Below are 43,348 nucleotides of genomic sequence, written 5' to 3' on the forward strand. Positions count from 1 at the left end.
AATGTTCTGTGCGGCAGTCTTGTTTGTCATTCTGGCGTTACTCGCAAACTATGGTCGGTACCGTTGGATATCGAAGGCATCAGCAGTCGCCATTGAACGTATAGCTGGTGGGCAATGCATTAAGGTGCCGCCTGAGACATCGCACGTGGGTCAATGTACGGGGAACTCGGAAGTGGGAAGTAATAGCTTATCCGCGGGATGCGCGTTATGGCTTCACCGAAAATCACTTGTTTATTTACTTTCAGTGAAAACTGACATCGCCTTCTGAAAGCGGAACAGCCGTAGGCACTGCCCGTTACTCCTGAATCCGCGCTCATTAGCGTTTTCCAGAGTCGTCATCGCCACCGCAGCGCATAGCTACGGAACATTCCGCACCGTCGCAGGGCATCGAATATCACGCCTGCACCAGCGCTTGGCATCGGATTCATGCCGCCTGATCGCACCATGGTGTCCTCAATGTCCGCCTCGGACAAAAACAGCCACATTTCCCGTGCATTCGGGACAAGCTGATTTCCTGCACAGACGGATGACGGCGACAGGCCTGGTACTCGCTCTATTGAGTCAGTCTCGATCAGCAACGGACTCTGCCATGACTCGCACGCCCACACCGCTCAAGCTTCCCGTCACTGTCATCTCCGGGTTTCTCGGCTCGGGTAAGACCACCCTCGTCAATCAGTTGCTGCAGCAACGGGCGCCGGGATCAATCGGCGTGGTCGTCAACGAGTTCGGCGAAGTCGGCATCGACGGACAATTGATCGTCGCCGAAGAACAGGCGCTGGTCGAAATCAATAACGGCTGCGTGTGCTGCACGGTACGCGCCGACCTCGTCGATAGTGTGAAAGCGCTGCTGGCGCGTTCGCAGACCGGCGCGGCACCCATGCAGCGCCTGATCGTCGAGACATCCGGACTCGCCGATCCGGCACCGGTCCTGCAAACGTTCCTCGCCGATCCCGACCTACGCGAAGCCGTGGATCTCGAATCGGTCGTCACTGTGGTCGACGCACTGCATCTGCGCCGGCAACTCGATGACGACATTGCGCGCGAGCAGGTGGCGTTCGCCGACGTCATTCTGATCAACAAGCTCGACCTGATCACGGAAGACGAGCTAGTCGCCGTCCAACGAACGATCCGTTCTTTGAATCCAACCGCCGCCATCATCACCTCGACCCGCTCGCAAATCCGCGCGGACGCTCTGCTGGGTGTGCGCCGCTTCTCGCTCCCCACGCTGCTCGCGATCGAGCCCGATCTGCTCGACGAAGGCGCTCACGACCACGAACACGACGTGTCGATCCAATCGTGCGCGCTGGCCGAAAAGGGCGACCTCGATGCCGCGCGCTTTAACCGTTGGATTAACGAACTCGTACAGCAGCAAGGCCAGCAACTGATGCGCATGAAAGGCGTCCTCAACTTTCACGCCGAAGCGCGACAGTTCCATTTCCATAGCGTGCATATGTTGCTGGAAGCCAAACCCGGACGCGCATGGCAGAAGGACGAGCCGCGCGAGAACAAGTTCGTGTTCATCGGCCGCAATCTGGATTTTCCACGACTACGCGAATCGTTTCTCAGCTGTATCCACTAGCCAACTTATCTCGAGGAGTCTGCAATGAAAAAGACTGATGCGCTTACCGTCAGTATCGGCGTGCTCGCCGTCGTCGACACCTACGTCACGGCAACGGTGTTTCCAGTCCCCGTCTGGGTCACGTTTATCGCGTGGGCATCGTTCTTCGTGGTCGGCGGCGGTCCGCGCGGCTTCGTGCAAAGCGTCGCGTCGAATCTCACCGGCCTCGTCATCGCGTCGCTCTCGCTGATGGCGATCGCCAATAGCGGCACGGCCCCGCTCGCCGCAGCGATCTGCGTCGGCGTCGGAAGTGCGGCGATGGTGCAGGTGTCGAAACTGAAGCTGCTGAATGTGCTGCCCGCCGTCGTGTGGGGCTTCGCTTCGACGGTCGGCACCACAGTCGCCACCGGTAAGGCGATTACCACGGTCGGTATCCAGAACCCCGCGTTGGTGGCTGCCGCCGCGCTCGTTACCGGCGCCGTCTTCGGCATCGTCTCCGAAGCGTTCGGCGAAGCACTAAGCCACAAGGCTCAGCCTCAACTCAACTGACCACCCACTTCAGGAATCGCACGTCATGAAACTACAGCACAGCCTTGGCGGGCTCGAAAACCTCGGACCCGTCAATGTCGAGACACGGGTTTTCGTCGAGCCGTGGGAGAAGCGTATTTTCGGCATTCATACGGTGATGATGGCGGAAAGCACGCATCTGTCGGACGCATTGCCAAAGTACCCGGTGGCAACGCTGCCTACCACGTTCAGGAATACGTGGACCTGGGCGTCGCTGCGCACCGGCGCCGAAGGCATGCAGCCGTTCGAATACTTCAAATACCGGTACTACGAAAAGTGGCTGATGGGGATTTCGCAATTCTTCATCGATCAGGGTTATGTATCGGCCGACGAGCTCGCGCAGAAGACCGCGCATTACCGCGCCCAGCCCGATGCGCCGTTGCCCGCGCAGCCGAATCCGGCCATTGCCTCGCAGATCAACGACTACCTTGCAAAAGGCGATTCGGGGCTGAATGCACTGACGCAGACGCCGCGCTTCGAACCCGGTGCCCAGGTGTGCATCGCCGATCCGGCCGCCGTCGATCACACGCGTTTGCCGGGCTACCTGCGCAACAAGCGCGGTGTGATCGACTTCGTCTATCCGGGTGCCTACTCCTACTTCGTATCGACCGGGCCCGACGGCATCGGCGAGCCGATGCCCGTCTATCGCGTTGCATTCAAGGCCGAGGACATCTGGGGCAAGGAAAAGAGCGAGCCAAACACGACGATCTACGCCGACCTATACGAAGCGTATCTCGATGCATCGAACTGAATCTCTACACCCATCACCTGGTATGGAACCAACATGAGCGAACTTTTCAAATACGACGACGAGCGCGAGGCCGCGAGCGCGGCCAAGGTACGGGCGCTCGAAGCGCTTCTGATCGAGAAAGGAGTGCTGGGCAGCGACTCGGTCGATACCGTGCTGGCTCATTTCGAAACGATGGCTGGCCCGTTCAATGGCGCGAAAATTGTGGCGCGCGCGTGGATCGACCCAGCGTTCAGAGAACGCCTTGTCGAAGACACGCCGAAGGCGATTGCGGAAATGGACTTCCCGGCCGGGATGGAAGGCGCGGAAGGCGAACACATGGCCGCAGTCGCCAACGGCGACGGCGTTCACAACCTCATCATCTGCACGCTCTGCTCCTGCTATCCCTGGCCTGTGCTGGGTCTGCCGCCCTATTGGTACAAGGACCCGGTGTTTCGCGCGCGCGGCGTGCGCGAACCGCGCGCCGTGCTGAAGGAGTTCGGCGTGCCGGTTTCGGACGAGACAGAAGTCAAGGTATGGGACAGCAGCGCGCAAATCCGCTGGTTCGTCATCCCGGAGCGGCCCGCGGGCACTGAAGGCATGAGCGAAGCGGAACTGGCCGCGCTCGTGACACCCGAAGCGATGATGGGTGTGGCGCTGGTGCCCTCGCCTGACACATCGCCTCGGTCGGCGGTCTGATCATGTTTACCCGGTTCGAGGAATATGCCGCCTCCAGCATGCTTGGACATCCGGACTCTCCGCCGCGCATGCAAGGCAAACTTCTGTTCGACAAGCCATGGGAGCGGCAGGTATTCGGGCTCGCGCTTTCGCTGTCGAAGGCGGGGCACTTCGAGTGGGAAGACTTCCGCCAGAATCTCATCGAGTCGATCGCGGAATGGGAAGACGGATACTGCGCGGGGCAGCCACCGTGGGACTACTACGAGCGCTTTCTGCTCGCCCTCGAAAAGACCGTGACGCAGGCTGGGGTGCTGTCGGCCACAGACATGGCGTCGCTGAATCTGCGCGCATTGCGTCCGTCCAGCGACTGAGCCGTGCCCTTGCTTCCGGCGTTCAGACAAGGGCGCGAGAACGCTCGCCATATCGCGTAACGAAGTTTCATCAGGATATCTATCATGCTCAAGCAACTGTCCAATGTACTTACCGGATCCGATCCTCAGGTCCAGCGCAAGCTCTTCGGCATTTACGGCCTGCTGTTGGTGACTAATGCCGCCGCGTGGATCTGGGCGTTCGTGTCGTTCTGGGACCACCCGGTCCTGCTTGGCACCGCGTTGATCGCCTACGGATTGGGCTTGCGCCATGCGGTCGATGCCGATCACATTGCCGCGATCGACAACGTGACCCGCAAGCTGATGCAGGAAAAAAGGCGCCCTGTCGCCGTGGGCTTTTTCTTCTCGCTCGGTCACTCGACCATCATCGTCATCGCCTCGCTCGCGGTCGTGGCGGTCGCAAGCGTGTTGAGCACGCGCTTTGCCCAATACAAGGAATTGGGCGGCCTGATCAGCACGTCGGTGTCGACAGTCTTTCTGTTCGCAATAGCGTTCCTGAACCTGCTGATTCTGAAAGCGATCTTCCAGGCATGGCGCCACGTTCGCGCAGGCGGCGCCTACGTCGACGACGACTTCGACATGTTGCTAGCCGATCGCGGCTTTCTCGCGCGGATTTTTCGCCCGATGTTTCGGCTAGTCACGCGCAGTTGGCACATGTTCCCGCTTGGCTTTCTGTTCGGACTGGGTTTCGACACCGCGACTGAGGTGAGCTTGCTCGGCATGTCCGCGTCGCAGGCTTCCCACGGCATTTCGCCATGGGCGGTCATGGTGTTCCCGGCGCTCTTCAGCGCGGGAATGTCGCTGGTGGATACGCTCGATGGTCACCTGATGCTCGGGGCCTACGGCTGGGCCTATCTCAAGCCGATTCGTAAGATCTACTACAACATGACGATCACACTGGTGTCGGTCGCGGTCGCGCTGCTGGTCGGCACGATCGAGGCCCTGGGCCTGATTTCTGACCACTTGAAGCTCGAAGGCAAGCTGTGGGATGCTATCGGGACGCTGAACGACAACTTCGGCACGCTGGGCTACATCATCATCGGCATCTTCGCCGCGAGCTGGCTCGTATCGATGGTGCTTTACCGAACCCGGCGCTTCGACGAACTCGAGGCGAGCCGCTAGGCGAGCGCATGCGGCATGCGTCGCGCCAGCCTCGGCTCCATTTTGACTGACCCCTATGCGCAAGATCACCGTCGGAATGGTGCTGTTCCCCGGATTCCAGCTGCTCGATATCGCGGGGCCCAAGGACGCCTTTGCGGAGGTCCGCATCCTCAGTCAGGGGGCCTGCGAATACGAAATGCTGACGATCGGCACGACGCGCGGTAGTGTGCTGTCTTCCAGCGGGCTCACGGTAATGCCGGACCGGACCATCTTCGATCCGTGTCCGCATTTCGACACGGTGATCGTGCCCGGCGGCCTCGGCGTATTCGAAGTACTCGAAGACTCGACGCTCAGCGAATGGCTCGCGAAGCAGCACAAGAGCACGAGGCGGATCGCCGCCATCTGCAACGGCGTTTTTGCTTTCGGCGCCGCCGGCATGATCGATAACCGTACGGTCACGACCCACTGGATGGACGCCACGCGTCTTTCGTCAATGTTTCCGAAGGCGAAGGTCGAACCCGACCAGATCTACGTAAAAGATAGCGGCCTCTACACGACCGCAGGCGTAACCGCCGGCATCGATCTCGCGCTGGTCATGATCGAAGAAGACTTCGGCAAGCAAATGGCGCTCGACGTCGCAAAGTATCTGATCGTATATGTGCGCCGCGCGGGCGGCCAATCGCAATTCAGCCCCCTGTTGGAAACCCAGGCCGCCAGCGATTCCCAGATCCAGTCAATTCAGCAGTACCTGCTCGATAACCTTCATCTGAATCACACGACCACGTCGCTTGCGCGCCGCCTCAAAATGAGTCCGCGCAATCTGTCCCGCATCTTCACCAAAGAATGCGGCGTCAGTCTCATCGCATTCCTCAACGACGCGCGCATCGATGCGGCGCGCCGCTACCTCGAAAGCACCCGCCACCCGATCGGCGAAATCGCGAAGCGTTGCGGCTTTGAGAGCGCGGATACGCTTCGGCGTACGTTTAGCCGCAGGCTTCAGATCAGTCCCGCCGAATACCGGCAACGCTTTCGCTCCGGCGATCCCGTGAACGACGGGGCTGCTGCTCTGCGTCACCGATGACGAAAGCGATAGCTAACCGTGCCAATTGCGCGTGATCGTCGAGACGCTTCCGGTTTCAAGTTGAACTGTTTGTCGCCAAACCCTGGCGCGCACTCTGCGACGGCCAGCGCGTCTCAGCCACGTGTGCTGGCCTTGCGCAGCTCGCTGGCCAGAATCACTGCTTCGCTGTTGAGTGGTTTGAACGATCCGCGGATTCGGGGACGGTAGACCGGGTCGCCCTTGCGGATGCGCTCGCCAGACAGGGCGCAACGCGCCGCCGCGGGAGCGAAGCATAGTGCCCAGATTTGCTCCTCGTAGTTGCAACGCGTCGGGTCGTGCCAGCGCAATGCGAAGAGCGAATTGGACAGTTCCTCCACGATCGTCACAGTATAGGTACGCACGTCGCCGCCCTCCGATTTACGCGAATTGAGCGGCTCACCCCCCAAGCGGGAGCGACCGCACAGGTCCGAGGACTCCGCATCGGGTCTGGCGGAGAAAAAGATTGGCCGATGGCTGCGAGCGTCGTCGTCCACGGGTTCCGAACCTCGGGCGCTGAAGTAACCCGGTCCGGCCGAGGCGATGAGGGATGTTCACGATCGTTTGCGATCCTTAGCAAAGAGTGAGGCAGCGGCCGAGCAACTCCCGACTTTGCGGCTACTGGATGCATATGGCGGAGAAGTCGACGGTACGGCGATATATGGTCCTCCCTAGCCACGGCACGAACGTGTACTCGCCGTAGGAGTTGCTCCCGATATGGATCCAGCTACGTAGAACATATGACACGATGATTCCTTGGGGACGTTAAGAAGCGAACCGGTCGGGCGGCCATCCGAAAGCGCCATGGGGTCGTCGGGCCGAACTGCGAGCTTTGCGCTGCAAGGAGAGCAAGCGTGCCGCGATAAGAGAAGGGTAGATTTAGCCGGAGGGCGAGTCTACTCTACGGTTGGATATACCGATGCCGCATTAGCGTAACCGGCTTATACGGACGTATAAGTGCGGTAAGGAGATTTCACCGAGCTTGCCGCGTCAAGCGAATCTCCTGTTGAGCGGCAAACGCGGGCAGATCCGCGCTCAGCACTGACGGCCGTCGGGCAGACAGGGCTTGATACCAAGCGATTCGGCCTTGCGCACGAGGTCCGGCATAGAGCGTGCGTTCATTTTTCGCATGACCTGTCCACGGTGCACCTTGACCGTGATTTCGCTCAAGTTCATCTCAGAGGCAATCTGCTTGTTCAGCAGGCCGGACAAGACAAAGCCCATCACCTCTTTCTCGCGCGGCGAAAGAGACTGGTACGCAGCGCGTAGACCGGCTAACGCGGCTTCCGCAGCGAGCCGTTCGCTGTCTCGCGCCAAGGCGTGGGCAACTGCGTCGAGCATGTCCTGGTCTTTGAATGGCTTCGCAAAAAAATCAAGCGCGCCAGCCTTCATTGCCTTCACCCCCATCTCGATGTCTCCATGACCGGTCATGAAGACGACGGGAATACGCATGCCGCTATTGACGATTTCCTGGTGAAAAGCCATGCCGCTTTTCCCGCGGAGTCGCACGTCGAGGATGAGGCAGCTCGGTCCCGCGGAATGAGGAAACTGGAGAAATTCGTCCGGCGACTCGAACGTTTCGACGCGCAAGCCTACCGAGCGCAAAAGCAGGTCAAGGGCCAGACGGATTCCTTTGTCGTCATCGACGACGTAGATGACGGACGCGTCGGTTGTTTCGGATTTGTCCGTCGTTCGGCGGGTCGGTCTAGTAGTCATCTTGACACCTTGGGAAGCCGGAATGCGGTCGCACCCCTCTGGCATGGACCCATTTTCAACTTGCCAATGCTTTTGCGTCTCATTGGCAACCGAGTAAACTAATTGTAAATCGTTGCAGTCGTCACGTGATTATTTTGGATGAGGTCAACGTCCGTGCAGGCCTGGACCTCATTCAACAGCGGAATGCAACGTGCAGGTGTCGGGCCGGGTCGCGGCAGACAAGGGGGGACAATGATTGTCGCGAATTGTCAGACCATTGATCGGGTCTACGTGACAGCGGGCTCGGACCTCTACCGTGCCCGACGCTTGACAGATGGGCGGCCGGTGCTCCTGAAGCTCCTTCCCGAACACGCCGGCGCAGTCCAGTCCGCTCGTTTCAAGCGCGAATATCTGCTCCTTCAAAGGTTGAACATCGCTGGCGTTGCCAAGCCGCTTACCCTGATCGATGACCGCGGACGCCTGGTGTCGGTTATGGAAGACTTCTCGGGCGAATCGCTCGAGACTATTTTGTGGCACGGCCCGCGCCCGGACCTGCCTCGCTGCCTCGCTATCGCCCATCACCTGGCCGATGCATTGGCGGGCGTCGATACCGCCCACGTCATCCATCGAGATCTGCGGCCGGCCAATATTCTGGTCGCGCCAGACACTGGCCATGTTCTGCTGGTGGATTTCAGCCTCGCGACGACCCAGGAACACACCGTCTCGCCAGAGGACATTGTCGTATCCGTGGGCGAGTGGGCGTATATGTCCCCCGAACAAACCGGCCGCATGAATCGGCCGGTTGATTACCGGACCGATTGCTATTCGATGGGCGTGTTGCTCTATCGCATGCTGACCGGTCAGTTGCCGTTCCAGGCAAGCGATCCGCTGGAATGGACGCATTGCCACATCGCCCGTATGCCACCGCCGCCGTGCGATATCGCGCCCGCGGTGCCGCAACCGGTGTCCGACATCGTGATGAAGCTGTTGGCCAAACTACCGGAGGATCGTTATCAAAGCATGCGTGGCGTGCAAGCCGATCTTGACCGCTGTCTGGCGCAATGGCGCGCCTCCGGCCGGATCGAGCCGTTCCGGCTCGGCACGGACGATCTATCGGATCGCTTCCAGATTCCACACAGACTGTACGGGCGCGATCAGGAATTGAATGCGCTCCTCGGTGTATTCGAACTTATGGCGGCCACCGGCCGGGCGGCGCTTGCCACCGTATCTGGGTACTCGGGCATCGGCAAGTCGTCGCTCGTCGACACCTTGCGCAAGCCGATTGTCACGAAGCATGGCTACTTCATTTCAGGCAAGTTCGATCAGTACCAGCGAGACATTCCGTATGCCACCCTTACGCAAGCGTTTGGCGAGTTGGTGCAGCAACTGCTGGCCGAAAGTGCAGCACGCATCGCCGGCTGGCGACAACAACTGCAGGCTGCGGTCGGGGTCAATGGCCAACTTATTCTCGATGTGCTGCCCAAAGTCGAGTTGATCATCGGCACCCAAGCTCCGGTACCGGCGCTGCCCCCGGCGGAGGCGCAAACCCGGTTCCGCCTGGTCTTCCGGCAATTCGTGACCGTGTTCACGAGCAAGGCACATCCGCTAGTCCTCTTCCTGGACGATCTGCAGTGGATCGACGCCGCCAGCCTGGCGCTCGTCGAACACCTGCTCACCCACCCAGACACCTGTTATCTGATGCTAATCGGCGCCTATCGCGACAACGAAGTGAGCCGAGCGCATCCGCTTATGAAGAGCCTCGATGCGATCCATCACAGCGGCACGCCGGTGATCGACATCCAGCTCGCGCCGTTGTCCGCCGCGCATCTGAATCAGTTGGTCGCCGATACGCTGCATGCGCCACACGCGTCCTGCGGGCCGCTCACACACCTCATTTGCGAACGCACCGAGAGCAACCCGTTCTTCTTTATCCAATTCCTGGATGCGCTACACAAGGAGGGGTTGCTGCGGCGTGATGCACAGGTTCAGGCATGGCAGTGGGACCTGGATCAGATCAAAGCGAAAGACTTCGCCGACAACGTCGTCGATCTGATGTTGCGCAAGTTGCGGCAACTGCCGATCCCGGCACAGGAAGCGCTGCAGCTGGCCGCTTGCCTCGGCAACAAGTTCGACCTGCGGATTCTCGCGCTGGTCAGCGGCCAGGCCGAACTCGAGCAGCAACTTGCGCCTGCCGTGCGCGAGAATTTGATTCTGCGCACCCATGGCAGCGGTAAGTTCCTGCACGACCGGATCCAGCAAGCGGCTTACTCACTGGTTCCCGAAGAGCGCCGCAGTGAAGTACACCTGCGCATCGGTCGCGTGCTCCTCTCGAACATGACGGCCGACGAGCTCGCCGATCATCTGTTCGATGTGGCAAACCAGTTCAATCGGGGCGCCGCGCTGATCAAGGCGCCTGAAGAATGCGAGCGTGTCGCTGAACTCAATCTCAGCGCCGGCATGCGTGCCAAGGCAGCGACGGCCTACGCATCGGCACTGGCCTATTTCACTGCCGGAGACGCACTGGTGACACAGGATGGTACGAACCGGCACGATGCGCTCACGTTCTCGCTCGGCTTTCAGCGTGCCGAATGCGAATTCCTGAACAGCTACCTGACGTCGGCGGAACAACGGCTGTCGATGCTTTCAAACCGCGCCGCAAACCTCATCGACAAGGCCGCCGTCGCGTGCCTGCGCATGGCCCTTTATATGAACGCGGGACAAGCCGACCGCGCCGTTGAAGTGAGCCTCGAATATCTCCGTGCCGTCGGCGTCACGTGGTCGCCGCACCCGCGGAAAGATGAGGTGCAGCAGGAGTACAAACAACTGTGGCAACGGATGGGCAGCCGCTCGATCGAGCAGCTCCTCGAATTGCCTCTGATGACCGATCCCGTGTGCCGTGCCACCCTGGACGTGCTAACAGCCGTCCAGCCGCCCGCCCATGCCACCGACATGAACCTGTATTGCCTCGTCGCCGGTCGCATGGCGAATCTGAGCCTCGAGCATGGCAATAGCGATGGATCGGGATTCGCCTACGTCATGCTCGGCATGACCCTCGGGCCGCAATTCGGTGATTACGAGGCTGGATTCCGGTTCGGCAAGCTCGGCGTCGATCTCGTCGAGAAGCACAGGATGGATCGCTTCAAAGCTCGCGTCTACGCCGGCTTTGGCGCCTTCATCGTGCCCTGGACGGCGCACATACGTTCGGGTCGAGCCATACTGCGGCTCGCCTTCGACACGGCCAACCAAACTGGCGACCTTACGTTTTCGGGCTATTGCGGCAACAACCTGATCACCAATCTTCTGGCTGCCGGAGACCCACTCGGCGATGTGCAACGAGAAGCCGAAAGTGGCCTCGAGTTCGCACGCAAAATGCGGTTCGAATTCGTCGCCGACGTCATGACTGCACAACTCAGGCTGATCAATGGACTCCGTGGTCTGACGCCCGAATTCGGCTCCTTCAACGATGCCGCGTTCGACGAAGACCGGTTCGAGCAGCATTTGGCCGCAGATCCAGGGCTGGCACTTGTCGCTTGCTGGTATTGGATTCGCAAGTTGCAAGCGCGTTTCCATGCAGCTGACTACGCTTGCGCCATCGCGGCGGCATCGAATGCTGAACCGTTGCTGTGGGCGTCGCCATTCTGCTTCGAGGTGGCGGAATATCATTTCTATGGCGCGCTGGCGCGCGCAGCACACTGCGATTCGGTATCGGCTGACGAACGACCCAGGCATCTGGAGGCGCTGTCCGCTCACCAGAGGCAGCTCGAGACGTGGGCGAACAATTGCCCCGAGAATTTCACGAACCGCGCCGCGCTGATAGCCGCGGAGATTGCCCGACTCGAGAGGCACGACTCCGACGCCATGCGGCTTTACGAACAGGCCATTCGTTCGGCACGCGAGCACCACTTCGTCCATAACGAGGCAATCGCTTATGAGCGCGCATCGGCGTTCTACCGGACGCGTGGATTCGAGACAATTGCCGACACATACATGCGAAAGGCGCGCGACTGCTTTGCGCGCTGGGGCGCCGACGGTAAGGTCAGACAGATCGACGCGCGCGCGCCGCAACTGCGCGAAGAGCCGGCTTCATCGGCGGTCACTGCATTCGGTAATGTCGAGCAACTGGATCTGCTATCGGTCACCAAGGCCTCCCAGGCCATCTCTGGCCAGATCGTGCTCGAGGATCTCGTCGACACGCTGATGCACATCCTGCTTGAAAATGCCGGGGCGCAGACCTGCCATTTGCTGCTCGCACGCAACGAGAGCCTGGTCCTCGCGGCGGAAGCGAGCGTCGAGCAGCAGACGATCCAGGTACGGCGGCATCTGGGCCGGGCGCGGCCCGCACAGGCGTTGCCGGAATCGTCCGTACGCGAATCGGTGCTGCCCGCGTCCATCATCAATTACGTGCGCCGCTGCCAGGAGCGGGTATTGCTGACGGATGCGATGCAATCGAATCCCTTTGCGGCAGACGACTACTTTGCCCGCCGGCGACCGAAGTCGGTGTTATGCCTGCCGATCATGCGGCGCTCTGCGTTGATCGGCCTGTTGTATCTGGAGAACAACCTGGCCACGCATGCTTTCCCTCCCGAACGCGTGACCGTGCTGGAACTGCTGGCCTCGCAGGCTGCGATCTCGCTGGAGAACGCGCTGCTCTACGCCGACCTGCAACGCGAGAACAGCGAGCGCAAGCTGGCCGAGGAGGAGCTACGCCTGCGCGAAGCACGCATCCGGCGGCTGGTCGAATCGAACATCATCGGAGTGTTCTTCTGGAACGTGGCCGGTATCGCAACCGACGCGAACGACGCGTTTCTCCGGATCGTAGGTTATTCGCGACAAGATCTGCTGTCCGGCCATGTCCAATGGGCCACCATGACACCTCCGGAATATCGCGCCGCCGATGCGCGGGCGATTGACGACCTACGGCAGCGCGGGAGTTCCCCGCCCTATGAGAAGGAATATATCCGCAAGGACGGCAGTCGCATCCCGGTTCTGGTCGGCGGCGCGCTAATCGAGGGCTCGGAGGAAAACGGCGTGGCGTTCGTGCTCGACCTGACCGAACAGAAGGAGGCCGAGGCGGAACTCGCAGCGCGGCGGACCGCGGCCAAACAGGCAGAGGAGCAGTTGCAAGCGTTGCAGGTGGAACTGGCTCATGCAACTCGCGTAACAACGCTTGGGGAACTGAGTGCATCCATCGCCCACGAAGTCGGCCAGCCGCTCGGCGCGATCGTGACTAGTGGCGAAGCCTGCCTGCGATGGCTCGGCCGCGGGGAGCCGCAGCCGGAAGAGGTGCGGGCCTGTGTGCAGCATATGATCGGCGAAGGTAGGCGCGCGAGTGAAATTGTCCGGCGTATCCGCACGCTCACCAGGAAGGCTGCCCCGCGGAAGACGCAGCTGGAACTCAACGATGTGATCAATGACGTCGTGGCCCTGGTTCAGCGCGAAGTCTTGAATCATCGCGTTTCGTTGCGCCTCGAGCTTGACTCCGGGCTGCCTCCGTTGCTCGGCGATCGGGTCCAGCTTCAGCAGGTGCTCATCAATCTGGTCATAAACGGTATCCAGGCGATGGCTGACATCGGCGGCGACTCACGTGAACTCCGGGTCGAGTCCCATCGGGATAGCGATGGGCACGTCGTGGTCGCCGTACAGGATTCTGGCCCGGGGATCGATCCGGAAAGCGCAAATCGGCTGTTCGACGCTTTCTTCACCACGAAGGCCGAAGGAATGGGCATGGGGTTGTCGATCTGCCGTTCGATCATCGAAGCCCACGGAGGACAAGTGTGGGCGTCCAACAATGCCGGGCACGGGGCCATTTTCCAGTTCAGCCTGCCTTCGATTAGCGAAGCGTCCTGAAGGGCAATCCGGCGTGATAAACAGGACAATAATTGGTAATGGTCGGGAGCACGATCGAGACGCATCCGGATCGACGCTACGCTTATGACCCGTTTATACATTCGTATCATTTCCGTGCTGCGGCTTCCGAGCTACGATTGATTTGAGTCGCATGCCACACGATTTCGTCTGGCACGCTCCGCTTTCAGTGTGTCGAGGCCCGTCGCTTGTGTCTTCTCAAATTGTTTCCATCGTCGACGACGATGAGGGTGCCCGGGTGGCGACCGCGAGTCTGGTTCGTTCGCTAGGGTGGCAGGCACGCGTGTTTGCATCGGCGGAAGAATTTCTGGAGTCGGGGTCAATCGGCGAAACGTCATTCCTGATTTCGGATATACGGATGCCGGGCTTGTCCGGAATCGAACTGCACGACCATCTTCTGGCCCTCGGGTACGCCATTCCGATCATTTTCACCTCGGGATTCCCGACTGACGCCGTTGAGGCCAAAATCCAGGCCAGAGGTGCGCCCCCTTTCCTCGAGAAGCCCGTTGACGCCATCACTGTCGAGCGATTGCTCAATCTTGCGCTGGGTCGGCCATAGCGCGTTCGCAGTTCGTCAGGAGATTGCCGTCGCGCCGGGCCACGCAATCCGGTCGCTCACAGCTTCAGTTCCCCCTGCTTCGTCAGGACGGTTTTCTTCGCCTTCAGCCATCACGCGAGTTATACGCGGGTATGAGATTCCTATCTACATGCACCGGCGTTCGAACCGTTCGTAGAATGGTTTCGTGTGGCTCGCACCTGTACATTGTTTTCAAGGCCAGTGTGCAAGCACGATACACCTGGCATGGTCAGTCTTGTTTATCACCAGTTCGTTCGATCAATACGCGAACTTAAATCCGGTTTCTCGACGATTGACGCTCACGGTTTGTCTCGCGGCCTGGGCCGTGGATCTGCTGCGCGCATCGCGGCCCATGCTGTCAGCCGGTGGTGGCCGCCGCACTTGCGGCATATCTGAAGGAGGAGCAACCGATGATGACCGTCGTGCTTATCTACATGTCCGGCTTCCTCGTCGTCGTGGCCACTTTGCTTGTCGCAATGATCAAGACCACCGCGCATCCAAATCGTTGAAACGAGGAAATGTCGTATCTATCCGCCGCCGTTATTCGCATCTGCGTGATTTGACCACGCACATGTTCGATGTTGTGGAGGTTGTCATGTTCATCCAGTCCAACCAGATAGCACTGCCTTTTTCGTTCGAACTCGACCTGTGCGCATGGGCAAACGCCGTGTACGAAGAAGCCGTCGGAGAAGGTTTCATTCGCGTGCCTTGGGAGCCGGACGATGCGATCGTGCGGCGATTGCAGGCTTACTTCCACAGTGGCCTGTCGCCTGCCGAAGCTGCGAGCGCGTGTTTCTGTCTAAACCACTGATGATCGCGCCTGACGCTGAGCCTGAGATCGCCCGTCTGTCCCGCCCGATCAAATCGCACACGGGTGCGTGGCATCTTTGAGCCCGAGCCTCACAAGCGGCGGGTCGCGACCTGCGAGGCTCAGGCATCTTGTACGGCACGGCTGCCAGGATCAGAACCCGGCGGCCAGCCCGTCGCGCCGGGTGTCACTCGCAGCGACATAGCCGCGCTCGGGGTCGTTGCGATCGAGCTTCCAGATGAACTGGCCGGAGCCGAAGTCCATATACGGATCGTCGACCGACTTGATCGTGTGGCCGAGACCCACGAGTGCACGCACCGTGTCCTCATCGAGCGTTGCTTCGACGTCAACCGTGAAGTCGCGATTGACCTTCCAGCGCGGCGCGTCGCACGCGGCCTGCGGCTGCTGGCCGTAGTCGAGCATGCGCACGATCGATTGCAGATGTCCTTGCGGCTGCATGTCGCCGCCCATCACGCCGAAACTCATCACCGCTTCCTGGCGGCCGTCGACCCGCTGGGTCAGGAAAGCAGGGATGATCGTATGGAACGGTCGCTTGCCGCCCTCGACCACGTTCGCCGACTTCGGATCCATCGAGAACCCATAGCCGCGGTTCTGCAGCGAAATGCCGGCGTCCGGCACGACGATGCCCGAGCCGAAGCCCATGTAGTTCGACTGAATGAAGCTCACCATCATGCCGCGCTCGTCGGCCACCGACATGTAGATCGTGCCGCCCGCCTTCGGCATGCCGAAATCGAACTGCGTGGCACGCTTCGGGTCGATTAACTTCGCGCGCGACTTCAGGTACGCGTCGTCGAGCATCTGTTCGGGTGTGACCTCCATCGAGCGCGGATCGGCGACGTACTGGTAGACGTCGGCGAACGCGAGCTTCATCGCTTCGATCTGCAGGTGCTGCGATTCGATGCCGTCAATCCGCAGCGCGCCCACGTCGAACTGTTCGAGAATGCCGAGCGCGATCAGTGCGGCAATGCCCTGGCCGTTCGGCGGAATTTCGTGCACCGTGTGGCCGCGATAGTCCTTGCTGATCGGCTCGACCCAGTCGACGCGATAGTTGCGCAGATCGTCCATCGTGAGCGCGCCGCCGCCCTGGCGCGAAAACGCGGCGATCTGTTCGGCGATCTCGCCTTCGTAATACGCGCGCGGGCCCTGTTCGGCCAACTTGCGCAGCGTCTTCGCGTGCCCGGGGAAGCGCACCAGTTCACTCACTTCCGGCGCGCGGCCACGTGGCATGAACGTCTCGGCGAAGCCCGGCTGGTCCTTCAGTTCCGGCACAGCGGCCGCCCACTTGTACGCAACGACGCTCGCCACCGCATGGCCGCGCTCGGCGATTTCGATCGCCGGCTCCATCAGGTCGGCGAACGGCAGCGTGCCGAACTTCCGATGCAGCGCCTCCCAGCCGGCGATTACGCCCGGCACCGTCACGGCATCCCAGCCGCGCTTGGGGTGCTTCGCGAGACCGTTTTCCTCACCGTACTTACGCTTGAAGTAATCGACGTTCCACGCGGCGGGCGACACGCCCGACGCGTTCAGCCCATGCAGCTTCGCGCCGTCCCAGACGAGCGCGAACGCGTCACTGCCGAGCCCGCACGAAACCGGCTCGACGACCGTGATCGCCGCCGCCGCGGCAATCGCCGCATCGACGGCGTTGCCGCCTTTCCACAACATCCGCAAGCCGGCTTGTGCGGCAAGCGGGTGGGACGTCGAAACGATGTTGCGCGCGAACACGGGCAAACGGGGTGTTGGATACGGGTTTTGCCAATTGAAACGTGTCATTGAAAAACTCAAACGAGAGTAATGAGGGGGCCGTCGGCCCATTGAGGCGGTGACGGACTCGGGTTACGACTCGCGCGGATCGAGCGCATCGCGCAGGCCGTCGCCGAGCAGGTTGAAACCGAGCACGGCCAGAAAGATCGCGATGCCCGGGAAAATCGACATCCACGGCGCCTGACTGACAAAATCCTTCGCGGTGTTGAGCATCGAACCCCACGACGGCGCTGGCGGCAGTTGGCCGAGCCCGAGAAACGACAGGCTCGCTTCGGCGATGATCGCAGTCGCGATCGTCAGGCTTGCCTGCACGATGATCGGCGGTAACACGTTCGGCAGGATGTACCGCACGATGATCCGCGCGTGGCCGAGGCCGATTGCCCGCGCGCCTTCGACGTATTCCTCGGCCTTCACGGTGATCGCCTGGCCGCGCGTCAGCCGGACGAAGCGCGGCATCGCGGAGATGCCGATCGCGGCCATTGCGTTGGTCAGGCTCGGTCCGAGGAACGCGGCGAGCGCGATGGCGAGGATCAGGAACGGAATCGACAGCAACGCATCGGCGATTCGCGAGATCACTCCGTCGACGAGCTTGCCGAAATAGCCGGCCACCAAGCCGAGCGGCACGCCGATCACGACCGCGATGCCGACCGACACGACGCCCGCCAGCAGCGACGCGCGCGCGCCCCACAGCAGACGGCTCAGCACGTCACGGCCGAGTTCGTCGGTGCCGAACCAGTGCACGGCCGAAGGCGCCTGCCGCACGGTCATGAAGCTGGCCTGCACCGGGTCGTAATGTGAGAGCCACGGCGCGAATATCGCCATCAGGACGATGAGCAGCACGAGCGCCGCGCCGAACACGGCGGCGCGATTGCGCATGAACTTCGCGATTCCGCGGCGCTTGCGGCGCGGCAGTACGGTCGTCTGCGACGCAGCGGCCGACGCGTGAACGGGGTTGGCGGAAGTAGCCATCAGCTGCGTCTCAGTCGGGGATTGAGGAGGACGTACAGCACGTCGGCGCACAGGTTCACGACGATGAAGCACAGCGCGGTGACGAGCACGACACCCTGCACGACCGCGTAGTCGCGATTGAACACGGCATCGACAATGAGCTTGCCGAAGCCGGGGATCGTGAAAACCTGCTCGGTCAGCACCGCACCCGCGAGCAGTTCGCCGAACAGCAGCGCGAGCACCGTGACAATAGGAACCAGCGCGTTGCGAAAAGCGTGCTTGACGACGACGGTGCCGCGCAGCAGCCCCTTGGCACGCGCGGTCCGAATATAGTCGGTGCGCAGCACGCTCAGCATCGCGCTGCGCGTGTGGCGCATCAATTGCGCGCCGAGCGAGGCGCCGAGCACGAACGCGGGCATCAACATGGTCTTGATGCTGAGCCAGAAGTCTTCGGCCGGCGACACGTAGCCGGACGACGGCAGCAGGTGCCAGCGCACCGAGACGATGAAGATCAGCATGATCCCGAGCCAGAAGTTCGGGATCGACATGCCGGACAGCGCGAAGATGTTCGCGCCGTAATCGAGCGCGCCGCCGCGGCTTGCAGCGGAGATGACGCCGGCCGGAATGCCGATGCCGATCGCGAAGATCATCGCCATCGCCGCAAGCTGCAGTGTGACCGGCAGCTTCTGCGCGATCAGCGACGTCACCGGCACGTCGGTGCGCAGCGACGCGCCGAGATCGCCATGCACGACGTCGCGAACCCACAGTGCGTACTGCGTCGGCACCGGTTCGTCGAGGTGGTACTTGACGCGCAACGACGCGATCAACTGTGGATCCTGATCTTCCCCGGCCATGGCCATCACCGGATCGCCGGGCAGCAGCTTCTGCAGGCCAAAGATCAGCATCGACACGAGAATCAGCGTCGGAATGGCGACCAGCACGCGATTTGCAATGATCTGCAGCATGATCGCTCAGCCCTTGACACTGACGCCGCGTAGGCGGATCAGGCCGTCGGGATAAGGCGTGAAGCCTTGCACCTTCTTCGACAGTTCGAACGGCCACGGCTGGCTGTAGACGTAGATGATCGGATCGTCGTCGGCGAGCAGCCTGGACGCCGCGTCGTACTGCGTTTTGCGGTCCGCGGCGGTCAGCTTCACGCGCGCGGCGTCGAGCAGCTGGTCGACTTCGGCGTTGCAGTAATGCGCGTAATTGAGGTTGCCGGCGCACGTGTTGAACTGATGCAGGTTGCCGTCCGGATCAACACGGCCCGACCAGCCGAGGTACATCGCCTCGAAGTCGCCGCTGTGCGCGGCATTGAGCTCGGTCGCATAGTCGGTCGGCCGCAGCTTCAGGTTAAAGCCGGCTTCGCCGACCATCGCCTGCATCATCTGCACGATCTGGCTCGACACCGTGTTGTTCGGGTAAGTGAACTCGATGTCGACGTGCTCGTGGCCCGCCGCCTTCAGCAACGCCTTCGCCTTCGCGACGTCGCGATGCGTCATCGGCAGCGACGCGTTGTAGTACGGGCTCGACTTCGGCACCGCCTGATTCGCCGGCGCGAAGATGCCCGCGCCGATCACCTGGTTGATCGCGTCACGGTCGATCGCGAGTTCGAACGCCTGCCGCACGCGCTTGTCTTTCAGCAGCGCGTTGCTGCGCTTGCCGTTGCCGATGTTGAACGTAACGTAGTAATAGCCGAAGCCGCTGACCGGCGCGAACTTGTAGCTCGCGTCGCTCTTGACCGACGCGACATCGGACGGCGCGAGGCGCTCAAGCATGTCGAGCGAACCCGAACGCAGGTTTGCGAGGCGCACGGTGCTGTCCGGAATCGGCAGGAAGATCACGCGCTGGACCGGGTATTTGTCGGCGTCCCAGTAGCCCGGGAATTTCTCTAGCACGACGCGATCGTTCTGCACGCGCTGAACGAACTTGTACGGGCCCGAACACACAGGATGCGCGGCGACGCCAGCCGGATCGGCCAGCGTCTTAGGCGCGAGCATCATGCCGGCGCGGTCGGTCAGCGTCGCGAGCAGCGCGGCGTCTGGCTGCTTCAACACGATTGCGACCGTGTAGTCGTCGATCACGTCGACGTGATCGACCGACGCAAGTTCGCTCTTGCGGTTGCTCGTCGGCAACGTGCGGTCGCGGTCCAGGTTCGCCTTGACGGCGGCCGCATTGAACGGCTCGTCGTCCTGGAACTTCACCCCTTGACGCAGCTTGAACGTAAGCGTCTTGCCGTCGGCGCTCGTCGTCCACGACGTCGCCAGCATCGGCACGATCTTCAGGTCGGGCGTGATATCGACCAGCGCGTTGCACAGCGACGCAAATACGATCCGGTCGACGAGCTGCACGCTGCGTGCGGGGTCGAGCGAACCGATGTCGTCCTGCAAGCCGATCCGTATCGTCTGGCTGGTCTGGGCCATCGCGCCGGTGGCGCTGAGTGCGAGCGCCGCGGCAATCAACATTCTTCGCATGAGGACTTCCCTTTGTTTTCCAATTCACAAAACGGTTTGGTGAGCGGGCAGCGCAGCGGCGGTAGCTCGATTCTTCACCCGATTTTCATCTCGACCACCGGCTCAATCGACGCCGCCCGCGGCCAGCATCGTCTGGCGGTCGCGGTAGATCGCGAGCCGCTCGATCAATTTCGGGCTGACGCTCGTGGCCAGCGGTGCGCCGCCGCCGGCGTTCTGGATCTCGCGCCAGAAGTGGCATGCGACCTGCCGTCCGTCATCGAGCCGTTCGCTGATCGGCCGCGCTTGCGCGCAGTGCGGCTTCGCATGCGGACAGCGCGTATGGAAACGGCAACCGGAAGGCGGCGCGGTCGGACTCGGCAGATCGCCGGACAACGCAGGCTTTGCACGCCGCTCGTGCGGGCTGCTCGCCGGAATCGCGCGCAGCAGCGCTTGCGTGTACGGATGCAGCGGCGCGTCGAACAGTGCATCGACTTCAGCGAGCTCGACGATCTCGCCGAGATACATCACGGCGACGCGGTCGCTCATGTGGCGAATCACCGCGAGGTCGTGCGCGACCATGATCAGCGTGAGGCCGAGATCCTGTTTCAGTGTTTCGAGAAGATTGATCACCTGCGCCTGCACCGAGACGTCGAGCGCCGACACCGGCTCGTCGCCGACGATCAGCTTCGGCTCGCCGGCCAATGCGCGCGCAATCCCGATCCGTTGTCGCTGGCCGCCGGAGAATTCGTGCGGGAAACGGTCCGCGTAGGCCGGTTGCAGGCCAACCGTGCGCAGCAGTTGCGCGACGCGCTCGCGATGCTCGGCGCCGTTGCGCGCGAGCCCGTGCAGCGCGATCGGCTCGCCGACGATCTGGCCGATCGTCATGCCCGGATTCAGCGACGCGAACGGATCCTGAAAGATGATCTGCATTTCGCGGCGCAGCCGCCGCAGCGGCGCGCCTTGCTGATGCGTGATGTCGTTGCCTTGATAGAAGACGCGGCCGTCCGTCGAGTCGATCAAACGGAGCAGCAGGCGGCCCAGTGTGGACTTGCCGCAGCCCGATTCGCCGACGATCGCAAACGTCTCGCCGGGGTCGACCGCAAACGACACGTCGTTGACTGCATAGACGGTTGGCGAGCGTGTGAAGAGATGCCGCGTACCGCCAAAATGCTTCGTCAGCGCGCGCGCCTCGATGATCGGCGTCTGCGAATTCGAGGCCGGGTGTGCGTGCGGCGTCGGTGTATTGGGCGTCGTCATGCAATTTCCTTTCGCAACAGCGGCGCGGCAACCTGTTCGACCGGAGCGAGCCAGCACGCGACGCGATGCACACCGGCTATCACCTTGTCGGGCGGCGCGGCGTCGATGCAGCGTTGCTCGGCGAAGGGGCAGCGCGGCGCGAAGCGACAGCCGTTCGGCATCAACTCGGGCGACGGCACCGAACCGCGGATCGTCGCGAGCGCGCCTTCGCGCTTACCGACCGACGGAATCGCGCCCATCAGGCCGATCGTGTAGGGATGCTGCGGGTCGTCGAACAGATCGGCAACGGTGCCGTATTCGACGATGCGGCCCGCGTACATCACCGCGACGTGGTCGGCGACTTCAGCGACGACGCCGAGATCGTGCGTGATCAACACCATCGCGGTGCCGGTCTCGGCTTGCAGATTTTTCACGAGCGCCAGCACCTGCGCCTGGATCGTCACGTCGAGCGCGGTCGTCGGCTCGTCGGCGATCAACAGGCGCGGGCGGTTCGCGAGCGCCATCGCAATCATCACGCGTTGGCGCATACCGCCGGAGAGCTGATGCGGGTACGCATCGAGCCGGGTTTCCGGCGCCGGGATCCGCACGAGCCGCAGCATTTCGAGCGCCTGCTCGCGCGCCTGCCCGCGCTCGACATCGCGATGTCGCCGGATGCTTTCGGCGATCTGGTCGCCGACCGTGAACGCCGGGTTCAGCGACGTCATCGGCTCCTGAAAGATCATCGACAGCCGGTTGCCGCGAATATCAGCCAGTTCGCGCTCGGTTAGCGAGAACAGGTCCTTGCCTTCGAAATGCGCGGTGCCGGCGACGCGTTGTGCAGGCGGGCTCGCGAGCAGACCCATCAGCGCGAGCGACGTCACGCTCTTGCCACAACCCGATTCACCGACGATGCATAGTGTCTCGCCAGTGCCGACTGAGAACGACACGTCGTGGACGAGGTTCGGTACCTCGGCAGCGCGCGAGAACTTCAACGAAAAGCCGCGCACCTCCAGAACCGGTCGGCGGGCGGCATCGGTCATGCTGGGAAACTCCATATCGAGCTGGTAGTCCTGTTCAAGGCTGTCCTCGCGGCGATTATGTGGTGCGCTTGACGACAGAAAATATTAATATTTCTTACTGATACTTAACTTTTTCTTGGGGATGAGCGATGCCGACCCTGCGCATGTTGAGAACCTTTCGGGCCATCGCGCGCACCGGATCATTCGCGGCAGCGGCCCGGAGCGTCGCGCTGACCCAGGCGGCGGTCAGCTTGCAGATGCGCGGGCTCGAACAGGCGCTCGGCCGCCAGTTGTTCGACCGCAGCGGTCGGCAGATCGCGCTGAGCCGCCACGGACAAGATATCTGGCCGAAGGTCGAGCAGATTTTCGACCTCCTGGACGAACTCGAAGCGACGCCGGCGGATTCGATGGTCGGGCCAGTGACCATCGGCGCGGTGGTGTCGGTGATCGGCGCGCTCTCGCTGGTCATCGCGCGTTTGAAGGCCGCGCATCCGCAACTGGATGTGCGGCTGCTGTCGTCGCGCTCCGACGAACTGGCGCGGATGGTCGAGGCGGGTGAGGTCGATATCGCGGCGGTCGTCGCGCGTGCCGACATGACGCTGCCTGACACGCTGAAGTGGACGACGCTATACACGGAGCCGCTGATGCTGGTGGTCAGCCGCGAAATCGGTGACAACGACCCGCGGCGAATTCTGCGCAGCCACCCCTTTCTGCGCTTCGACCGCCGCGTGCGCACCGGGCGCGTCGTCGAGCATGCACTGCAGACAGTCGGCCTGACGGTCAACGAATACCTCGAACTCAACTCGATCGAGACAATCGTCGCGCTGGTGCGCGAAAATGTCGGCGTCGCGGTGCTGCCGCTTCTGCATCGCGGCAACTGGCAAAACGATCCCTTACTACGCGTGCTGCCGATTTCGAATTCGCCGGTGCTGCGCACGGTCGGCATGATCCAGCGCGCGTCGTATGACCGGCGCGGCATCACGCAGGCGATTATCGACACGCTGCACAACGACTGAGCGGCCTGCGCCCACCGCTTCACAGCGGTGCGTCTGCACACGACGACATATGGTCTGATACAGTACCCTGAATCAATTGGAGCATGCAGCCATGAAGGCTTCACGGGCGGCGGCATCACGCACTTACGCGATGCCTGAGCGAAGCGATCGCCTCGATTTCTACATACGCGACCAAGCCTCACGCCCCGCAATTGAAGAGCCGCACAAGCACGAATATTTTCAGATTCAGATCAACCTCGGCGGCGATACCGAACAGCACATCGGCGGAGTACGCCGACCTTTTCCTGCGGGTGCGGTCGCCTTTATCCTGCCGCATCGCTTGCATCTGATACCGCATCCCGCGCATTCGCGCTTCATTGTCATCAACTTTACGCAAGCGTTTCTACGCGCCAATACGGACGGAGTCGCGGGTCCCCTGGACCTCGAGGATGTGTCGATTACGCAGGCACCCGAACTCGCGCCGTTCAGGCTTCAGGAGTACATCGACTTCATTCTGGCGGACGCCGATCTCGCCGAAATCGAGCCGGTTTTGTCACGTATGCTGGAGGTCAATGAGACACGGCGCTTTGGTGCGAGCGCCCTCCTGCGCGGATACCTTCTCCAGTTGATTGGGATCGTATGCCAGCGACACGCGGATCAGCTACTTCGGCTTTCCTCGCGCAACGTCCAGAGACTCGGCCGACGAGATGCTCTGGTCCGTGTGGACCGTCATGTCGATGCCCATCTCGCGAGCAACACGCTGTCTCTGACCTCTGCCGCCGCCGCTGCGTTTCTATCGCCGAACTATCTTACGCATCTGATCAAGAAAGAGACGGGCCGGACGTTTGTCGAGTGGGTGACCGAGCGACGCATCGCACGCGCAAAGGAACTGCTGGCAAACGACAACCGGCGCATCAAGGACATCGCGTTTCTGGTCGGCTATCGCGACGAGGCCTATTTTTCGAGGCGGTTTCGTCAGTCGGTCGGTCAGTCGCCGAGCGACTTTCGCGACATGCACCGGAGTGCGCGTCAACGAAACGGCGGGGCAACCGCGCGCAAGGAAGCACCGTAAGATCGTCCTGGTGTTCAGCGGATTTGTCCTGCTCGGCAGGTTCGCAGGGCGATATCGTAGGTAGGCCAATACTACTTGCGAGGCTTACCATGACCGAATACTCGGTGACACCACCCACGATCACCTCCGTTGCTGTCAGCGGTTCGACGAGCCGATTTCCCGTGCGCCGCGTGTTCTGTGTCGGACGCAACTACGCAGAGCATGCGCGCGAAATGGGCGCCAACCCGGACCGGGACCCTCCGTTCTTTTTTTCCAAGCCTGCCGATGCAGTCGTGCCAGCGACCGGCGTCCTTCCGTATCCGCCCCTGACCTCCGACTTGCACCACGAGATTGAACTCGTCATTGCGATCGGCAAGGAAGGAAAGATCATCGCCCGCGAAGACGCACTCGATTTTGTCTGGGGCTATGGAGTCGGTGTCGATCTGACACGCCGGGATCTTCAGGCGACGGCGAAGAAACTGAGCCGCCCGTGGGACTGGGCAAAAGGCTTCGACGCGTCTGCGCCAGTGAGCGAGATCAAACCGACGTCCGAGGTGGGGCATCCATCCATTGGCCGCATATGGTTGTCCGTGAACGGAGAAGTCCGTCAGCAAGGCGATCTCAGCGAAATGATCTGGCCTGTCGCGGACATCATCAGTTACGTGTCTCAGGCCGTGACCGTGAAGCCGGGAGACCTGATCTTCAGCGGAACACCCGCCGGCGTCGGCGCACTACGCCCAGGCGACAAGGTCGCAGGCGGGGTGGATGGCGTTGCAAACTTCATTTTCGAGGTGGGCCCGCTGGTCGGATGAACGGGGCGCGGGAAGTCGCCTGAAGATCTCCCCTGCGAACAAGTGCGACCGGTGCGAACCGAGGCGCACTTTCGCGGCGGGACTCGAGTGTGGACGCACAGGCTCAACGTCCAACTGCTTCCTGTCGCAGGCTCATGAAGGAAGCTGATCCACGAGTACCTGCTTTAACGCGGTGCAATCGTTCCGACGATAGACCGCCACCCTCAATCCATCAGGAGCGGATCGCCGTCGAATTCGACGAGACAGCCGGGGCCGCCATGAAACAGCGCTTCACGCGCATCTTCCGTCTTTCCCGTTGCCGCGATCTCAGCCGCATAGAGTTCGGCATCATCTTCCGGCACGTACCCGAGATAGCGCACGTTGGCATTGTCCCAGCGATTGCGCGCGTTATTGGATACGCCGTACACGACCGCGAAGTGGAAGTCCGGATAGTCGATACAGCGGCGCGTCACCTGCACCATGTCGCGATGGCTGATCCATGTGAAGAGGTGGCGCGGTACGGTCGGCCTGTTGTCCGGGCGGAACGAGCCGATACGGATGCACGCAACCGACATGCCGTGCTTGTCGGCGTACATCCGGCCAAGCGCCTCGCCGAACACCTTCGAGATGCCGTAACGGCTATCAGGGCGCGGCTCGACGCTGTTGTCGATCATCCGGTCGCGACGATGAAAACCCACTGCATGGTTTGAACTCGCGAACACCACGCGCTTGACGCCCGCTTGCCGCGCCGCTTCGAACACGTTGTAGCAACCTTCGATGTTCATATCGCGGATGCGTTCCCAGCGATCCTCGTCGGGGATGCCGGCGAGGTGCACGACGACGTCGACGCCCTCCATGGCCGCCAGAAGATCCTCCAGGCGCGTGATGTTCGCCGTCACGATTTCCTCGCCTGCCTGTGCCTCGGCCTGCGGCGCAATATCGGCGAGGCGCAGCGCATAGTGGCCCTGGAAACCGGCGCGGAGCACGCGCCCAATGTGACCGGCCGCGCCGGTGATCAGTACTCGAGTCATTGATACCCTCTCTGTGATTCAGGTAAAAAACAGCTAATCGGTTTCGCCTTTCTGTACGGCGTAGCCAGCCGAGCGGCGATGATGCGCTTCGAGATACGCATCGCGCGATGGCACCAAATGGTCCCGGCATAACTTGATCAACGATTCCCGGTCGCCGGTCCGGAGCGCCTCGATCATCTGGTGATGCTCGGCACGAGCCTTCTCCAGATACTGGGGAAACACGATGGATACTGAACGGATCGCATGCGTGCGGCGTTCATACTCGCGAATCGCCTCGGTTAGAACCTGGCTTTCCGACAACGCAAAGAACGCATGGTGAAACGCCATGTTCGCGCGGAAGACGCGTCGCAGGTCGCCGGCGATGGCCGCTTCGTCGTGCTCTGCCTGAATTGCCGTCAGCGCATCGAGCGCCTCGCTACTGACCGGCAAAACGATGCGTCGCGCCGCGTCTGCTTCCAGCAATTCGCGTAGCGCATACAGTTCAATGACCTCGCGCGGTGTAAACGACTTGACCAGCGCACCTACATTCTTGCGGCGCTCCACCAGGCCGCGCCGCTCCACCTCCGCCAGCACCAGACGGGCGACGTGGCGCTTCAGGCTGAAGCGCTCGCACAGATCGTCTTCGACGAGCCGTTCGCGCGGATGCAGAACGCCAAGGACGATCTGCTCCTCGAGCTCGTCTGAGACGCTGCGCAGCGTCTCGTCGATATTGCGGTCGCGTTCGACCGTCTTCGCAGTGGGTGCAGCGGAGCGTTTGGGCTTGGCAGCGTTGCTCATAGAAAGGATCCGCAAAATGATCTAAGCCGCGAGCCTATACGAAAATATGATCTTTAACCCTTGTTTCCGTTGCCGGGAACGGTCGCGGTAATCCGGGTAGCTTGCAGAAAGTCAAAGTCGCAGCCCTCGTCGGCCTGAGTGATCGTGGTCAGAAAGAGTTTGCGATAACCACGCTCGTCGGGGTCGGCCTGGCGCGCCGGCAACGCGGCAAGACGAGCCGCGATTTCCTCGTCACTGAGGGCAAGTTCGATAGACCGTTCTGCCACGCTCAGGCGAATGCGGTCGCCAGTTTGTACGACCGCGAGAGGACCGCCGATGGCCGCTTCAGGTGTGACGTGCAGCACCACTGTGCCGGACGCCGTGCCGCTCATGCGGCCATCCGAAATGCGCACCATGTCTTTGACACCCTGGCGGCCGAGCTTGCGCGGGATCGGAATGTAGCCGGCTTCCGGCATCCCGGGTGCACCGACCGGACCGATCCGCTTGAGCACGAGTACGTCATGTGCTTCCACGTCCAGTTCCGGGTCGTCGATACGACGAGCCAGATCCTCCGCGTCTTCGAAGACGACGGCCCGCCCTTCATGCTCCATCAGGCTGGCGCTTGCCGCTGACTGCTTGATGATCGCGCCGCCCGGCGCCAGATTGCCACGCAGCACCGCAATACCGCCTTGCGGAAAGATCGGGCGGTTAAACGGGCGGACGACTTCCTGCGGGAAGCTCGCCGGGGCGGCATCCAGCTCCTCGCCGAGCGTACGGCCGGTCACAGTGAGCGCGTCGAGATGCAGCAGGCCTTTCATCTCGCGCATCACCGTGGTCAGCCCGCCGGCACGATGCAGGTCTTCCATGTAGTGCTGTCCGGACGGTTTCAAATCGACGAGGACGGGCGTCTCGCGCGCCATCCGGTCGAGTTGCTCAAGGTCGATGCGAATCCCGAGCCGGCCCGCAATTGCCGTTAGGTGAATGATGCCGTTGGTCGAGCCGCCGATTGCGAGCAGCACCCGCAATGCGTTTTCGATCGCCTTGGGCGTCAGGATGGCCGTCGGACTCAGGTCCCGCCCGATCATCGCCACAGCCTGCGCGCCGGTGCGCTCCGCAATGCGGATGCGATCGGCGGTCACGGCTGGCGCGGACGCACCACCCGGCAGCATCATGCCCAAGGCTTCCGCGATGCAGGCCATGGTGCTTGCCGTTCCCATCACCGAACAGGTCCCCACCGTTGCGACGAGTTGATTGTTGACGGCTTCGATCTCGGCTTCGTCGATCTGGTCGCCGCGAAAACTCGCCCAGAAGCGACGGCAGTCCGTACATGCCCCAACCCGTTCGCCGCGATGCGAGCCCGTGAGCATGGCGCCCGTCACCAGCTGAATGGCGGGAACGCCCGCCGCCGCCGCGCCCATCAACTGGGCCGGTACGGTTTTGTCGCAGCCGCCGATCAGCACCACCGCGTCCATCGGCTGGGCCCGGATCATCTCCTCCGTGTCCATCGACATCAGATTGCGAAGGTACATGCTGGTCGGATGCGAAAAGCTCTCGGCGATCGAGATCGTCGGGAATTCGACAGGCAGGCCGCCAGCCAGCATCACGCCGCGTTTTACCGCCTCGATCAACTGCGGCGCGTTGCCATGGCATGGGTTGTAGGCACTGCCCGTGTTCGCGATGGCCACGATGGGACGCGACAGCGCGTCGTCGGTATAGCCCGCCCCCTTGATGAACGCCTTCCGCAGAAATAGCGAGAAACCTTCATCGCCGTAGTTCGTCAGCCCCTGCCGCAAGCCGCTTTTCTTCTCGCTCATTGTCGCTCCTGAATCGTCGATGACATTATCAATAATCTTGACGGGAATGTTACCGATACTTATAGTCTCTCCGCAAGCGATTCTTTTGTGTTGCGGTCGGTGCCGCATATCCACTCTCCAACAGCCTTCCGCCGAGGTCTTCATGAAGCATGTCGTCGCCTATCGTTCGTTGCCTCCTGCCGTGCTGGGGCTCCTTCGTGAGCACTGCTCCGTCGAGTTGGTCGACGTTTCATCCGGCGACCTCGCGCCGTTCAGGCAAGCACTGGGCGCGGCTCACGCAATGGTCGGCAACAATCTCAAGATAACGCCGGAGATCCTCGATGCGGCGCCTCTACTCGAGGTCGCGTCCACGATTTCGGCCGGCTTCGACGCGTTCGATGTCCCTGAACTCTCACGCCGCGGCATCGTACTGACGAATACGCCGGAGGAAGTCACCGAAACCACCGCCGATCTCGTATTCAGCCTGATCCTCGCAACCGCCCGGCGCATTTCGGAACTTGCCGATTGGACACGGCGCGGCCAATGGACGCGTACTGTCGGCGAGGCGCAATTCGGTGTCGACGTGCACCACACAACGCTGGGAATCGTCGGGCTTGGGCGCATTGGCAGCGCGGTCGCCAAGCGCGCCGCTCTTGGCTTCGGCATGGACGTGATCTATTCCAACCGCTCCCGCAACCCGGAAGCAGAGGAGCGCTACGGCGCGCAATGGCGGCCGCTTCCCGAGTTGCTCGCCACTGCGGACTTCGTTTGCGTGCTTGTGCCGCTATCGCCCGCCACCGAGCGGCTGATCGGCAGCGCCGAACTCGGGACCATGAAGCCGTCGGCCATCCTCATCAACTGCGCTCGCGGCCAGGTCGTCGACGAGGTCGCCCTCATCGAACATCTTCGTGAAGGCCGCATTCGCGGCGCCGGTCTCGATGTGTTCGAACGCGAACCGGTGTCGCAGGACTCGCCGCTGCTCCAGTTGCCGAACGTGGTAGCGGTGCCGCATATCGGTTCCGCTACGCAACAGACGCGCGAAAACATGGCCATGCGCGCGGTACGCAATCTCATCGACGCACTCGACGGCCAACTCTCGTCGACCTGTGTCAATCCCGAAGCGCTCCACGCCCGCTCGTCTGCGCAACAGATCCCGGGCTGAATGGCGCGAAACACGCTCACTTCAATCAAAAGGAACACGCGATGACTTCAGTCAACCGACCCCGCGGCGTTTACTCGCCCGTGGTCACGCCGTTCACAAGAGACCTTCTTCCGGATCACGACCGCTATGTCCGTCATTGCCGATGGTTGATCGAACAGGACGTCGGACTCGCTGTTTTCGGGACCAACTCGGAAGCGAATTCGCTCGCCGTCAGCGAGAAAATGAAGCTGCTCGAAACGTTGGTTGGCGCAGACATTCCGCTCGATCGTCTGATGCCGGGCACAGGCTGCTCGGCCCTCACCGACACGGTCGAACTAACACGCCATGCGCTTTCGCTAGGGGTGAATCATGTGCTGACGCTGCCGCCGTTCTTCTACAAGGGCGTCACCGACGAAGGCCTGTTCCGCAGCTATGCGCAGATCATCGAACGCGTGGGTTCCGACGCACTGCGCATTTATCTGTATCACATCCCGCCCGTGTCCCAGGTGCCGCTCAGCCTCGCGCTCATCGAGCGGCTGCTCGCTGCTTTCCCGGGCGTGATCGCCGGCGTGAAGGACAGTTCGGGCGACTGGAGCAACACGCAGGCCATGCTCGAGCGCTTCCAGCCGCATGGCTTCGATGTGTTCGCCGGCAGCGAGACCTTCCTGCTGGCCACCATGCGGGCGGGCGGCGTTGGCTGCATCACGGCAACCGGAAACGTCAACCCGGCGGCTATCGTGCAGTTGTATCGTCACTGGCAATCGGCCGACGCCGATGCCCGTCAGGCAGCACTGGATGCCACGCGTGCGGTGTTCGCCAAATTCCCGATGATTCCCGCACTCAAGGCGGCGATCGGCGTGTATTCGAACGATGCCGACTGGGGCGTCGTCCGCCCTCCTCTCGTCGATCTGACACCAGTGCAATGCGACGCGCTCGCCGCCGCACTCCGCGAAATCGGCTTCTCAATGCCAGGGGTCGAAGTCACCGCCTGATGCCCTGAAGAAACACCCGCCGGTTGCATGCGCAACCGGTGGTATTTTCCAGCTATCCATGGCTTCCGCTTCAGGCCCAATCGTCTAGCGCGTATTCGTTCAGCGCGGCTTCATCGAAGTCGAATCCGAGGCCTGGACGAGTCGGCACGGTCAGGTTGCCGTCTGCGAACGACAGCTGCGTGTCCACCAGCCGGCGGAAATTCAGCACCTGATCGTCAGGAAAAAATTCGACATAACGCGCATTGGGCGTTGACGCCACCAGATGCACGTGCAGATCGTGGAACCAGTGCGGACACATCGTCACACCCACGGCCGCGGCCGACGCTGCAATCCGCCGCCATTCGCTGATCCCGCCGCATACCGCCGCGTCCGACTGAAGGATCATGGCCGCGCGCTTGTCGAGCAGCTCCTGATGCCGCCAACGCCCCGCTTCTATCTCGCCGGTCGCAACGGTCACCGGCGTGCGTCGGCTCAGTTGCGCATGACTCTCGATGTCGTCGGGACTGAACGGCTCTTCGATCCAGTACGGGTTGAACGGCTCGTACCGGCGCATGTATTCGAGCGCGGTCGGAACGTCGGACCATGCGTTGTTGGCATCGAGCATCAGCAGCACGTCATCGCCGATCGCTTCGCGGGCTGCCCTGATCCGCGCTTCCTCGCTGCGCGGATCAAGCCGCCCTACCTTCATCTTCACCGCGCGAAACCCCAGCGCCACATAGCCCGCCATTTCCTCGCCGAGATGCTCCGGCGTCTTGCCTTCCAGATAGTAACCACCGCTGGCATAGGCCGGCACAGTGGCGCTAGATGTGCCGCCGAGATAGCGGCTCAACGGCAGGCCGGCAGCGCGTGCATTGCGGTCCCACAAGGCGATGTCGATGATGGACAGCGCCCGCATGACTGAGCCCGCACGCCCTTGCAGCAGCGACTCGTCGTACATGGCGCACCACGAGCCTTCGACGTCGAGCGCGGAGCGCCCACGTAACAGCGGCGCAAACAGTTCGCGCACGGCATACGTGACCAGCATGCCGGCGCGGTTGCCGCTGTAACAAAAGCCGATGCCGTGATGGTCATCGGCTGTCGTGACGCGTACTACGGTGTAGTCGCGGGCAGTGACGAGGCGGGTCGAGAATGCAGTGTGGCGGTCAAGCGGCACGCGGATGGTGCGCGCCTCCACCGAAACGATCCGCGAACGTGTCTGATAATCGGTTTGCTCGGATTCAACGATGACATGTTTCATGGCAGTAGATCGACTCGAAAAAAACGAGATACTCGCGCGGCCACGCGTACGGCCGCGGGCGGGTGGCTCCGCCTGCGCCTCCCGGCTCCTTGCGTGGCGGGACGGACCGTTTATGCGGCGGTGGTATGCGGCCCGGCTGTCTCGCCTGCCGCGCGCCGGCCGATGACCAGCAGCATTGCCAGCACGCCGACCAGATCGACCGCCGCGCCGAGCATGAAGCCGCTGCTGTAACCACCCAGGTACTGGACCGCCAAACCCATCATGGTCGGACCGACGATGCCCGAGATGTTGCTCATCAGGTGAACAAAGCCGCTTACGCCCCCAAGATGCCTGCCGGGCACAAGCTCGTGCATGGTAGCCCAGCACGCTTGCGACGAAGCCGTCAGAAACAGTACGGCGAACGCGACAAGCAGTACTGCGGGAGTCACGGAATCGACCATGCTGACGCCCACCAGGGCGAGACCCGACAGCGCGAGCGGCACGATCGCCGAGACCTTGCGCGCCAGCAGCTTGTTGCTCATGCGCTTGAAACACGCGTCGGCAAGCAGGCCGCCACCGAAGTATCCAATCCCGCCGCATGCCCATGGCACTGCGCTCAGAAAGCTCATGTGCTTCATGTCGAGATGCAGCGCGTTGGTGAAATAGCTCGGCATCCAAGAGATGAACACGAACAGCGTGTAGTTCACCGCGAACAGGCCGACGCCAAGCGCGAGCGTGCTCGGACGAAACAGGTAGCTGCGCAGCGGCGTGCTTTCCTCGCCGCCTTCCGCAGGATGTGCCGCACTGCGGCTCGCTTCCACCATCTCGCGTTCTGCCTCGCCGACCCGCCTGCTTTGCGCCGGCTTGTCGGTAGCGAACATGCGCCAGGCGACGATCCACACCAGCCCGAACGCCGCGATGATCACAAACGACGTGCGCCAGCCGTAGGCGATCGCAATCAGTCCCACCACCGGCCCGGCGATCGCACTGCCTACCGTCTGGCCTGAAAACGTAAAGCCGACCATGGTCGCGGTTTCATGCCGGGGAAACCAGTTGGTGATGGTCCGGTTGGTCGTCGAATTCATCGGACCTTCGCCGAAGCCGAACAGCGCCCGGGAGATCAGCAACGTGCCGAATCCAGTCGCGGCCGCGGTCAACCCGCAGAGAATGGACCACGCCCCCATCGACCAGGAGAAGACCCGGCGCGGCCCATACTTGTCGGCGAGTTGTCCGCCGACGAATGCGAAGATGGAATAGCCGAAGAAGAAACTGCTGAACACTACGCCGAGTTGCGACGGCGAAAGATTCAGCTCCTTGTTCAGGACAGGCGCGACCACGCCAAGCGCCGCGCGGTCCATGTAATTGATCGCGCCCGCGATAAACAGCAGCAAGGCGACAACGTAGCGATACTTCCCAGTCTTCATGTTGTCTCTATTCCATGTAATTGAGGATACCGAATGTTGCTATCTGGCACTTCTCTCGAGTGCCATGGAGGTACTACTTGTTGACAAGCCTGGCGGGAAGCTGCGTCAGGATGAGACCTGCGGAGACAATCAGCGACCCCGCAATCAGGAACAGGCTCGAATCAAGAGAATGCGTGACCGTCTTTAGCCACCCCACCAGCGCAGGGCTTACGAAGCCTGCGAGATTGCCCGTCGAATTGATCAAGGCAATGCCGGCCGCCGCACCGGTGCCGCCGAGGAAGGAAGTGGGCAAGGCCCAGAACATGGGTAAGGCCGTAATCACGCCCGAAGCGGCAAGCGTCAGGCCAAGCAACGCAATATACGTATTGTTGCCCGCGTAGGCGCACATCACGAACCCCGCAGCCGCCATGCATTGCGGCAACACGACGTGCCAGCGGCGTTCACGCGTGCGGTCCGCGTGGCGGCCGACCACAATCATCAGAATCAGGGCGGCAAGATAAGGCACGACCGTGAGCAGGCCGATGGTGAAGGCGTCCGTGATTCCGGAACTCTTTATGATGGTTGGCTGCCAGAAGCCAACTGCATAGGAGCCCATCACGATACCGAAGAGAATCGTGCACAAGGTCCAGACTTTGAGCGACGTGAAGACCTCGCGCACGGAGCCGTGGCTTTTGGTGCGTGCTTCTGCATCGATTTCCGACGCTATGAAGTCGCGGTCCTGAGCCGGTAGCCACTTTGCGTCCTTCACCCGATCATCGAGGAACCAGAAAATGACGGCTGCGAGGATCAGCGCGGGGGCGGCTTCCAGAATGAACAGCCACTGCCAGCCGGCAAGGCCCGCGTGCCCCGCGAGGCGCTGCATGATGAAGCCGGAAATCGGGCCGCCGACAATGCCCGCCACCGGATTGCCCGCCATCAGGAAAGCAATCATCTTGCCGCGCCGGTGCGATGGAAACCAGTAGGTGAGATACAGCACCAGCCCCGGGAAAAAGCCCGCTTCGGCCACGCCCAGAAAGAAACGCAATACGTAGAACATCGTGGGCGTGGTGACCCACGCGGTCGCGGCCGAGAGCACGGCCCACGTGAGCATGATCCGGGCGATCCAGCGGCGCGCGCCGAGCCGGTGCAGCAGCAAGTTGCTCGGCACTTCGAAGAAGAAATACCCGATGAAAAAGATGCCCGCGCCGAAGCCATACATCGCCTCGCTGAAGTTCAGATCGCTGAGCATCTGGAGCTTGGCGAAGCCCACGTTGACCCGATCCAGATACGCCACCACGTAACAGACGAACAGCAAGGGCATGAAGCGCCAGGTCACTCGCGTGTAGATCGAGTTGCTTGTCGCGCTGTCAGGTATTTGTATTGCCGGGGTTTGGGTACTCACAGGCTGTCTCCGCCATTTGTTCGACTGCCTACGGGCGACGGTTTTACTTATAGGTGTAAATGGCCGTTCGCCCTCGCAATGCGCTGAGCCACTGCGCACTCAACTCATGATGCCGATCTGCCATGGCACGAATTCGTGGTCACCCAGTCCGAGCATTTCGCTTTTTGTGCGCTCGCCCGACGCGGCGGCAAGAATAGCGTCGAAGATTTTCTGGCCCGTGCTGTGGATCGACGCGATGCCATCCAGAATCCCTCCGCAGTTAAGATCCATGTCTTCGGTCAGACGCGTGTACATCGGCGTATTGGTGGCGAGTTTCAGCGATGGCACGGGCTTGGCGCCGAACATCGAACCGCGCCCTGTCGTGAAGGCAATAAGATTTGCGCCGCCCGCAATCTGACCCGTCGCGGAGACGGGGTCGAAGCCGGGAGTGTCCATGAATACGAGTCCAGATTGCTTCACCAGCTCGGCGTATCGATACACTTGCATGAGGGGCCCGGTGCCGCCTTTCATCGCTGATCCGATCGACTTTTCGAAGATGTTCGCCAGTCCGCCCACCTGATTGCCGGGGCTGACCTGGCCGTTGATCTGAACGTCTCGACCGACCGAATACTCGTCTTTCCACCAGCGGATCCGCTCAACCAGTTTCTCGCCGACTTCGCGGCTGACCGCACGCCGCGTGAGCGTATGCTCCACGCCGTAGATTTCGGGTGTTTCGGAAAGGATGGCGGTGCCGCCATGACGGACCAGCAAATCCATCGCCGCACCAAGCGAAGGATTGGCGGTGATCGAGGAAAAGCCGTCCGAGCCGCCGCATTGCAGACCGATTTTCAGATGACTTGCAGGAACCGTCGTGCGCTTCACGCGATTGGCATCGGGCAGCAGCGCCCGGACCGCCGCTACGCCGGCCTCGATGGTCTGACGGGTGCCGCCGTTCTCCTGCATGATGAATGTGTGCAGCCGCGAATCAGCTTTCAGACCTTCCTGATCCATCAGTCCGGCCAGTTGGTTGCGCTCGCATCCCAGCCCGACAATCAGCGCCGCGGCAAGATTGGGGTGCCGCGCGTAACCCGCCATCGTCCGGCGGAGCAGCGCCATCGGCTCACCGCTCATTTCCATGCCGCAGCCGATCGAGTGCGTGAACGCGACCACACCATCTACGTTGGGGTAGTCCGCCAGGCGCTCCGGCGTGAACCATTCGGCGATTCTGTGCGCGACCGTGGCGGAACAATTGACTGTCGACAACACGCCGATGTAGTTGCGCGTGGCAACCTCGCCGTTATCCCGCACGATGCCCTGGAACGTGGCGCGCTCGGCTTCGGGCACCATCTCGACGGGCTGGTAGTCCGCTCCAAATGCGTAGTCCCGGTCGAACTCACGGAACTCGACGTTATGGCTATGGACCATCGTGCCTGGCGCAATATCCGTCGCGGCGAAACCGATCACCACGTTGTATTTGCGAACCGGTTCGCCCTTTTTGATAGGCGTCGCCGCGATCTTATAACCTGCGGCCACCTGGCTGCGGCAAACAAAATCTTCCGCTGGAACCGGCGTACCGATTGCGACGTCGATGCGCGCAATGACCACATTGTCAGCGGGATGCAACCGAATCACCGGCCCGGTTACGTTCTTGCTCGTCATCTCAGTCATCAGGCATTGCCCTTCTAGAAATTTGCGCCGGGCGGTCAAAAAACGCACGAAACGAGTAATCGCTTTCTTACATAACCGCTACGGCCGATGCGTCACTGCTCTCGGCTCAAGAATTTCAGGCATCTTATGGCACTTCATGGACTAATTCAAGAGAAAGCGCTTACTCATTTCCCTTTATACTAGCGGTCGTGCCGCCGCAATAGGCGGAAATGCCGGGGCCTGAACAGGAGAGTGAGATGTGGCAACAAGCTGAGCGATACCCCGACCCACGGGTGATTTCGCTAGACCCTTCCTTCGATAAATACCGCGTGGCTTTTTCGGCCGTCGAACGGCTGGCTACCGGTTACCGGTGGACCGAAGGCCCGGTATGGTTCGGCGATGGACGTTACCTGCTCTGGAGCGACATTCCGAACAACCAGATGCTGAAATGGGAGGAGGAAACGGGCGTAGTCAGCGTGTTCCGGAAACCTTCCAACTACGCGAATGGCAACACCCGCGACAGACAAGGGCGGCTCGTTACGTGCGAGCACGGCCGCCGCGTCACACGCACTGAGTACGACGGCAGCATCACCGTCCTTCTCGATTCCTTTGAAGGCAAGCCGCTTAATTCCCCCAACGACCTGGTCGTGAAGTCGGACGGTTCTATCTGGTTCACGGATCCGCCGATGGGCATCTCCGGACACTACGAAGGAATCAAGGCGGAGCAGGAACTCCCCCACTCCGTATATCGAATTGATGGCATGACTGGCGAAGCGTCCGTAGTCACTCGCGACTTGAAAGGACCGAACGGCCTGTGCTTTTCACCCGACGAGAAACTGCTCTACATCATCGAATCGCGCGGTGTGCCCAACCGGATGATCCACGTCTATGAAGTGGACGCGGATGGCCGCGGAATCGGTGAAGGCCGAATGTTCTATGACGCGGGCGCCGGCACGATCGACGGCATGCGCGCGGACATCGACGGCAATCTGTGGTGCGGCTGGGGCATGGGCAATGACGAACTCGATGGCGTCATGGTTATTTCGCCACAGGGAAAGATGATTGGCCGGATCGCCCTGCCCGAGCGCTGCGCAAATTTGTGCTTTGGTGGACGCGCGCGTAACCGGCTGTTCATGGCGTCGTCGCAGTCCATTTATGCGGTGCACGTCAACACGCAGGGCGCGCTGGGTGGATAGCCCCGTTCACCACGAAACGTATTACGGCCTCCGGCATGCGCCGGTGGCGACACTTCACTCCGAAACACTGACTTGAAAGCCTGACATGCAAAGCAAACCTGTATTGACCGTTGTAGAAGCTACGCGAATCCTGGAAGCCGCGCGCGTGGAAGCAGAGAAAAACCAGTGGGCAGTCACCATCGCGGTCGTGGATGACGGGGGTCATCTGCTGGCCCTGCTCCGCCTCGACGGCTGTGCGCCGATAGGCGCTTACATCGCAACCGAAAAGGCGCGTACCTCCGCGCTCGGTCGACGCGAATCGAAGCAGTACGAAGACATGATCAACGGCGGCCGCACCGCGTTCCTGAGCGCGCCGCTGGCCGGCACGCTCGAGGGCGGCGTCCCGGTCGTGGTCGACGGAAACGTTGTGGGTGCAGTCGGCGTGTCCGGTGTCAAACCGGATCAGGATTCGCAAGTGGCCAGAACCGCGGCAAACAGCCTCAATGGCTGATTGATTGATATTTGAAACTGTTGGAGCAAATGATGGGTGAAATGATCGACAGAAACGGGCTGCGTGTCGCGGCTGTTCTCAGCAAATTTGTCGACGATGAGGCGTTGAGTGGGACTGGCATCGACAGCGAAGCCTTCTGGAAAGGCTTCGCTGCCCTCGTCCACGACCTCGCCCCCAAGAACCGCGCGCTGCTCGCAGAACGCGATCGCCTGCAGACGGAACTGGACCAGTGGCACGGCGCGCATCCGGGGCCCGTGCGCGATCTGAAGGCATACCGCGCATTTCTCGAAGGCATCGGCTATATCGTATCGGCGAGCGCAGCCGTTAAGGCGACGACCCAGAATGTCGACACCGAAATCGCCGGGCAAGCCGGCCCGCAACTCGTCGTGCCACTGTCGAACCAGCGCTACGCACTCAACGCCGCGAATGCGCGCTGGGGCAGCCTCTACGATGCACTCTACGGCACCGATGCGATCCCCGAAACCGACGGTGCCGAGCGCACCGCCTACTTCAATCCGGTGCGCGGTGCACGCGTGATCGCGCGCGCCCGCGCATTCCTCGATGAAGCCGCGCCGCTCGTCAACGGCTCGCACGTCGACGCCATCGCGTACCGCGTGGAATGCGGCAAGCTCGCTGTCACGCTCAAGAACGGCTCGTCGGCGTTGAAGGTCCCCGCGCAGTTCATCGGCTATCAGGGCGATGCAGGCTCCCCTTCCGCCGTCCTGCTCAAACATCACGGCCTGCACTTCGAGATCCAGATCGACGCAACGGACTCCATCGGCAAGACCGACGCTGCGCGTGTGAAGGACGTGCTGATGGAAGCGGCCGTCTCGACGATTATCGATTGCGAAGACTCCGTTGCCGCTGTCGATGCCGTCGAAAAGGTCCAGCTTTACCGCAACTGGACCGGCCTCGCGAAAGGCGAACTGACTGAGCAAGTCACGAAGAACGGCAAGACCTTCACGCGTCGCCTGAACGCCGACCGCACATACACCGCCCCAGATGGCTCGACCGTGAAACTGCATGGCCGCTCGTTGCTGTTTATCCGTAACGTCGGGCATTTGATGACGAATCCGGCGATCGTCGATCGCGACGGTCGCGAGATTCCCGAAGGCATTCTGGATGCCGTGATGACGTCGCTGGGCGCGATGCACGACCTGCAAAACAAGCTCAATTCGCGGACCGGATCGATTTACATCGTCAAGCCGAAGATGCACGGCCCGGCCGAAGTCGCGTTTTCCAATGAACTGTTCGGCCGTGTCGAAGATCTGCTCGGGCTGCCGCGCCATACCATCAAGATGGGCATCATGGACGAGGAGCGCCGCACGAGCGTCAACCTGCAGGCGTGCATTGCGGCGGCATCGGCGCGCGTGGCGTTCATCAATACGGGCTTCCTGGATCGCACCGGCGACGAGATGCACAGCGCAATGGAAGCCGGTCCGATGATGCGCAAGGGTGATATGAAATCGTCGGCATGGATCGCGGCTTACGAGCGCAATAACGTGCTGGCCGGCTTGAGCTCGGGATTGCGCGGACGCGCGCAGATCGGCAAAGGCATGTGGGCGATGCCCGACCTGATGCATGCGATGCTCGAACAGAAAATCGCGCATCCGAAAGCGGGCGCAAACACGGCTTGGGTGCCGTCGCCGACTGCCGCGACGCTGCACGCGCTGCACTACCATCAAGTTGACGTTCAGGCCGTGCAGCAAGAGTTGGAAAAGACCGCCTACGACAGCGTACGCGATAAGCTGCTCGATGGCTTGCTGACGATTCCTGTCGTCGAAGAGGCGCAGTGGTCAGATGAGGAAATCTGCAAGGAAATCGAGAACAACGCGCAAGGGATTCTGGGTTACGTGGTGCGTTGGATCGATCAGGGCGTCGGCTGTTCGAAGGTGCCGGATATGCACGATATCGGCCTGATGGAAGACCGCGCGACGCTGCGCATTTCGAGCCAGCACATTGCAAACTGGCTGCGTCACGGGGTGGTGTCGGAAGCGCTGGTGAACGAAACGTTCCAGCGCATGGCGAAGGTGGTGGATGCGCAGAACGCCAACGACCCGCAGTACCAGCCAATGGCCGGTCATCTGGACACATCACTCGCGTTCAAGGCGGCGAAGGCGCTGGTTTTTGAAGGGCGGTCGCAGCCTAACGGGTATACGGAGCCACTGCTGCACAAGTTCCGACTTGGTGCGAAGTGGTAGGCGCAGCATAGCGAAGTCGAAACCGTGGTCGATTCAGCATGCGTCGCGGGCGGCTGGTGGCATCCCGCGTACGCATGTGCTTGGCAACTTGCGGCTGGGGTGTAAATAGCCGCGTTGACAATATGTTCCTTTTAGTGAGGATACCCAGGCGTGTGGACGCGAGGCATGCCGGAGTGCGAACGCTTCCGTGTTCGAGTTCGGCGTCGTGCTGATAAGCCGCACGCCAAAACAGGCAGGTTCACCGGGAGTGGCGGTGACGCCGGCGCGATCCCGCGTGGTCCGCGGAACATGTCGGCGACCAGCGACGTGTTCGCAACGGACAGCCGCCGGCATATCACCGACCGGCGGCTGTCGCACGCTGTCAGGATCCGTTCACGGCATCCTTGAACGCCTTGCCGGCCGTGAACTTGACGGTCTTCGCTGCGGGGATCTGGATTTCGGCGCCGGTCGCCGGGTTGCGGCCCACGCGTGCGGCGCGGGCTCCCGTCGAAAACGACCCGAAGCCGATGAGTTGAACCGTGTCGCCCTTCCTGACGGCGCTCGTGATTGCGCCGATGAACGCATCGATCGCTTCGCCTGTTGCCGCCTTGCTCGCGCCAGTCGCCGCAGCGACCGCATCCACCAGTTCCTGTTTGTTCATTGTCGATCCGTTGTTTTCTTTGTGGAAACCGTCACCCTACCCGATCGCCGCGCGTTCGCGCAATGACACACAGCGCGCGATCCTCGTCGCTACTCGGTAGCCATCGGTAACAGGTTGGCGCACGAGACTAGAACTACAAAATACGTAATATTTGATACATGGCGGTTTGCGAAGGTAGTGCCCGGTGATTTTTGTTAGCGCTTGTCGATTTCGCAGCCTTAGACTGCGCCTCGTCGTGAAACATAAGGACAGCCGTGCCTCGAAAGTCCTCCAAGTTATTGTTTGTGCATCGTTTTTTCGCTTCCGCATTGATCGTTTAATTGTTTCACGAGAAGCTGTTTAGTCGATCTCAGAAGTCCGCTTCGTGTATACCGCCCCTGCAAGCCTAACCGTAGCTAGGCATTCGAGCGGGTCGTGGAGGTGCCCGTAAAGCTCCGCGCTGCTGGCGTCCTCCCCGCAACAGCACGAAAACTGCTCCTGCATGCGCGGCGTCGGCACCTTCCACGTGACCGATGCACGCACTGTCACGCGCGTCTACGGTGACGATAAACCGAACGACTTACTGCTGATCGATGGTGTCGCCCTCAATGTCGGCGTCGCTAAGGATGGGCTTACGGGGCTGTGACTTCGGCGTCCGGCCAACTCTGGCAAAGATCGAGGGTCGAAACTTTCGAAGGTTTTGCAGCGGATCAGTGGACAGTATTCACTCGGAGCGCAACAGTTTTCGCAAGTATCGTGAAAGCAATGTCAGAGCTTCCCCCGTGCGTCGAACTGAGACGCGTATAGCGTGTTCTTGCTCGGGACGCGCATTCGGGACTTCCGATCACGCGAGGACACGCGATGCGATGCGATGCGATGCGATGCGATGCGATGCATGATGAACTATTGATTAATTATTTAGATAGATAATGCATATGAAGGCAATCGTTTTTTGCCGGCGCTCAGCTGTCTAGCGGTTCCACCTGAGGGAACACGACCGTGATAAGCATCCACCGTTTATAGCGGCGCGACGACTGCACGCGCAAGCATGTCGCAGTCGTGATGTTTTCAAAGGTAATCCGACATCGCGGGAGGCTGGGAGCCCTCCACTGCGAACCGCAACGTTTGCACGACCGGCCGGACGAGTCCGCGGTTTGAGTCAAAAAAATCGAGCCTAACTAGAGTGGCTTCCTCTAATTTGCGGCGTGGGAGTCGTACGGCTTGCCGGAAGAATTCCGGCTGAAGCGGCTGCCACGGTTCATACAACGTATCTAGCGTATTGATGAATATGAGCCGTCATGGCCAGCGCAGCAAATTGATGCCCGCACCCGCCTGCTTCGCCATTTTTTTGATGTAGCTGTCTCGTTCTAGGGAGACACCCGGCGGTCTCTCTTTGCGGTGTTGTGCGTTGGTTACTACCAGCTGGCAGGGGTCCGAATGCTCACCTGGGTCCTATTGATGGCCCAGCACAATAAGATCGCAACCGGGCGGCGCCACGCGCCGGTGATTTGACCGCTCATTGTCTCCGTATCGACACTGCTCCAACGCCGGATCGTTGGACCACGTCCAATCCAGACGACGCCCCCATGATGAACCGCATCGAGAGGACGACGCGGCTGGAAGCATCGCTCGCTGAGATGCGCGACCATCCACGCAAGCACTATGTCTGAGTAACCGCTACCTGTCCGAGAACCGTGTGGGCATGCAGAGGTTCAGTCGCCGGCCGACGTCGACCGACCGTTCTTTTTGGGTGAGGGGCACTACTAGAAGGACTGAGTTCCGAAGAGGAAGACTCGACTTCAGCATCGCTCGGGAAAGTGGGCTATCGGCCAGTGCATCAGCAGCAAGCAAAGACTCTAACCGTACTGCAGGCCTGCATCGAACTGCGCGGCCGAATGCTGACGCTGCGACGCCGGAACGGCAATTCGCGTCCGAGGAGCAGTGCACGAACCTCGGTCGTTCACTCCGGGCGCAAATCATTGATGACGCCGGTTGGGCGCATCGCTGAGTCGAGCGACGGCAGCCGGGCCCGGAATCGCGCGCCCGGCTTTTTACTCATCCCTAGTCTCTCCCGTACAACAACGTCGAAGCGATCCTGATACACCTGCTCTGTTCCGCGACGTCCCGAACACCCCCGAGGCCAGAA

General features: G+C 61.4%; 36 protein-coding genes. 19 read left to right on the forward strand and 17 right to left on the reverse strand.

Translation table 11 applies throughout. The annotated features are described in order from the left end of the window. Positions 1–589: 589 nt before the first annotated feature. The 7 genes from P0D96_RS41450 to P0D96_RS41480 all read left to right on the forward strand — a co-directional run bounded on the left by P0D96_RS41450 (position 590) and on the right by P0D96_RS41480 (position 6,101). Positions 590–1,579, forward strand: a complete 990-nt coding sequence (locus P0D96_RS41450) for a CobW family GTP-binding protein (protein WP_408319662.1) — start codon at positions 590–592, stop codon at positions 1,577–1,579. A gap of 24 nt (positions 1,580–1,603) precedes the next feature. Next, entirely contained in the window at positions 1,604–2,107 is a 504-nt protein-coding gene (locus tag P0D96_RS41455; protein ID WP_408179762.1) for a DUF1097 domain-containing protein, read from the forward strand. A gap of 25 nt (positions 2,108–2,132) precedes the next feature. Beyond that, complete coding sequence (nthB, locus tag P0D96_RS41460) at positions 2,133–2,876, forward strand: nitrile hydratase subunit beta (protein WP_408179761.1); 744 nt, start codon at positions 2,133–2,135, stop codon at positions 2,874–2,876. Positions 2,877–2,909: 33 nt separating this feature from the next. Next, entirely contained in the window at positions 2,910–3,551 is a 642-nt protein-coding gene (nthA, locus tag P0D96_RS41465; protein WP_408319664.1) for a nitrile hydratase subunit alpha, read from the forward strand. 68 nt (positions 3,552–3,619) lie between these two features. Further along, complete coding sequence (locus P0D96_RS41470; protein WP_243658404.1) at positions 3,620–3,901, forward strand: nitrile hydratase accessory protein; 282 nt, start codon at positions 3,620–3,622, stop codon at positions 3,899–3,901. 84 nt (positions 3,902–3,985) lie between these two features. Beyond that, positions 3,986–5,041 (forward strand): HoxN/HupN/NixA family nickel/cobalt transporter, encoded by a 1,056-nt coding sequence (locus P0D96_RS41475; RefSeq protein ID WP_132379814.1) that lies wholly within the window; start codon positions 3,986–3,988, stop codon positions 5,039–5,041. Positions 5,042–5,096: 55 nt separating this feature from the next. Further along, the gene (locus P0D96_RS41480; protein WP_408179758.1) at positions 5,097–6,101 is read left to right on the forward strand and encodes a GlxA family transcriptional regulator; all 1,005 of its coding nucleotides are present in this window, start codon (positions 5,097–5,099) and stop codon (positions 6,099–6,101) included. Between the two features lie 113 nt (positions 6,102–6,214). Here the strand turns inward: P0D96_RS41480 and P0D96_RS41485 are convergent, their stop codons facing one another. Continuing rightward, positions 6,215–6,613 carry a DUF3331 domain-containing protein gene (locus P0D96_RS41485; protein WP_408319667.1) on the reverse strand — a complete coding sequence of 133 codons (399 nt, stop codon included), beginning with the start codon at positions 6,611–6,613 and terminating at the stop codon, positions 6,215–6,217. A gap of 538 nt (positions 6,614–7,151) precedes the next feature. After that, positions 7,152–7,832, reverse strand: coding sequence for a response regulator transcription factor (locus P0D96_RS41490; RefSeq protein WP_132381217.1), 681 nt, complete (start codon positions 7,830–7,832; stop codon positions 7,152–7,154). A 231-nt stretch (positions 7,833–8,063) separates the two neighbouring features. On the opposite strand from P0D96_RS41490, the gene P0D96_RS41495 reads away from it, so the two are divergent. The 3 genes from P0D96_RS41495 (at position 8,064) to P0D96_RS41505 (ending at position 15,064) form a co-directional block, all read left to right on the forward strand. Continuing rightward, positions 8,064–13,658: a trifunctional serine/threonine-protein kinase/ATP-binding protein/sensor histidine kinase gene (locus tag P0D96_RS41495; RefSeq protein ID WP_408319669.1), complete on the forward strand. Its 5,595-nt coding sequence runs from the start codon at positions 8,064–8,066 to the stop codon at positions 13,656–13,658. Positions 13,659–13,866: 208 nt separating this feature from the next. Continuing rightward, positions 13,867–14,235: a response regulator transcription factor gene (locus P0D96_RS41500; RefSeq protein WP_408319671.1), complete on the forward strand. Its 369-nt coding sequence runs from the start codon at positions 13,867–13,869 to the stop codon at positions 14,233–14,235. A 253-nt stretch (positions 14,236–14,488) separates the two neighbouring features. Further along, a complete protein-coding gene (locus P0D96_RS41505; RefSeq protein ID WP_408319672.1) occupies positions 14,489–15,064 on the forward strand; it encodes a hypothetical protein in 576 nt (191 codons plus the stop codon). A 150-nt stretch (positions 15,065–15,214) separates the two neighbouring features. Here P0D96_RS41505 and P0D96_RS41510 read toward each other — a convergent pair whose 3' ends face one another. The 6 genes from P0D96_RS41510 to P0D96_RS41535 form a co-directional block, all read right to left on the reverse strand. Beyond that, positions 15,215–16,852, reverse strand: coding sequence for a gamma-glutamyltransferase family protein (locus P0D96_RS41510; RefSeq protein WP_408319673.1), 1,638 nt, complete (start codon positions 16,850–16,852; stop codon positions 15,215–15,217). A 63-nt stretch (positions 16,853–16,915) separates the two neighbouring features. Beyond that, the gene (locus P0D96_RS41515; RefSeq protein WP_408319674.1) at positions 16,916–17,812 is read right to left on the reverse strand and encodes an ABC transporter permease; all 897 of its coding nucleotides are present in this window, start codon (positions 17,810–17,812) and stop codon (positions 16,916–16,918) included. Continuing rightward, positions 17,812–18,756 carry an ABC transporter permease gene (locus P0D96_RS41520; RefSeq protein ID WP_132379805.1) on the reverse strand — a complete coding sequence of 315 codons (945 nt, stop codon included), beginning with the start codon at positions 18,754–18,756 and terminating at the stop codon, positions 17,812–17,814. Before P0D96_RS41520 ends, P0D96_RS41515 begins: the two co-directional genes overlap by 1 nt. A 6-nt stretch (positions 18,757–18,762) precedes the next feature. Further along, complete coding sequence (locus tag P0D96_RS41525) at positions 18,763–20,265, reverse strand: ABC transporter substrate-binding protein (RefSeq protein ID WP_408319675.1); 1,503 nt, start codon at positions 20,263–20,265, stop codon at positions 18,763–18,765. A gap of 102 nt (positions 20,266–20,367) precedes the next feature. Further along, positions 20,368–21,501 (reverse strand): ABC transporter ATP-binding protein, encoded by a 1,134-nt coding sequence (locus P0D96_RS41530; RefSeq protein WP_408319676.1) that lies wholly within the window; start codon positions 21,499–21,501, stop codon positions 20,368–20,370. Further along, positions 21,498–22,520: an ABC transporter ATP-binding protein gene (locus P0D96_RS41535; RefSeq protein ID WP_408179751.1), complete on the reverse strand. Its 1,023-nt coding sequence runs from the start codon at positions 22,518–22,520 to the stop codon at positions 21,498–21,500. Before P0D96_RS41535 ends, P0D96_RS41530 begins: the two co-directional genes overlap by 4 nt. Before the next feature lie 128 nt (positions 22,521–22,648). Here P0D96_RS41535 and P0D96_RS41540 point away from each other — a divergent pair, with 128 nt between their 5' ends. The 3 genes from P0D96_RS41540 (at position 22,649) to P0D96_RS41550 (ending at position 25,357) form a co-directional block, all read left to right on the forward strand. After that, positions 22,649–23,515: a LysR substrate-binding domain-containing protein gene (locus P0D96_RS41540; protein WP_132379797.1), complete on the forward strand. Its 867-nt coding sequence runs from the start codon at positions 22,649–22,651 to the stop codon at positions 23,513–23,515. 91 nt (positions 23,516–23,606) lie between these two features. Continuing rightward, on the forward strand, positions 23,607–24,566 hold the full coding sequence (locus tag P0D96_RS41545; protein ID WP_408319677.1) for a helix-turn-helix transcriptional regulator: 960 nt from the start codon (positions 23,607–23,609) through the stop codon (positions 24,564–24,566). A gap of 89 nt (positions 24,567–24,655) precedes the next feature. Beyond that, a complete protein-coding gene (locus tag P0D96_RS41550; RefSeq protein WP_408319678.1) occupies positions 24,656–25,357 on the forward strand; it encodes a fumarylacetoacetate hydrolase family protein in 702 nt (233 codons plus the stop codon). A gap of 203 nt (positions 25,358–25,560) precedes the next feature. Here the strand turns inward: P0D96_RS41550 and P0D96_RS41555 are convergent, their stop codons facing one another. The 3 genes from P0D96_RS41555 to P0D96_RS41565 are packed head-to-tail and all read right to left on the reverse strand — an operon-like array spanning position 25,561 to position 28,937. Then, entirely contained in the window at positions 25,561–26,367 is an 807-nt protein-coding gene (locus P0D96_RS41555; RefSeq protein WP_408319679.1) for an NAD-dependent epimerase/dehydratase family protein, read from the reverse strand. Between the two features lie 33 nt (positions 26,368–26,400). Further along, positions 26,401–27,144 carry a GntR family transcriptional regulator gene (locus P0D96_RS41560; protein ID WP_408319681.1) on the reverse strand — a complete coding sequence of 248 codons (744 nt, stop codon included), beginning with the start codon at positions 27,142–27,144 and terminating at the stop codon, positions 26,401–26,403. 53 nt (positions 27,145–27,197) lie between these two features. Beyond that, positions 27,198–28,937, reverse strand: coding sequence for an IlvD/Edd family dehydratase (locus P0D96_RS41565; RefSeq protein ID WP_408179768.1), 1,740 nt, complete (start codon positions 28,935–28,937; stop codon positions 27,198–27,200). A gap of 142 nt (positions 28,938–29,079) precedes the next feature. On the opposite strand from P0D96_RS41565, the gene P0D96_RS41570 reads away from it, so the two are divergent. Next, positions 29,080–30,078, forward strand: coding sequence for a 2-hydroxyacid dehydrogenase (locus P0D96_RS41570; protein ID WP_408179746.1), 999 nt, complete (start codon positions 29,080–29,082; stop codon positions 30,076–30,078). Between the two features lie 41 nt (positions 30,079–30,119). Next, positions 30,120–31,049: a dihydrodipicolinate synthase family protein gene (locus tag P0D96_RS41575; RefSeq protein WP_408179745.1), complete on the forward strand. Its 930-nt coding sequence runs from the start codon at positions 30,120–30,122 to the stop codon at positions 31,047–31,049. A gap of 70 nt (positions 31,050–31,119) precedes the next feature. Here the strand turns inward: P0D96_RS41575 and P0D96_RS41580 are convergent, their stop codons facing one another. The 4 genes from P0D96_RS41580 to P0D96_RS41595 all read right to left on the reverse strand — a co-directional run bounded on the left by P0D96_RS41580 (position 31,120) and on the right by P0D96_RS41595 (position 36,717). Next, positions 31,120–32,286 (reverse strand): mandelate racemase/muconate lactonizing enzyme family protein, encoded by a 1,167-nt coding sequence (locus P0D96_RS41580; RefSeq protein ID WP_408319683.1) that lies wholly within the window; start codon positions 32,284–32,286, stop codon positions 31,120–31,122. A 110-nt stretch (positions 32,287–32,396) separates the two neighbouring features. After that, complete coding sequence (locus P0D96_RS41585) at positions 32,397–33,689, reverse strand: MFS transporter (protein WP_408319685.1); 1,293 nt, start codon at positions 33,687–33,689, stop codon at positions 32,397–32,399. A 73-nt stretch (positions 33,690–33,762) separates the two neighbouring features. Then, positions 33,763–35,070 (reverse strand): MFS transporter, encoded by a 1,308-nt coding sequence (locus P0D96_RS41590; protein ID WP_342960174.1) that lies wholly within the window; start codon positions 35,068–35,070, stop codon positions 33,763–33,765. A 99-nt stretch (positions 35,071–35,169) separates the two neighbouring features. Beyond that, complete coding sequence (locus P0D96_RS41595; RefSeq protein WP_408319686.1) at positions 35,170–36,717, reverse strand: UxaA family hydrolase; 1,548 nt, start codon at positions 36,715–36,717, stop codon at positions 35,170–35,172. A gap of 236 nt (positions 36,718–36,953) precedes the next feature. Between P0D96_RS41595 and P0D96_RS41600 the strand changes: the two genes are divergently transcribed. From P0D96_RS41600 to P0D96_RS41610, 3 genes are all read left to right on the forward strand, one after another. Further along, a complete protein-coding gene (locus P0D96_RS41600; protein ID WP_408319687.1) occupies positions 36,954–37,892 on the forward strand; it encodes an SMP-30/gluconolactonase/LRE family protein in 939 nt (312 codons plus the stop codon). A gap of 85 nt (positions 37,893–37,977) precedes the next feature. Continuing rightward, complete coding sequence (locus P0D96_RS41605; protein WP_408179741.1) at positions 37,978–38,382, forward strand: heme-binding protein; 405 nt, start codon at positions 37,978–37,980, stop codon at positions 38,380–38,382. A 41-nt stretch (positions 38,383–38,423) separates the two neighbouring features. Further along, a complete protein-coding gene (locus tag P0D96_RS41610) occupies positions 38,424–40,583 on the forward strand; it encodes a malate synthase G (RefSeq protein ID WP_408319688.1) in 2,160 nt (719 codons plus the stop codon). A gap of 361 nt (positions 40,584–40,944) precedes the next feature. Here P0D96_RS41610 and P0D96_RS41615 read toward each other — a convergent pair whose 3' ends face one another. Beyond that, positions 40,945–41,223: an HU family DNA-binding protein gene (locus P0D96_RS41615; protein ID WP_408179739.1), complete on the reverse strand. Its 279-nt coding sequence runs from the start codon at positions 41,221–41,223 to the stop codon at positions 40,945–40,947. Between the two features lie 481 nt (positions 41,224–41,704). Here P0D96_RS41615 and P0D96_RS41620 point away from each other — a divergent pair, with 481 nt between their 5' ends. Further along, the gene (locus P0D96_RS41620) at positions 41,705–41,848 is read left to right on the forward strand and encodes a hypothetical protein (protein WP_408319689.1); all 144 of its coding nucleotides are present in this window, start codon (positions 41,705–41,707) and stop codon (positions 41,846–41,848) included. Between the two features lie 1,314 nt (positions 41,849–43,162). Here P0D96_RS41620 and P0D96_RS41625 read toward each other — a convergent pair. After that, positions 43,163–43,348: hypothetical protein (locus tag P0D96_RS41625; RefSeq protein ID WP_408319690.1), on the reverse strand; the 186-nt coding region annotated here is incomplete at its 5' end.

Source organism: Paraburkholderia sp. RL17-347-BIC-D, assembly GCF_046027915.1.
In the GTDB taxonomy this organism is placed as follows: domain Bacteria; phylum Pseudomonadota; class Gammaproteobacteria; order Burkholderiales; family Burkholderiaceae; genus Paraburkholderia.

Bases quoted from the DNA above. Each gene is read 5' to 3' on its own strand.
- P0D96_RS41470 (WP_243658404.1), top strand. From the start codon at position 3,620: ATGCAAGGCAAACTTCTGTTCGACAAGCCATGGGAGCGGCAGGTATTC.
- P0D96_RS41545 (WP_408319677.1), top strand. From the start codon at position 23,607: ATGAAGGCTTCACGGGCGGCGGCATCACGCACTTACGCGATGCCTGAG.
- P0D96_RS41525 (WP_408319675.1), bottom strand. From the start codon at position 20,265: ATGCGAAGAATGTTGATTGCCGCGGCGCTCGCACTCAGCGCCACCGGC.
- P0D96_RS41615 (WP_408179739.1), bottom strand. From the start codon at position 41,223: ATGAACAAACAGGAACTGGTGGATGCGGTCGCTGCGGCGACTGGCGCG.
- P0D96_RS41550 (WP_408319678.1), top strand. From the start codon at position 24,656: ATGACCGAATACTCGGTGACACCACCCACGATCACCTCCGTTGCTGTC.
- P0D96_RS41605 (WP_408179741.1), top strand. From the start codon at position 37,978: ATGCAAAGCAAACCTGTATTGACCGTTGTAGAAGCTACGCGAATCCTG.
- P0D96_RS41480 (WP_408179758.1), top strand. From the start codon at position 5,097: ATGCGCAAGATCACCGTCGGAATGGTGCTGTTCCCCGGATTCCAGCTG.
- P0D96_RS41490 (WP_132381217.1), bottom strand. From the start codon at position 7,832: ATGACTACTAGACCGACCCGCCGAACGACGGACAAATCCGAAACAACC.
- P0D96_RS41585 (WP_408319685.1), bottom strand. From the start codon at position 33,689: ATGAAGACTGGGAAGTATCGCTACGTTGTCGCCTTGCTGCTGTTTATC.
- nthA (WP_408319664.1), top strand. From the start codon at position 2,910: ATGAGCGAACTTTTCAAATACGACGACGAGCGCGAGGCCGCGAGCGCG.
- P0D96_RS41555 (WP_408319679.1), bottom strand. From the start codon at position 26,367: ATGACTCGAGTACTGATCACCGGCGCGGCCGGTCACATTGGGCGCGTG.
- P0D96_RS41540 (WP_132379797.1), top strand. From the start codon at position 22,649: ATGCCGACCCTGCGCATGTTGAGAACCTTTCGGGCCATCGCGCGCACC.
- P0D96_RS41620 (WP_408319689.1), top strand. From the start codon at position 41,705: ATGCGCGGCGTCGGCACCTTCCACGTGACCGATGCACGCACTGTCACG.
- P0D96_RS41510 (WP_408319673.1), bottom strand. From the start codon at position 16,852: ATGACACGTTTCAATTGGCAAAACCCGTATCCAACACCCCGTTTGCCC.
- P0D96_RS41575 (WP_408179745.1), top strand. From the start codon at position 30,120: ATGACTTCAGTCAACCGACCCCGCGGCGTTTACTCGCCCGTGGTCACG.
- P0D96_RS41560 (WP_408319681.1), bottom strand. From the start codon at position 27,144: ATGAGCAACGCTGCCAAGCCCAAACGCTCCGCTGCACCCACTGCGAAG.
- P0D96_RS41565 (WP_408179768.1), bottom strand. From the start codon at position 28,937: ATGAGCGAGAAGAAAAGCGGCTTGCGGCAGGGGCTGACGAACTACGGC.
- P0D96_RS41530 (WP_408319676.1), bottom strand. From the start codon at position 21,501: ATGACGACGCCCAATACACCGACGCCGCACGCACACCCGGCCTCGAAT.
- P0D96_RS41450 (WP_408319662.1), top strand. From the start codon at position 590: ATGACTCGCACGCCCACACCGCTCAAGCTTCCCGTCACTGTCATCTCC.
- P0D96_RS41535 (WP_408179751.1), bottom strand. From the start codon at position 22,520: ATGACCGATGCCGCCCGCCGACCGGTTCTGGAGGTGCGCGGCTTTTCG.
- P0D96_RS41455 (WP_408179762.1), top strand. From the start codon at position 1,604: ATGAAAAAGACTGATGCGCTTACCGTCAGTATCGGCGTGCTCGCCGTC.
- P0D96_RS41580 (WP_408319683.1), bottom strand. From the start codon at position 32,286: ATGAAACATGTCATCGTTGAATCCGAGCAAACCGATTATCAGACACGT.
- P0D96_RS41595 (WP_408319686.1), bottom strand. From the start codon at position 36,717: ATGACTGAGATGACGAGCAAGAACGTAACCGGGCCGGTGATTCGGTTG.
- P0D96_RS41520 (WP_132379805.1), bottom strand. From the start codon at position 18,756: ATGCTGCAGATCATTGCAAATCGCGTGCTGGTCGCCATTCCGACGCTG.
- P0D96_RS41515 (WP_408319674.1), bottom strand. From the start codon at position 17,812: ATGGCTACTTCCGCCAACCCCGTTCACGCGTCGGCCGCTGCGTCGCAG.
- P0D96_RS41495 (WP_408319669.1), top strand. From the start codon at position 8,064: ATGATTGTCGCGAATTGTCAGACCATTGATCGGGTCTACGTGACAGCG.
- P0D96_RS41610 (WP_408319688.1), top strand. From the start codon at position 38,424: ATGATCGACAGAAACGGGCTGCGTGTCGCGGCTGTTCTCAGCAAATTT.
- P0D96_RS41570 (WP_408179746.1), top strand. From the start codon at position 29,080: ATGAAGCATGTCGTCGCCTATCGTTCGTTGCCTCCTGCCGTGCTGGGG.
- P0D96_RS41600 (WP_408319687.1), top strand. From the start codon at position 36,954: ATGTGGCAACAAGCTGAGCGATACCCCGACCCACGGGTGATTTCGCTA.
- P0D96_RS41475 (WP_132379814.1), top strand. From the start codon at position 3,986: ATGCTCAAGCAACTGTCCAATGTACTTACCGGATCCGATCCTCAGGTC.
- nthB (WP_408179761.1), top strand. From the start codon at position 2,133: ATGAAACTACAGCACAGCCTTGGCGGGCTCGAAAACCTCGGACCCGTC.